This window comes from Bacillus sp. Leaf49 (assembly GCF_001426125.1).
In the GTDB taxonomy this organism is placed as follows: domain Bacteria; phylum Bacillota; class Bacilli; order Bacillales; family Bacillaceae; genus Bacillus; species Bacillus altitudinis.
Window position 1 is genome coordinate 1 of sequence record NZ_LMRK01000005.1, and the last position, 55,375, is coordinate 55,375.

At 40.9% G+C, this 55,375-nt stretch carries 63 protein-coding genes, 9 tRNA genes, 1 rRNA gene and 3 pseudogenes (1 of these 76 cut by a window edge); 21 read left to right on the top strand and 55 right to left on the bottom strand.

From position 1 onward, the window contains the following. The 3 genes from ASG46_RS04510 to ASG46_RS04520 form a co-directional block, all read right to left on the bottom strand. Positions 1-89 (bottom strand): 16S ribosomal RNA (locus tag ASG46_RS04510); the annotation flags it as partial. A gap of 179 nt (positions 90-268) precedes the next feature. After that, positions 269-342, bottom strand: a tRNA-Gly gene (locus ASG46_RS04515). Between the two features lie 15 nt (positions 343-357). Then, a tRNA-Arg gene (locus ASG46_RS04520) sits at positions 358-434 on the bottom strand. Positions 435-803: 369 nt separating this feature from the next. Between ASG46_RS04520 and gltP the strand changes: the two genes are divergently transcribed. Then, a complete protein-coding gene (gltP, locus tag ASG46_RS04525; RefSeq protein ID WP_024719154.1) occupies positions 804-2,054 on the top strand; it encodes a glutamate-aspartate/proton symporter GltP in 1,251 nt (416 codons plus the stop codon). Between the two features lie 39 nt (positions 2,055-2,093). Here the strand turns inward: gltP and ASG46_RS04530 are convergent, their stop codons facing one another. Further along, the gene (locus tag ASG46_RS04530; RefSeq protein WP_056703420.1) at positions 2,094-3,113 is read right to left on the bottom strand and encodes a S66 family peptidase; all 1,020 of its coding nucleotides are present in this window, start codon (positions 3,111-3,113) and stop codon (positions 2,094-2,096) included. A 79-nt stretch (positions 3,114-3,192) separates the two neighbouring features. Beyond that, complete coding sequence (locus tag ASG46_RS04535) at positions 3,193-4,068, bottom strand: DMT family transporter (RefSeq protein ID WP_056703424.1); 876 nt, start codon at positions 4,066-4,068, stop codon at positions 3,193-3,195. A 296-nt stretch (positions 4,069-4,364) separates the two neighbouring features. Here ASG46_RS04535 and ASG46_RS04540 point away from each other — a divergent pair, with 296 nt between their 5' ends. Both ASG46_RS04540 and ASG46_RS04545 read left to right on the top strand, forming a co-directional pair. Further along, a complete protein-coding gene (locus ASG46_RS04540; RefSeq protein WP_007496390.1) occupies positions 4,365-5,090 on the top strand; it encodes an AzlC family ABC transporter permease in 726 nt (241 codons plus the stop codon). Beyond that, positions 5,087-5,407 (top strand): AzlD domain-containing protein, encoded by a 321-nt coding sequence (locus ASG46_RS04545; protein ID WP_008346681.1) that lies wholly within the window; start codon positions 5,087-5,089, stop codon positions 5,405-5,407. Before ASG46_RS04540 ends, ASG46_RS04545 begins: the two co-directional genes overlap by 4 nt. A 35-nt stretch (positions 5,408-5,442) precedes the next feature. Here ASG46_RS04545 and ASG46_RS04550 read toward each other — a convergent pair whose 3' ends face one another. After that, entirely contained in the window at positions 5,443-6,105 is a 663-nt protein-coding gene (locus ASG46_RS04550) for an O-methyltransferase (protein WP_082515456.1), read from the bottom strand. Between the two features lie 149 nt (positions 6,106-6,254). Beyond that, positions 6,255-6,440: a CsbD family protein gene (locus ASG46_RS04555; RefSeq protein ID WP_056703430.1), complete on the bottom strand. Its 186-nt coding sequence runs from the start codon at positions 6,438-6,440 to the stop codon at positions 6,255-6,257. A 128-nt stretch (positions 6,441-6,568) separates the two neighbouring features. Between ASG46_RS04555 and ASG46_RS04560 the strand changes: the two genes are divergently transcribed. Next, a complete protein-coding gene (locus tag ASG46_RS04560) occupies positions 6,569-7,120 on the top strand; it encodes a GNAT family N-acetyltransferase (protein WP_019743587.1) in 552 nt (183 codons plus the stop codon). Positions 7,121-7,124: 4 nt separating this feature from the next. Here ASG46_RS04560 and ASG46_RS04565 read toward each other — a convergent pair whose 3' ends face one another. Then, positions 7,125-7,712 (bottom strand): LysE family transporter, encoded by a 588-nt coding sequence (locus ASG46_RS04565; protein WP_007496397.1) that lies wholly within the window; start codon positions 7,710-7,712, stop codon positions 7,125-7,127. Between the two features lie 115 nt (positions 7,713-7,827). Here ASG46_RS04565 and ASG46_RS04570 point away from each other — a divergent pair, with 115 nt between their 5' ends. Further along, positions 7,828-8,382: a helix-turn-helix domain-containing protein gene (locus ASG46_RS04570; protein WP_025206820.1), complete on the top strand. Its 555-nt coding sequence runs from the start codon at positions 7,828-7,830 to the stop codon at positions 8,380-8,382. 43 nt (positions 8,383-8,425) lie between these two features. On the opposite strand, the gene ASG46_RS04575 is transcribed toward ASG46_RS04570, so the two are convergent. From ASG46_RS04575 to ASG46_RS04600, 6 genes are all read right to left on the bottom strand, one after another. After that, the gene (locus ASG46_RS04575) at positions 8,426-8,719 is read right to left on the bottom strand and encodes a hypothetical protein (protein WP_008346693.1); all 294 of its coding nucleotides are present in this window, start codon (positions 8,717-8,719) and stop codon (positions 8,426-8,428) included. A 351-nt stretch (positions 8,720-9,070) separates the two neighbouring features. Continuing rightward, complete coding sequence (locus ASG46_RS04580) at positions 9,071-10,123, bottom strand: LLM class flavin-dependent oxidoreductase (RefSeq protein ID WP_008346697.1); 1,053 nt, start codon at positions 10,121-10,123, stop codon at positions 9,071-9,073. A gap of 17 nt (positions 10,124-10,140) precedes the next feature. Further along, positions 10,141-10,764, bottom strand: coding sequence for a nitroreductase family protein (locus tag ASG46_RS04585; RefSeq protein WP_008346699.1), 624 nt, complete (start codon positions 10,762-10,764; stop codon positions 10,141-10,143). Continuing rightward, positions 10,748-11,221: a MarR family winged helix-turn-helix transcriptional regulator gene (locus tag ASG46_RS04590; protein ID WP_007496406.1), complete on the bottom strand. Its 474-nt coding sequence runs from the start codon at positions 11,219-11,221 to the stop codon at positions 10,748-10,750. The genes ASG46_RS04585 and ASG46_RS04590 overlap by 17 nt, the downstream gene beginning before the upstream one ends. A 108-nt stretch (positions 11,222-11,329) precedes the next feature. Beyond that, on the bottom strand, positions 11,330-11,833 hold the full coding sequence (locus tag ASG46_RS04595) for a dihydrofolate reductase family protein (protein ID WP_008346701.1): 504 nt from the start codon (positions 11,831-11,833) through the stop codon (positions 11,330-11,332). A gap of 115 nt (positions 11,834-11,948) precedes the next feature. Next, positions 11,949-12,500, bottom strand: coding sequence for a TetR/AcrR family transcriptional regulator (locus tag ASG46_RS04600; RefSeq protein ID WP_008346703.1), 552 nt, complete (start codon positions 12,498-12,500; stop codon positions 11,949-11,951). Between the two features lie 149 nt (positions 12,501-12,649). Between ASG46_RS04600 and ASG46_RS04605 the strand changes: the two genes are divergently transcribed. The 3 genes from ASG46_RS04605 (at position 12,650) to ASG46_RS04615 (ending at position 14,258) form a co-directional block, all read left to right on the top strand. After that, on the top strand, positions 12,650-13,273 hold the full coding sequence (locus ASG46_RS04605) for a GNAT family N-acetyltransferase (protein ID WP_008346706.1): 624 nt from the start codon (positions 12,650-12,652) through the stop codon (positions 13,271-13,273). A 68-nt stretch (positions 13,274-13,341) separates the two neighbouring features. Further along, a complete protein-coding gene (locus ASG46_RS04610) occupies positions 13,342-13,737 on the top strand; it encodes a VOC family protein (RefSeq protein ID WP_008346708.1) in 396 nt (131 codons plus the stop codon). Then, complete coding sequence (locus ASG46_RS04615) at positions 13,734-14,258, top strand: GNAT family N-acetyltransferase (RefSeq protein ID WP_008346711.1); 525 nt, start codon at positions 13,734-13,736, stop codon at positions 14,256-14,258. Before ASG46_RS04610 ends, ASG46_RS04615 begins: the two co-directional genes overlap by 4 nt. A 12-nt stretch (positions 14,259-14,270) precedes the next feature. Here the strand turns inward: ASG46_RS04615 and ASG46_RS04620 are convergent, their stop codons facing one another. Continuing rightward, positions 14,271-14,540, bottom strand: coding sequence for a YesK-like family protein (locus ASG46_RS04620; protein ID WP_039956342.1), 270 nt, complete (start codon positions 14,538-14,540; stop codon positions 14,271-14,273). A gap of 51 nt (positions 14,541-14,591) precedes the next feature. Between ASG46_RS04620 and ASG46_RS04625 the strand changes: the two genes are divergently transcribed. Then, on the top strand, positions 14,592-15,065 hold the full coding sequence (locus ASG46_RS04625) for a GNAT family N-acetyltransferase (RefSeq protein WP_008346715.1): 474 nt from the start codon (positions 14,592-14,594) through the stop codon (positions 15,063-15,065). Here the strand turns inward: ASG46_RS04625 and ASG46_RS04630 are convergent. After that, positions 15,057-15,845 carry a GNAT family N-acetyltransferase gene (locus ASG46_RS04630; protein WP_039956344.1) on the bottom strand — a complete coding sequence of 263 codons (789 nt, stop codon included), beginning with the start codon at positions 15,843-15,845 and terminating at the stop codon, positions 15,057-15,059. The genes ASG46_RS04625 and ASG46_RS04630 overlap by 9 nt on opposite strands. Positions 15,846-16,006: 161 nt before the next feature. Between ASG46_RS04630 and ASG46_RS04635 the strand changes: the two genes are divergently transcribed. Continuing rightward, entirely contained in the window at positions 16,007-16,447 is a 441-nt protein-coding gene (locus ASG46_RS04635; RefSeq protein WP_008346719.1) for a LytTR family DNA-binding domain-containing protein, read from the top strand. Continuing rightward, a complete protein-coding gene (locus ASG46_RS04640; RefSeq protein WP_017366684.1) occupies positions 16,444-16,860 on the top strand; it encodes a hypothetical protein in 417 nt (138 codons plus the stop codon). Before ASG46_RS04635 ends, ASG46_RS04640 begins: the two co-directional genes overlap by 4 nt. Positions 16,861-17,065: 205 nt before the next feature. Here the strand turns inward: ASG46_RS04640 and ASG46_RS04645 are convergent, their stop codons facing one another. Next, a complete protein-coding gene (locus ASG46_RS04645; RefSeq protein WP_056703432.1) occupies positions 17,066-18,268 on the bottom strand; it encodes an MFS transporter in 1,203 nt (400 codons plus the stop codon). Positions 18,269-18,299: 31 nt separating this feature from the next. Continuing rightward, positions 18,300-18,905, bottom strand: a complete 606-nt coding sequence (locus ASG46_RS04650) for a TetR/AcrR family transcriptional regulator (protein ID WP_046527100.1) — start codon at positions 18,903-18,905, stop codon at positions 18,300-18,302. A 426-nt stretch (positions 18,906-19,331) separates the two neighbouring features. Between ASG46_RS04650 and ASG46_RS04660 the strand changes: the two genes are divergently transcribed. After that, positions 19,332-19,784: a MarR family winged helix-turn-helix transcriptional regulator gene (locus ASG46_RS04660; RefSeq protein ID WP_007496431.1), complete on the top strand. Its 453-nt coding sequence runs from the start codon at positions 19,332-19,334 to the stop codon at positions 19,782-19,784. A gap of 56 nt (positions 19,785-19,840) precedes the next feature. After that, the gene (locus tag ASG46_RS04665) at positions 19,841-20,734 is read left to right on the top strand and encodes an alpha/beta fold hydrolase (protein WP_056703435.1); all 894 of its coding nucleotides are present in this window, start codon (positions 19,841-19,843) and stop codon (positions 20,732-20,734) included. A gap of 35 nt (positions 20,735-20,769) precedes the next feature. Here ASG46_RS04665 and ASG46_RS04670 read toward each other — a convergent pair whose 3' ends face one another. The 6 genes from ASG46_RS04670 to ASG46_RS04700 all read right to left on the bottom strand — a co-directional run bounded on the left by ASG46_RS04670 (position 20,770) and on the right by ASG46_RS04700 (position 27,209). Further along, on the bottom strand, positions 20,770-21,918 hold the full coding sequence (locus ASG46_RS04670) for a type II asparaginase (RefSeq protein WP_056703439.1): 1,149 nt from the start codon (positions 21,916-21,918) through the stop codon (positions 20,770-20,772). Between the two features lie 716 nt (positions 21,919-22,634). Then, positions 22,635-23,396, bottom strand: a complete 762-nt coding sequence (locus ASG46_RS04680) for an SDR family NAD(P)-dependent oxidoreductase (RefSeq protein WP_041507603.1) — start codon at positions 23,394-23,396, stop codon at positions 22,635-22,637. A 111-nt stretch (positions 23,397-23,507) separates the two neighbouring features. After that, on the bottom strand, positions 23,508-23,885 hold the full coding sequence (locus ASG46_RS04685; RefSeq protein ID WP_048001239.1) for an MmcQ/YjbR family DNA-binding protein: 378 nt from the start codon (positions 23,883-23,885) through the stop codon (positions 23,508-23,510). Positions 23,886-24,034: 149 nt separating this feature from the next. After that, a complete protein-coding gene (locus tag ASG46_RS04690; RefSeq protein ID WP_025206804.1) occupies positions 24,035-24,928 on the bottom strand; it encodes an alpha/beta hydrolase in 894 nt (297 codons plus the stop codon). A 189-nt stretch (positions 24,929-25,117) separates the two neighbouring features. Further along, positions 25,118-26,557, bottom strand: coding sequence for a DHA2 family efflux MFS transporter permease subunit (locus ASG46_RS04695; RefSeq protein ID WP_056703442.1), 1,440 nt, complete (start codon positions 26,555-26,557; stop codon positions 25,118-25,120). A 79-nt stretch (positions 26,558-26,636) separates the two neighbouring features. After that, on the bottom strand, positions 26,637-27,209 hold the full coding sequence (locus ASG46_RS04700; RefSeq protein ID WP_024425406.1) for a TetR/AcrR family transcriptional regulator: 573 nt from the start codon (positions 27,207-27,209) through the stop codon (positions 26,637-26,639). 196 nt (positions 27,210-27,405) lie between these two features. On the opposite strand from ASG46_RS04700, the gene ASG46_RS04705 reads away from it, so the two are divergent. Then, positions 27,406-28,122 (top strand): alpha/beta fold hydrolase, encoded by a 717-nt coding sequence (locus tag ASG46_RS04705; protein ID WP_235183623.1) that lies wholly within the window; start codon positions 27,406-27,408, stop codon positions 28,120-28,122. Positions 28,123-28,200: 78 nt separating this feature from the next. Here ASG46_RS04705 and ASG46_RS04710 read toward each other — a convergent pair whose 3' ends face one another. Further along, the gene (locus tag ASG46_RS04710) at positions 28,201-30,717 is read right to left on the bottom strand and encodes a helix-turn-helix domain-containing protein (RefSeq protein ID WP_175580542.1); all 2,517 of its coding nucleotides are present in this window, start codon (positions 30,715-30,717) and stop codon (positions 28,201-28,203) included. A gap of 123 nt (positions 30,718-30,840) precedes the next feature. On the opposite strand from ASG46_RS04710, the gene ASG46_RS04715 reads away from it, so the two are divergent. From ASG46_RS04715 to bglS, 3 genes are all read left to right on the top strand, one after another. Then, complete coding sequence (locus ASG46_RS04715; RefSeq protein ID WP_008346751.1) at positions 30,841-31,224, top strand: tautomerase family protein; 384 nt, start codon at positions 30,841-30,843, stop codon at positions 31,222-31,224. 27 nt (positions 31,225-31,251) lie between these two features. Further along, positions 31,252-31,887: an NAD(P)H-dependent oxidoreductase gene (locus ASG46_RS04720; protein WP_056703446.1), complete on the top strand. Its 636-nt coding sequence runs from the start codon at positions 31,252-31,254 to the stop codon at positions 31,885-31,887. Between the two features lie 211 nt (positions 31,888-32,098). Further along, on the top strand, positions 32,099-32,827 hold the full coding sequence (gene bglS / locus ASG46_RS04725; RefSeq protein ID WP_008346755.1) for a beta-glucanase: 729 nt from the start codon (positions 32,099-32,101) through the stop codon (positions 32,825-32,827). A 43-nt stretch (positions 32,828-32,870) separates the two neighbouring features. Here bglS and ASG46_RS04730 read toward each other — a convergent pair whose 3' ends face one another. Then, on the bottom strand, positions 32,871-33,272 hold the full coding sequence (locus tag ASG46_RS04730; RefSeq protein WP_056703449.1) for a MerR family transcriptional regulator: 402 nt from the start codon (positions 33,270-33,272) through the stop codon (positions 32,871-32,873). Positions 33,273-33,467: 195 nt separating this feature from the next. Between ASG46_RS04730 and ASG46_RS04735 the strand changes: the two genes are divergently transcribed. Beyond that, a complete protein-coding gene (locus ASG46_RS04735; RefSeq protein WP_008346759.1) occupies positions 33,468-34,517 on the top strand; it encodes an NAD(P)-dependent alcohol dehydrogenase in 1,050 nt (349 codons plus the stop codon). A 122-nt stretch (positions 34,518-34,639) separates the two neighbouring features. Here ASG46_RS04735 and ASG46_RS04740 read toward each other — a convergent pair whose 3' ends face one another. From ASG46_RS04740 to ASG46_RS04755, 4 genes are all read right to left on the bottom strand, one after another. Then, a complete protein-coding gene (locus ASG46_RS04740) occupies positions 34,640-35,023 on the bottom strand; it encodes a hypothetical protein (RefSeq protein ID WP_008346761.1) in 384 nt (127 codons plus the stop codon). 34 nt (positions 35,024-35,057) lie between these two features. After that, entirely contained in the window at positions 35,058-36,662 is a 1,605-nt protein-coding gene (locus ASG46_RS04745; RefSeq protein ID WP_008346763.1) for a PPC domain-containing protein, read from the bottom strand. Positions 36,663-37,006: 344 nt separating this feature from the next. Next, complete coding sequence (gene cspC, locus ASG46_RS04750) at positions 37,007-37,210, bottom strand: cold shock protein CspC (protein WP_008346765.1); 204 nt, start codon at positions 37,208-37,210, stop codon at positions 37,007-37,009. A gap of 223 nt (positions 37,211-37,433) precedes the next feature. After that, positions 37,434-37,946: a GrpB family protein gene (locus tag ASG46_RS04755; RefSeq protein ID WP_008346767.1), complete on the bottom strand. Its 513-nt coding sequence runs from the start codon at positions 37,944-37,946 to the stop codon at positions 37,434-37,436. A 214-nt stretch (positions 37,947-38,160) separates the two neighbouring features. On the opposite strand from ASG46_RS04755, the gene ASG46_RS04760 reads away from it, so the two are divergent. Then, complete coding sequence (locus ASG46_RS04760; RefSeq protein WP_008346769.1) at positions 38,161-38,724, top strand: GNAT family N-acetyltransferase; 564 nt, start codon at positions 38,161-38,163, stop codon at positions 38,722-38,724. Between the two features lie 187 nt (positions 38,725-38,911). Here ASG46_RS04760 and ASG46_RS21250 read toward each other — a convergent pair. The 3 genes and pseudogenes from ASG46_RS21250 to ASG46_RS21520 all read right to left on the bottom strand — a co-directional run. Next, positions 38,912-38,989, bottom strand: a pseudogene (locus tag ASG46_RS21250) (hypothetical protein); the annotation flags it as partial. Between the two features lie 254 nt (positions 38,990-39,243). Next, positions 39,244-39,789 (bottom strand): HAD-IIIA family hydrolase, encoded by a 546-nt coding sequence (locus tag ASG46_RS04770; protein ID WP_008346879.1) that lies wholly within the window; start codon positions 39,787-39,789, stop codon positions 39,244-39,246. Positions 39,790-39,938: 149 nt separating this feature from the next. Continuing rightward, positions 39,939-40,078 (bottom strand): annotated as a pseudogene (locus tag ASG46_RS21520) (hypothetical protein); the annotation flags it as partial. Between the two features lie 120 nt (positions 40,079-40,198). Here ASG46_RS21520 and ASG46_RS21525 point away from each other — a divergent pair. After that, positions 40,199-40,373, top strand: a pseudogene (locus ASG46_RS21525) (tyrosine-type recombinase/integrase); the annotation flags it as partial. 112 nt (positions 40,374-40,485) lie between these two features. On the opposite strand, the gene ASG46_RS04775 reads toward ASG46_RS21525, so the two are convergent. From ASG46_RS04775 to ASG46_RS04835, 13 genes are all read right to left on the bottom strand, one after another. Continuing rightward, a tRNA-Leu gene (locus tag ASG46_RS04775) sits at positions 40,486-40,569 on the bottom strand. A gap of 48 nt (positions 40,570-40,617) precedes the next feature. Further along, a tRNA-Leu gene (locus tag ASG46_RS04780) sits at positions 40,618-40,700 on the bottom strand. 7 nt (positions 40,701-40,707) lie between these two features. Further along, a tRNA-Lys gene (locus ASG46_RS04785) sits at positions 40,708-40,783 on the bottom strand. Between the two features lie 31 nt (positions 40,784-40,814). After that, positions 40,815-40,889: transfer RNA gene (locus ASG46_RS04790), tRNA-Gln, on the bottom strand. 20 nt (positions 40,890-40,909) lie between these two features. After that, positions 40,910-40,981, bottom strand: a tRNA-Glu gene (locus ASG46_RS04795). A 9-nt stretch (positions 40,982-40,990) separates the two neighbouring features. Further along, positions 40,991-41,081, bottom strand: a tRNA-Ser gene (locus tag ASG46_RS04800). Positions 41,082-41,085: 4 nt separating this feature from the next. After that, positions 41,086-41,160 (bottom strand) — tRNA-Asn (locus tag ASG46_RS04805). Between the two features lie 223 nt (positions 41,161-41,383). After that, complete coding sequence (locus tag ASG46_RS04810; RefSeq protein WP_025206802.1) at positions 41,384-43,231, bottom strand: sigma-54-dependent Fis family transcriptional regulator; 1,848 nt, start codon at positions 43,229-43,231, stop codon at positions 41,384-41,386. A gap of 103 nt (positions 43,232-43,334) precedes the next feature. Beyond that, entirely contained in the window at positions 43,335-44,714 is a 1,380-nt protein-coding gene (gene lpdA, locus ASG46_RS04815; RefSeq protein ID WP_056703452.1) for a dihydrolipoyl dehydrogenase, read from the bottom strand. Positions 44,715-44,730: 16 nt separating this feature from the next. Further along, on the bottom strand, positions 44,731-45,861 hold the full coding sequence (locus tag ASG46_RS04820) for a dihydrolipoamide acetyltransferase family protein (RefSeq protein WP_025206800.1): 1,131 nt from the start codon (positions 45,859-45,861) through the stop codon (positions 44,731-44,733). Between the two features lie 17 nt (positions 45,862-45,878). Beyond that, the gene (locus ASG46_RS04825) at positions 45,879-46,916 is read right to left on the bottom strand and encodes an alpha-ketoacid dehydrogenase subunit beta (RefSeq protein ID WP_008346887.1); all 1,038 of its coding nucleotides are present in this window, start codon (positions 46,914-46,916) and stop codon (positions 45,879-45,881) included. Positions 46,917-46,935: 19 nt separating this feature from the next. Then, on the bottom strand, positions 46,936-47,913 hold the full coding sequence (locus ASG46_RS04830; RefSeq protein ID WP_056703455.1) for a thiamine pyrophosphate-dependent dehydrogenase E1 component subunit alpha: 978 nt from the start codon (positions 47,911-47,913) through the stop codon (positions 46,936-46,938). Positions 47,914-48,112: 199 nt separating this feature from the next. After that, a complete protein-coding gene (locus ASG46_RS04835) occupies positions 48,113-48,586 on the bottom strand; it encodes a SprT family protein (protein ID WP_025206798.1) in 474 nt (157 codons plus the stop codon). A 99-nt stretch (positions 48,587-48,685) separates the two neighbouring features. On the opposite strand from ASG46_RS04835, the gene cmpA reads away from it, so the two are divergent. Next, the gene (gene cmpA / locus ASG46_RS20900; protein WP_008346893.1) at positions 48,686-48,820 is read left to right on the top strand and encodes a cortex morphogenetic protein CmpA; all 135 of its coding nucleotides are present in this window, start codon (positions 48,686-48,688) and stop codon (positions 48,818-48,820) included. Between the two features lie 19 nt (positions 48,821-48,839). Here the strand turns inward: cmpA and ASG46_RS04840 are convergent, their stop codons facing one another. From ASG46_RS04840 to ASG46_RS04880, 9 genes are all read right to left on the bottom strand, one after another. Then, complete coding sequence (locus ASG46_RS04840) at positions 48,840-50,999, bottom strand: Tex family protein (protein WP_056703458.1); 2,160 nt, start codon at positions 50,997-50,999, stop codon at positions 48,840-48,842. A gap of 76 nt (positions 51,000-51,075) precedes the next feature. Then, positions 51,076-51,675 carry a PP2C family serine/threonine-protein phosphatase gene (locus ASG46_RS04845; RefSeq protein ID WP_008346897.1) on the bottom strand — a complete coding sequence of 200 codons (600 nt, stop codon included), beginning with the start codon at positions 51,673-51,675 and terminating at the stop codon, positions 51,076-51,078. Next, positions 51,675-52,463 (bottom strand): RNA polymerase sigma factor SigB, encoded by a 789-nt coding sequence (gene sigB, locus ASG46_RS04850; RefSeq protein WP_012009000.1) that lies wholly within the window; start codon positions 52,461-52,463, stop codon positions 51,675-51,677. Before sigB ends, ASG46_RS04845 begins: the two co-directional genes overlap by 1 nt. Continuing rightward, a complete protein-coding gene (gene rsbW, locus ASG46_RS04855; RefSeq protein ID WP_007496471.1) occupies positions 52,429-52,917 on the bottom strand; it encodes an anti-sigma B factor RsbW in 489 nt (162 codons plus the stop codon). Before rsbW ends, sigB begins: the two co-directional genes overlap by 35 nt. Further along, entirely contained in the window at positions 52,914-53,243 is a 330-nt protein-coding gene (locus ASG46_RS04860) for an anti-sigma factor antagonist (protein WP_019744215.1), read from the bottom strand. Before ASG46_RS04860 ends, rsbW begins: the two co-directional genes overlap by 4 nt. Before the next feature lie 59 nt (positions 53,244-53,302). Beyond that, complete coding sequence (locus ASG46_RS04865) at positions 53,303-54,310, bottom strand: PP2C family protein-serine/threonine phosphatase (protein WP_008346904.1); 1,008 nt, start codon at positions 54,308-54,310, stop codon at positions 53,303-53,305. Positions 54,311-54,320: 10 nt separating this feature from the next. Beyond that, a complete protein-coding gene (locus tag ASG46_RS04870; RefSeq protein WP_003214085.1) occupies positions 54,321-54,722 on the bottom strand; it encodes an anti-sigma regulatory factor in 402 nt (133 codons plus the stop codon). 2 nt (positions 54,723-54,724) lie between these two features. Next, on the bottom strand, positions 54,725-55,093 hold the full coding sequence (rsbS, locus tag ASG46_RS04875; protein ID WP_003214235.1) for an RsbT antagonist protein RsbS: 369 nt from the start codon (positions 55,091-55,093) through the stop codon (positions 54,725-54,727). Positions 55,094-55,097: 4 nt separating this feature from the next. Continuing rightward, positions 55,098-55,375: the final stretch of an RsbT co-antagonist protein RsbRA gene (locus ASG46_RS04880; protein ID WP_017358395.1), read on the bottom strand. 553 nt of this gene lie beyond the right edge of the window; the window shows 278 of its 831 coding nt (coding positions 554-831); its start codon lies off the right edge, out of view; it ends in the stop codon at positions 55,098-55,100.

Below are 55,375 nucleotides of genomic sequence, written 5' to 3' on the forward strand. Positions count from 1 at the left end.
GGGAGCAAGCTCCCTTCTGTCCGCTCGACTTGCATGTATTAGGCACGCCGCCAGCGTTCGTCCTGAGCCAGGATCAAACTCTCCGAGGTATGCAGGATGCATATCACACATGCGTTGCTACACGATGTAGCGAACTTAGCATGTGATCATTTCCTGCCTCGTCAGCGTTTGACTGACTACCTATGATGTATCATAGGGTTTTTTTATAAAAACTCGAATTAACAGGTACGTTTTGTCTTGTTTAGTTTTCAAAGATCATCTTTTAAAATGGAGCGGGTGATGAGAATCGAACTCACGACATCAGCTTGGAAGGCTGAGGTTTTACCACTAAACTACACCCGCGTGGTTGAATGTTATTGGCGCGCCCGAGAGGAGTCGAACCCCTAACCTTTTGATCCGTAGTCAAACGCTCTATCCAATTGAGCTACGGGCGCTTAATCAGGCGACTTAATTATCTTAACATATCGTTTTTATTAAGTCAACATCTTTTTGAAGTTTGTTTATCGTATCTGTCTGAGCATCAGTGTTTCAGATGCGTCATCAGCGACGAATAAAAATATACCATGAATCACGCAAAAGGGTCAATACATTTTTCTAAAAAAGTTTCATGTTTTTTAAGAAGTGCTCTTTTGTTAGATAAATAGAGTTTCAATCGCCCTATTTTCATTTCTTTCTTCATAATTCTAATGATTCTTAAATAAAATCTTTCTAAATCCAAAGGAGGACAAAACATGGTCACCTAGAATTTTTATTTATTGGAAAATTCTTAATATTTTCCATGCATTTAAAGGAGGTAGGAGATGATGAAAAAGTTTGTCGCTTTTCAAATCATGATCGCTTTGGTGATAGGAGCTCTTATCGGCCACTTCTTCCCTGATTTCGGAATGGCACTGCGGCCCATTGGGGATGGCTTTATCCGATTGATTAAAATGATTGTAGTCCCTATTGTTTTCTCTACGATTGTCATCGGCGCAGCTGGCAGCGGTGGAATGAAGAAAATGGGCAGTCTCGGATTAAAGACAATCATTTGGTTTGAAGTCATTACGACCATCGTTCTTGGAATCGGACTTTTATTGGCCAACGTGTTAAAGCCAGGCGTTGGACTCGATTTCTCTCAATTAGCTAAGAAAGATATTGGGGAACTCGATGGTTATACTCAAAAGGTCGTCGATTTTAAACAGATGGTTTTAGACATCATTCCAACCAATATCATCGATGTCATGGCTCAAAATGATTTACTAGCAGTGATTTTCTTCGCTATTTTATTCGGTGTAGCCGCAAGCGGCATTGGGAAAGCTTCCGCTCCTGTCCTTACCTTCTTTGAATCAGTAGCACAAATTATGTTTAAGCTCACACAAATGGTCATGGTGACAGCTCCTATTGGAGTTTTAGCATTAATGGCAGCTTCTGTCGGACAATACGGCATTGTTTTACTCATTCCTATGATGAAACTTGTTGGCACTGTCTTCTTAGGATTGTTTATTATTCTATTTGTTTTGTTCCCTCTTGTCGCACTGATCTTCCGTTTTAACTACTTCGAAGTGTTGAAAATGATTTGGGATTTGTTTTTAGTGGCCTTTTCTACTACAAGTACAGAAACTGTTCTTCCACAGCTCATGTCACGGATGGAGAAATACGGCTGTCCAAAAAGAATCGTTTCCTTCGTCATCCCGTCAGGTCTTTCTCTTAATTGCGATGGTTCAAGTTTATATTTATCGGTTTCCTGTGTGTTTCTTGCACAAGCGTTTGGTGTCGATATGAGTTTATCACAGCAGCTCCTCATGATGCTTGTCCTTGTTTTAACAAGTAAAGGCATTGCAGCTGTCCCGTCTGGGTCACTTGTCGTTCTTTTGGCAACAGCTCATGCAGTAGGTCTGCCAGCAGAAGGTGTCGCTATTATCGCCGGTGTTGATCGGATTATGGATATGGCTCGAACAGGCGTGAATGTTCCTGGACATGCGGTTGCCTGTATTGTCGTTTCTAAATGGGAAAAAGTATTCCGAGAGTCTGCATGGGAAGTTCCAAAAGCAGGTGAAGAAACAAAAGGAATGTAATGTTTTTTTATGAAGGAAAGGGGTCGCCCTTTCCTTTTTTTATGGCAAAAATGTCTGCTTCAGCACGGCTTTACCTTCTTGCTGCAACTGCACCTCCGCGTATGCTCCGTTAATGAGGGTCATTTGAGGCGGTACGTGTCCACAATCAATATCGTAAACAATCGGTATGTGTAATTCCTTATGCAATTCTTCATATAGATCCGTATATTCATATCCTTCCACAGGAGTGTCCACTGCACTCCTACCAAACATGATTCCAGAGCAATGATCAAACCAGCCTGCTAGTTTTAATTGAACAAGAGACCTCTTCATGCTCGCAGCATTTAATTCACAGTTTTCAAAATACCATAGAATGGGTTCACCTTTCAGGTATGTTTCTTGAAAAGCTTTGACATCTCCAAAAGGCGTGCCAGCTAAGTGCCGGATCACATCAATACAGCCACCCATCAGTCTTCCCTTGATCGTCGTCTCTAAGTGATCAACAGTACGCCATGCGGTTGGCTCGGTTAAATGAAAGACATGAATGCTTGGATGGTCATACTGCCATTCCTTTTGATACATATCAGAAGAAAATTGAGTAACGTCCTTTTTCTCTGGAGTGGAAAGTATTTGTTCCCACATAGCCGTCACCTGATCAAGCTCTTCCCCCTGAAGATCCACCAGGTTCGGTCCATGCGCTGTCGCAATGCCTGTGTTTAATGTCAAAGCTAATAGAAGGAGACTTGTATCCGAGTAACCAAGAATCCACTTTTTTTGCATCACTGAGAAATCAAGATGCTCTAACACTTCAATAAGCAGCTGTCCACCCCATGGCGGGATGATGTGGTCAATCTCATGACAAGTCATCATCCGCTGTAACTCATTTGCTCGCTTGATTGCAGGAGCTGATTTCGCTTTTTCCTGTTGCCATACTGTCTCTCCACATATAACTTCATAGCCTCTTTTTTTCATCCGATCGCAAGACAGTTGAAACATCTCATGCAAAGAGGGCTGCACACCTGAGGAAGGTGCTGTCACCCCAATCGTTTGTCCTTTTTGCAAAAATGGATACTGGATCATCCTGCTCACCTCCACCTTCTATGAATCTCTCATCTATTCATTGTAAAGAAAATTCCCCTTCTCCAAGGGGAATCTCGTCTTACTCTCTCTGACGCAGGACAGTATATACACCTGCGAAAATACACAAAATCCCAACAAACGAACGTAAGTCCATCTCTTCACCTAGAAGCATCCATCCAAGGATCGTGCCAACGATTGGTTGAAAGAAGAAAAACAGACCACCGCTTGAAGCGTCCATCAGTTGAAGCCCTCTATTCCACAAAAAGAAAGCAAGGGCCGTTGAGATGATACCTAGATACAGAATGCCACCCCATATTTCCGGTCTTGCCATTTGCTGCACATCAAGATGAGGCAAACGAAACAAGACGGGTGGTGTTAATACGATAAAGGCCACAATGATCGCATATGTTGTCGTCACTACTTGAGGATACTTTCCTGGAACTCGTTTCAAAAGAACAGACATGAGCGCCCATGTTAATGCAGCAATAACCAGTGAAAGACCGCCAACAAACTCATCCGTTTGAACAGCGACAGGCCCAATCATCATCAGTACACCTACTGTAGCAAGCAGAATGGAGACACACTTTCTCATTGTGAAAGATTCTTTTAATAGAAAGAAAGCGAAAAGCACCATAAAAGCAGGTGTGGCCGATGTGATGACGGCACCCATTTGTGCAGACGTATACATTGTGCCAATTTCTTGGGTCACGATCGAAAGAAAGTTGCCAATCAATCCAATCGCCACAATCAGCGGGATATCCTTTTTGTCTAACCGAAAAGAGTAGCCCAAACGCCAAATCGTGAACACAAGAACGACTCCAGCTATTGCATATCTCATCCAGACGAGCTCAAGTGGCGGGACCACCGCAACTGTTACTTTGACCACTACATACATACCGCCCCAAATACTAGCAGCTAACGTTAAGTAAAGGGCTCCTATATATTTTTCATTCATTTTTTCCCCTCCGTTACTGGATATATTCACTGCGATATCCACAAACGGAGATCACTCTCCGTTATGGACGGAGGTGATTTGGTACATCATGTTCAAATAAAGGCTTCCATTGCATATCAGTCACCCCAATTGTTTTTATTTTCTGATTACTTTATAACAAAATCTGGTTCACTTCAATCCTTTTTTATCGCCACGTTTCTTCATATAATAGAAGTTCAATAGGATTGACATGATGAATTCGTTTTCTTATAGTAAGTAAAACAATTGATGTTTACATAGAAAAGGAGTAGAGGTATTTGGATGTTGAAGCTAGGAAACACATTCCCACTGCCGGAAACGAACCGTTTCTTGAGGGAATAAAAGATTGTGTGCCAACCTTGCTTGGTTATATGAGCATTGGGTTTGCCTTTGGAATTGTTGGCATTAGTTCGCAGTTAAGTATATGGGAAATCGCGCTGTTATCTATCTTTATTTATGCTGGCGCTTCACAGTTTATCATCTGTGCATTACTTGTGACAGGAAGCCCTCTTTCCGCTATTATTTTCACCACGTTCATTGTCAATTTACGGCATTTGTTACTCAGCCTTACGCTTGCCCCCCATTTTACACGCTACTCTGTAAAGCAGAACATCGGATTTGGTCTTCTGCTTACTGATGAATCCTTTGGCGTAGCGATGAATAAATTAGCACAGCAAGGAAAATTGAATAACAGATGGATGCATGGACTGAACATTACAGCTTATTTATGCTGGATTGCTGCGTGTACACTTGGCGGAATATTCGGACACTGGATTTCAAATCCAGAGGCGCTTGGTCTTGATTTTGCCCTATCCGCGATGTTTGCTGCGCTGCTCATTCTTTCTTTACAGACGGTGCCAAAAAATAAGCTCACCCATCGCTTATCACTTGTTTTATATATGTTTGTTGCGATGTTTGTGCTGCTTCATTTTGTTCCTTCACACGTGGCTGTTTTGTTGGCAACTGTGCTTGTTGCCACTATTGGGGTGGTGACAGATAAATGATTAGCAGTTTTATGTTATGGCTCATTCTTGGCTGTATGATTGTGACCATCATCCCAAGAGTCGTTCCATTTTTATTTGTAAGGAGTATACAGATGCCAGAAGTGGTGCTCAAATGGTTATCATTTATCCCCATTTGTATATTTACCGCTTTGATTGCAGAGCATCTATTCATACATACTACAGCAGGCGTCACCATTCACTGGATGTACCTTGCTGTCTTGGTTCCAACTGTGTTAATCGCTGTTTGGACAAAAAGCTTGTCCCTCACCGTTCTAGTAGGCGTCATGCTGATGGGCACAGCTAGATGGTTTTTCTAATAGAAAAAGCTTAACCGGATGCGGTTAAGCTTTTTTCATTTTACGATACCGTATACAAAGCCGTCATAGCCTTTTTCGCCAACAGTTTGAATAGCGGTTGCCTCAATTCTCGACTCTTGTTTGAGTAAATCGAAAAATTCACGCGTTCCCTTCACTCGCTCATCTTGATCAGAGGCATGAAGAACTGCTCCATTTCTGACTACATTGTCTGCAATAATGACTGTTCCCTTTTTTGAGAAGTGTAACGCCCACTTCAGATATTGCGGGTTGTTTGGTTTGTCTGCATCAATGAAAATCAAATCGAACGGGAGCGTATCCTGCTCTTTTAACTGAGATAAAGTATCTAACGCTTTTCCTTGTAAAATGGTGACACGTTCTGCTAAGCCTGCTCTGTCTATGTTTTGCTGTGCTGTTTCTGCATGATGACTGACAGCCTCTAATGTCAAAAGTTCTCCATCTTCTTCAAGTGCACGGGCAAGCCAAATGGTACTATAACCGCCAAGTGTACCGATTTCTAAAATGCGCTTTGCACCCTTGGTTTTTGCTAACAAATAAAGTAGTTTTCCTTGGGCCGGCGACACATCTATTTCTGGTAACCCGGCTTGCTTATTCTTGATAAGAGTTTGCTCCAACACGTCATCTTTGGCCATCAATTTGTCTTTGATATACTCGTCAACTTTCCCCCATACTTGCTCCAAGTCATCCATCTCCCTTGTTCATGTCTTCTATTTAAAGTCTACATGACGGAAGCGAGAATTTATAATCAATTCTTTTCACACACCTATTGATTTTATTGATGAAAGGAATGTGATGATGGATACATGGGGCGAGTGCAAGTATACGCAAACTACTGATTCAGCTTATTTTTCACGTCACCTTTTTTATCTTGAAGCTTTCCTTTTACTTGATCTTTCTTTCCTTCTGCTTTCAGGTTTTCATGATCTGTCGCTTTGCCAAGTTTTTCTTTCACTTGACCTTTGACTTGATTTGTTTTTCCTTTCGCTTTATCCATATGTCCATTTTGTTCACTCATTTGTTCCACCTCCACGTTTGATACTGTTTATTTTTAGCCTTTTTGCACATGACAAAACATCTGAGTGTGCTGTGTGCGCGTTTCAGGTATGATAGACATAATGGAATGAAAGGTTGGTGGTCTGTTCAATGATCATTTCTGAAAGTATGTTCACTGTACGTGGTGTGACCTATCGTATTCGCTCTGCTGCATCAGCAGATGCCAAACAGTTATCAGCTCTCAGACTGAAAATCGATGGTGAAACCGAATATTTAGATCGTGAACCGGGTGAAGCTTTTATTGATGAGAAAGGGTTCGAGGCGTTGATTCAAGAGGATTCCAAGGAATGCCGTCATCTCTTTTTAGTTGCAGATATTGAAGGAGACATTGTCGGTTTTTCAAGATGCGAAGGGCATTCTCTTAAGCGCTCTGCTCACAAAGTAATGTTTGGCGTCGCCGTACAGAAGGCCGCTTGGGGCTATCACATCGGGAAAGAACTTTTAGCTGCATCGATCGACTGGGCAGATCAGCAAGGCATTCAAAAGATGTCACTTCAAGTAATGGAAACCAATCAAAAAGCCATTCGTTTATATGAACACTATGGCTTTGAGATTGAAGGCTTGTTAAAAAAAGATAAACGGCTGGCGGACGGCATGTATTATGATACGGTTGTGATGGGCAGGCAGCGGCCAGTCTCCTGACCGCTTACATGACATAACTCCAGATCATCGAAATCGCACTATACATAAGCAGCAGCCCCATGACGAACTGGAACGGCCGCTGATAAAGAGTCAAAAAACGCTTGAATACAGAGCCAAATAAACTCCAGCTAAATGTGCCTAAAAAACCAATGATGGCGAGAATCAACGTCAACAACATGTATTGCATATTGGACTGTCCATACGGCAGAACAAAAGTGGAAATGACGGTTAACCCATACAAGATGGCTTTCGGATTAATAAATTGCAGCAGCATCCCCGGGATAAAATGATTATAGCGGTCTAGTGTTTCGTCATCTCCGCCTTTACTTCTCATAATTTTGACAGCTAAATAGATCATGTAACCGGCTCCAATGAAAGCCATGACCCAGCCGATTTTCGGCATGACTTGATAAAGAATCATATTGAAGAAACCGCTCAAACATAAAATGACCAAAAATCCGATCCCAACCCCTAAACAAAATCGAAATGTTTGCTTGACCCCATATTTATTCGTAAAGACCATCGCCATGATATTATTCGGTCCAGGGGTAAAGCTGGTAACAAAAGCATAAATCAACATGGAAACAATCAAACTGTTACCTCCTTCTCATACGTTATTTAGACTTAAAAGTCTTTATTGTGTATATATTACGTTTTATTGTACTTTTCAGTCGTTATAAAGTAAATTCAGAAAGGAGTTTTTTTTGATGGAGGATGTACAATCGATTATTGCTAGAAATGTCAAACTGTTAAGAGAGCAAAAGAAATTAAGCCTAGAAAAGATGGCTGAGGTAACAAGTGTGAGTAAAACGATGATTGGGCAAATCGAAAGAGGAGAATCCACACCAACCATCACCACTCTGTGGAAAATCGCCAATGGGTTGAAGGTGTCTTTTAGTGAACTCATATACGCACCGCAGCCTGAGATTAAGTTTGTGCGAAAAGAAGAAGGACAAGTTTTAACAGAGGACGAGGGAAGGTATCGGGTATATACGACGTTCCCATTTGATGACCTGAGAAAATTTGAAGTCTATCAGGTAGAAATTGATCCTCATGGGTCGTTAAGTGCGGAAGAACATATCGGCGGTACAGAGGAATTGATTACCGTATTTGAGGGAGCACTTGATTTATCAATCGGTGATGAGCAATACACATTACAAGCTGGCGACTCGATTCGGTTTAAAGCTGACCGTGCCCATGAGTATAAACAATCAGGAGAACAGATGGTACGGATGCAAATGATTCTTTATTATCCCCATTAAAAAAAGCTGACAGGCTTGTCCACCTGTCAGCTTTACATTTTATTTAATTAAATCCTGGATCGCGTACAACCGTTCCAGTAAAGGTAACTCTATATTTTCCTAAACCTAACTCTTCAATTGACGATTGATAGAGAATACCGACCCATCCATCCTTTGCATATGTAATACTTGATGGGATGTTTGACGTCGTATATGTTCTCGTTTCCGAGACGGTTCGACTTGCTTGTACCGTAACTTCACTGTTTACTTTCCCCTTCGCTTCTACCGGGACAGCGGTGACGCCCGCACCCGTTAAAACAATTGCTCCAACCAAAACAGAAGTTATGACCTTTTTCATACAAAAATCCCTCCCTTTTTTTGTTGAACATATTAACCATACCATAATTTAGAACTTTCGTAAGTTATTTTTTCATTTTTTTTGAAAATTATGATATGATTGTCTTATGCTGGATAGAGGGTGTTACATACTTCTATGCTTTTGTCCTCATCTCGTTTCTAGTGAAACAATTGATAACGGAGGTGATTTCATGAAAAAATGGCTTATCTGTTTTCAACTTGTTTTCCTCTTCACCTTGACGGCCACACCATTTGCTTCTGCATCCACATGCCCTACAGTGAAACCATGTATCGCTGAGCCTTAAACATGAGAAAAAGTCGATCAAGTGAATAGGCTTGATCGACTTTTTTGTTATGCTTGTTCGGCTTCCCAGCGGGCAACCTCTTCTCTTACTTTAGGGGCCACTTCTTTTCCAAATAACTCAATAGCTTTCAGCACTTGATCATGTGGCATTGAACCGACCGGTACGTGCAACATGAAGCGCGTAATGCCTACATTTTTTCGCAGATGAATCACTTTCTCTGCCACGGCATCTGGATCTCCTACATACAATGCACCTTCTAATGTTCTTGCTGCATCGAATGTAGAACGGGTATAAGGTCCCCAGCCTCGTTCTCTTGCTAATGTATTCATGACATGCTGTGTAGAAGGGAAGAATTGATCTGCTGCCAATTCTGTTCCCTCCGCAACAAATCCATGTGAATGGGATGCCACCGTTAATTTCTCAGGATCATGTCCAGCGTGAATCGCAGCTTGCTTGTAGAGCTGCACTAGCGGTGCGAACTGTCTAGGGCTGCCGCCAATAATGGCAAGGACAAGTGGTAATCCTAATAATCCAGCACGTACGACAGATTCTCTGTTTCCTCCACTGCCAATCCAGATGGGAAGCGGATCTTGAACAGGTCTTGGGTATACGCCGACATCCTGAATGGAAGGACGGTGCTTACCGCTCCATGTCACACGCTCTGACTGCTGTAATTTCAACAGTAAATCTAGTTTTTCTTCAAATAACTCTTCATAATCATCTAAGTCATAGCCAAAAAGCGGGAACGATTCAATAAATGATCCACGGCCAGCCATGATCTCTGCACGCCCGTTAGAAAGGCCATCTAATGTCGCAAAATCTTGAAACACACGAACAGGATCAGCCGATGAAAGAACAGTTACGGCACTTGTCAGACGAATATTCTTTGTTTGCGTTGCCGCAGCTGCTAATACGACTGCTGGATTTGATGCGGCAAAATCTTCACGATGATGCTCTCCTACACCAAAAACGTCCAGACCCACTTGATCTGCTAAAATAATTTCTTCTACTACTTCACGAATACGCTGTGCGTGGCTGACTGTTTTTCCTGTTTGAAAATCAGTTGTTGTTTCTACAAATGTACTAATTCCTAGTTCCATGAATGGAACCCCCTATCTTATAAATATGTCACAAATTCAGAGACCGGCTTGCGATAGCCTCTCGCTTGTCTGCTCTCTACTTTTTCTTTTCCGAGTGTAATCATTAATACAGGAACCAAATCTGATTCGATGTTTAACACCTTTTTCATTGCTTCGGGGTCAAAGCCGATCATTGGGCAAGTATCCCATCCCTTGTTTTTGGCGGCAAGCATAAATAGCATGGCAGATAATGAAGCGTTTCGAATCGCCTCTTCTTTCTGAAAGTCTGATCCTCTCTGCACATAAAAACTCATCGTCTCTCTGACCATTTCCTCATATTGTTGCGCATTTAAGATGCCGAGCATTTTTAGGCCTTCATAAATGTTTCCTGCTTGCTCATAAGCTTTCGGATCGCCGAGCACAATGATCGCTGCTGAAGCGGAATGCACCTTATATTGTCCAAATGCAGCATCTCTTACTTGCTCTTTAAGCGCTTCTGATTGGACGACGACATATTGCGTATGCTGTAAATTAAAGGCTGAAGGTGCCAGCTTCACTTCTTCAAAGATACTATTAAGCTCTTCTCTCGAAATCGAGATATTTGGCAAAAAATTTGATGCTGATCGTCTTTCACGTACCAATGTATCAAAGCTGCGTGTCATCTTGTTTCCCCTTTTCGTGAAGTTGTTTTGCACCTAAACCGATTTTTTTCAACCATTCGATGAGCTGCTCTTTTTCCTCTGTTTCGATAAAGGACAGATTTTGTGAAATGACATCTGTATGTTTTGGAAAAATATCGTCAAATAGCTGCTTCCCTTTATCTGTCAGTAATACATGGAATACACGTTTATCAGAAGGTGCACATTGTCTTTTGACTAATTCTTGTTTTTCTAATTTGTTGACCACATAGGTGATGCTCCCACTTGGAATGGATAAAATCTCACTAATTTTTTGAACGGGATGTGGTCCCTTACTATACAGTAATTCAAGAATTTGAAAGTTTTCAAATCCGATATCATAACGTTCAATGTCTTTTTGGATGTTTGCAAAAAGGGCATGGTAGGCTTTCATCCACACTCGGAAAAGCCTTAAGTCTAATTCCTGATCTTGCTGCACCATGGCAACTACTCCTTTTTCAATAAATCCTAAAACTAGGATAAATTTATCCTAACACTAGGATATTTTCTTGTCAACGTGTTTGTTTGATTAAAAAAAGACCCCTTTGATTTAGTGGTCTTCTTTTAACACAAAATGCATTTCAGCAATTTGTTTGTATTGATTCACTTGTTGTAATGAAAATCTAGATTCCTGTTCAGTTGGAGGGAAAAGAGGGATTCCTTTTCCAATCATGACAGGTGCGATTTGGAGATACAGCTCATCGACTAATTTTTCTTTTAATAATGCTTGAAGCAGTTCCCCGCCCCCTAAAATCCAAATATGCTGGCCTTTTTCATTTTTTAAATTTTTGATAAACGAGAGAACATCTTCACGAACGATGTGGGTTCCTGTATGGCTGTCTTGTAAAGTGCGAGAAACGATATAACATGTCTTGTCTTCATAAGGAAACTCATCAGGTGAAAGTTTGAGAACCTGTTCGTATGTGTTCCGTCCCATGATCAGCGTATCGACTGATGCATAAAATTCCTCATATCTCGTATCCTCTTCGCCCTCTGTGCCTATGAGCCAATCTAAACGGTGATCATCCCTTGCTAAATATCCATCAATGCTCATTGCCCCATAAAATAGTAATTTCCTTTTCAATCTCACCACTCCCCGCCTAAAATAAGAACGTATATTCCCATTTTAACAGAATGAATAGAAAAATGATATATGATCAATTCGTTTCTTACGATTCCTGTTCTACCTTCATAAGAAGCTTGTACAAGATGTGCGCAAGCTGCCCCGCTTCGACTGTCATCCCTTCATGAATCCATTCCTCCAGTACACCAACAACACCAGACACAACAAATGAAGCCTCAATCTGTTCACGTTCCGTAATCTGACGCTGATCAAGTTGCCACTCTTTCATGATTTTTTCTTTAAAAAACGCTTTAAATTGATTCGTCGTTGGGCTATTCGGTTTGACAAATAACGTCATCATGAATTGTTTTTCTTTTAAATACTCAGTTGTTTTGTTTAAAAAGGACAGCATATCAAGCGGGTCCTGGCTTGGAAACGATTCATCGTATAGTCCGCCAAGCTGATGAAATAGTTCCTTCTCAAGCTGTTCATGCAAATCAAATACATCTTGGTAGTGCAAATAAAAGGTCCCTCTTCCTAAATCCGCTCTTCTAGATAGCTCTGATACTGTAATTTGTTGAACATCTTTTTCCTTTAAAAGCTCAAGAAAGCTTTCCCGTATCGCCTTTTTGGTTTTGATTGTTCGTCTGTCCTTCATCAAACACCCTCCATTTTTGAACAATCTGGCTATACCTGTCTATTTATGAACAAGAGATCATTCATTGCCGATGTTCGGTTTATTTTCCTCTTATTATAATGGACACATGTTCAATAATCTATATCTGTTCAAAAAAGGAGGACCATCATATGCTTCAATTCAGACTTGCTAGAGAGGATGAACTGCCTCAAGTGGCAGCGTTGTTAGATGATTCATTTCAGAACTATTCATTTTTTGATTTATTATGCGAAAAGGTGACCAAGCGTTCTGCTTTCGCCCGTCAGCTGCATTTGATCAATACAAAGGTATATTTTCAGCATCAAATCTGTTTGGTCGGGGTTGAGAACGAGAAAATTGTGTCTGCCGCCCTGTTAAAACATCCCCGTCTTCCTGAACCAGGACTCATGGATTATGTGTTATCTGGTGGGTTAAAGCTACTCTTTACTGGTGGCATATCGGCGATTCAGCATGTGTTCCGTATGTTAAAGGAGGCAAAAAAAGCGTGTTCTTCCTTAAAGAAACCTTACTGGTATTTAGAAGCTCTTGTCGTTGCAAAAGACCAACAAGGAAAAAAACTTGGAAGCCGTATGCTAAAGCAATGTCTTTTCCCCTTTATCGCCCGGCAAGGCGGCGGACTGTTCACACTGATTACACACAACGAGGCCAATCGTCATTTCTATCGAAAAAATGGGTGGACGGAGTTTGATGAGAGAGTACTGCACGGAGAAAACATGTCCCTAGAAAGCTGGAGTTATAAAACCGTGATCAAATAAGGTATCTTCTTCAAGGGATGATATAATAGAAGCAGTTCAAACAATGATCATACTTGGAGGAGAGACTGATGATACGACGACTTGATCATATCGTGTTGACTGTACAACATATGGAGGAAACCATTCGCTTTTATACAAACGTATTAGGAATGAAGGAAGAAACTTTTGGAGAAGGCCGTAAAGCCCTTCGTTTTGGCTTACAAAAGATCAACCTTCATGAAGCGGGTCATGAATTTGAACCAAAAGCTGCTCATCCCCAGCCTGGATCTGCTGACTTGTGTTTTATCACCGATTTAGATATAGACAGTTTATTGCTTCATCTTCGAAAGCAGGTTGTTCCAATTGAAGAAGGTCCGGTCAGACGTTCTGGTGCATTAGGTCCGATTGAATCCATTTATATCCGTGATCCTGATATGAACTTAATTGAAATCTCCCGATATATAGAGGAGGCTGATCCATCATGACTCGATTATTTTTGAGACCGATTGAAGAAAAAGATTATCCTGGTATTCATAGAGGATGCCAGCATGCAGAAACACTTTATATGACTGGCACACGCAAAACGTTCACACTAGAAGAAATTCGTTCAGCCTATACCCGTTTTCTGCAGGATGACAGTAGACGAGACTTTGCTATTTGTCTGCTAGACACGAAAGAAATGATCGGGGATGCGGCGATTGTGGATATTGATCCGATAAACCATACGGCAAGTTTCCGCATTGCGCTACATGGTCCAGAGCATTTTCACAAAGGATATGGCACTGAGGCTGTTCGGATGGTTCAAACATTTGCCTTTGAGACGTTAGAACTCAATCGGCTTGAGCTTGAAGTTTTTTCCCATAACCCACGAGCCTTTCGAAGCTATGAGAAAGCCGGATTTCAATATGAAGGAAAAAGACGTCAAGCGCTCTATTTCAACGGTGCTTATTCGGATGTCATCATGATGGGAATCCTTCGTGAGGAATACGATAGAATCAAATCATAAAGATGTCCCAGCCTACGAAGGGTCATCTTTTTTAAACAGATGAACCCCTGTAACGATGATCAAACAAATGATAGAAGAGAGAACGATAGAGACGCTTGATATGCTGAGCGCCATCCCTTCCCATCTGCCAATGAAGAAACTGCCGATCAATAAGAGTAATCCAAACATAGTGATACATATCGGGACAATTAGCCTGGCATGGCGATGCCTGCGTCTTTTTCCTGCCCACCACGAGAGACAGAGCACAATGACAGTAAAAATAGCGGTTTGTAGCCAGAACATATCGCATCAACTCCTTTTCTTTTTTATCTTATGACAACGGAGGTTTTTACAATGAATATTAGACCGATTCAAAAGCAGGACAATCCTTTTATCGCGGCCATTATCCGCCAGTCATTAGAATCAGCGAATCTTGCGATTGAAGGTACAGCCTACACAGACCCACACCTTGATCAGCTTTTCGAATACTATCAATCATTGACTCATGCAGCCTATTGGATTGCCGAAGAACATGGTGAAATTGTTGGTGGCGTTGGCATTGCCCCTTTCACAGATGGCATTTGTGAGCTGCAAAAGCTTTATTTAAGCCCAAAAGCACAAGGCAAAGGTGCGGGCAAGAAACTGATGGATACGGCCCTGCAATATGCTGCTACATACTACGATGCTTGTTATTTAGAAACCCGCAGTGAATTAACAGCTGCTACTGGTCTTTATCAACGGTATGACTTCTCTCTTCTTCCTGCACCGATTGAAGGCTCAGAGCATTCTGCCATGGATGCTTGGTATCTCAAAACCTTTTCAGCGTGAGGCATAAAATAAACGATACGTCTTTGTCCACTGAAAACCTAGCTTCTCTGCCAATTTGGCCGAGGTTGCATGATGGACATCGCAATCCCAATGCGGTGTCTTCCCTTTTTCAACACAGATGCTGATCATTTGCTGAGCTGCTAACAAAGCCAATCCTTTTCCACGGCAGGCTTCATCTGTCCAAATATCGATTTCCACACGTTTATCACTTAAAAAAATAGAAATACATTCACTGACCACGTCTTCACCGTTTAAGATGGCAACTCCGACGCCATTAGATAAAAAGTGATCTACTCCTCCCCAATATGCTTCATAATAGCTGGATGGGAATACTTTGCTATCGGCAATGACTTGTTCATTCGTGCGTTTAATCATTTCGTCTTGATCAGGCACAATCAGATCTGGAGAGGTCAAGTCATAAGAATACGCATGTCTTTTCATTTCATTCAGTTGGGAACCGAAGCATTTTTTCATCATCTCATCTGATGCTGGATTTGCTGAAAACAAAGTGAAACGTCCGTTCTCTCTTTTCTGCTTTTTATAAACATCCACAATGAACGTTGAACATAATGAGAGTGCTGCTTCTGTCTTGCCTGCGACATAATAAATGCCGGTTGTTGTCCCTGCAAAATAGACACACGGGTGATCTCGGTGATCCACATATAAATCTCCTTGTATCACCCCATCGAGTATCGCATCTACGAACACTGGATAGGCAGGATCAATCCGCCGAATTTCCTCTTTTACCGCTCCTGTCCTTTGTTGATCTACAAGATACAACATCATTCCTCCATTCACGAACGAGTATCTTTTCATTATAAAGGAAAGCCGTAGACTCGCAGTGAATCTTTGCAACAAAAAGAATTCTTCTGCATCAAAGCAACATTCCATCGCATTCGCTTTCATCTATTGCTATGCTCATTGTGAGAGGAGGTTTATGGATGAAATTTCGTTTGATCTGGAATCAAGAAAAGGATGTGACGGAAGTAGACGTCATCAGCCATCCACATAATCAAGAACGTTTACAAAAGATGGCAACAATGCTGGAGACTAGTACATCTCTAACGGTCAAAGATCCAAAAAATGATCGGCAGTCTCTTTTACCATTAGAACAAATTGAAGCGATCTCTGCGCTTGGACATCTGTCAAAGGTGATCACGACTCAAGGTACGACGTATTTTCTCAGTAAACGGCTGAAGGATCTGAAGTCGTTAGAGCGTGAACATTTCTATCGTATCAACAATGCAGTCATTCTCAATTTAGCGCAAGTCGACAGCTTTGTCGCTGGTACGTACGCTCGCTTAGAGGTCGAAACCATCTCGAAAAACAGCTACACCGTCAGTCGTCATTACGCCAAATATATAAAGGAGCGATTCAAATGATCAAGGAACTAAAACATCAATTTATGCAAACAGCTTTTGTCTCTATCGTATGGCTGACACTCATCCTGTCAATCACTCAATGGTCATCCTCTATCCCTTTTCATTACGTGTGGCACATCATTGCCATCGGTACTCTGGCAGGCATCGTCTTTGGGGTCATGTATCCTTTACTATGGAACTACTTTACCTTTCCAGCACCCATCAACATTCTGATCTCCACTGTCGTCAATTTAGGATTTCAAGTAGGAGCCGTCGCTTTATATTCGACTGCACTGCTCGAATGGATCATGCCTTATTTTATCGGTATTGCCTTTCTCACATTAGTAGGCCATATCATCGCCTTTCTATTTTACAAAAAGCAACAAAATCAAAAACTGGCGCAGGCACTGAATCACCTGAAGCCACAGCCTTAAAAAAAGAGACCTTATTTGAAAGGTCTCTTCAGATTGTTGACAAAGGGCTAAAATGAACTTTATTTTAGCCCTTTGTCTTCTTTTCAGCGTGATAGAAAACCTTTGCAGCCCTAGGAAGGACGAGTACTGGCGCGGCAGGACTGACAACGAATGCGAGGGTTTGTCTACACGCTGAAGAGACCTTATTTGAAAGGTCTCTTTTCTATTATTCTGCTGATGCCTCTTCTGTCGCCTTCCCCTTCCAAATAAGGGTTAAGCCTAACCCAAGAAATAAGACAACACCTGCAAACAGGAATGGGAAATGAATATTTTGATCGAATAATATGCCGCCAAGTGCCGGGCCAAAAATCGTACCAAGGCTTGTGTAGGTAGAGTTCATACCTGCGACAAATCCTTGCTGATTGCCAGCGATTTTTGATAAGAAGGTCGTGAGGGCAGGGCGCAATAAATCGAACGCAAGGAAAATCACACACGTCACGATCAGCACAACCATAAAGCCTGACACGACTGTGGAAACAAAAGCGAGAACTGCTCCAACAATCAAGCATAGTTGAATAACTCGTTTCTCCCCAAGCGCATTCACCATTTTACCAAACACGAGGACTTGGATGATGACGGCTACAATTGAACTGACGGTAATGATAATCGCAATATCCTTCGGACCAAATCCAAACTTGTGATTTGTAAACAAGCTAAAGACCGTTTCATATGCAGATAGTCCAAACGCCAGCACAAAGACAATGATGAAGGCGATGAGATAGCTTGGATGAATCGATTTTTTCAAGTCTTTAAAGAAGGTCGATTCTTTCACATGATCCATTTGTTTCTCTCGCTCTTCTTTTGTTAATGGTTCCTTCAGCATAAACATAGATGAAATCACAGCAATAAATGCAATCCCTGCTGCAAAGAAAAACGGCAGGCGAACGCCATATTCTGCAATAAATCCGCCAATTCCTGGGCCGATGATAAATCCGGTACTAATAGCAGCGGATACATACCCCATTGCCTTGGATCTTTCTTGAACAGTCGTGATATCGGCGACATAAGCGGTGACAGCCGGCATGATAAATGCTGCACTAATGCCGCCAAGAACCCTTGCAAAATACAGAACATATACGTGTGTTCCTAAGCCAAAAACGAGTTCTGATAACGCGAATAGAAAAAGACCTGACACAATCATGATCTTTCTTCCGTATCGGTCTACCCATCTTCCCGCAATAGGTGATGCGATAAGCTGTGCAACGGCAAACGCCGCCACAAGATATCCCATCGTACTGCCCGTTAAATGCATGACATTCATAAAGAGCGGCATGACAGGTATAATCAGACCGATACCTAAAAACGCAATAAATATATTACTTAATAAAATAACAAGTACGGCTTTTTGCTCACGAATCGGTTTTTGCATGATGTTTGTTTCCCCTTTACTGACTCACTTGTTACTCATGATGGTTGATTCCGTGAATAAACAATGAGATCGCCTCTTTTTGTAATTCCTTTTTCTGCTGCATCGTGTCATTTTTATATAACACGTCTAATCCATAAAATACAGAAAGTAATATTTTCACTTTTGATTCAACATGCTGAATCGACCAGCTGCCATCTTCGTTTCCTTCAAGCAGGATGTCTCTCATCACATCATCAAAGTCTACATCAATCTTGTTCAGCCGCTCCATGACTTCATCTGATGTAAATGCACTGGCACAGAATTCTTCACTTGCTCTCATTAAAGGATAGTTAATCCCCATTTGACTAAGTAGCTCTGCAAACCCTGCGAGCTTATCAATGGCCCGGTGCAGCGCTTGTTTCTCTTCATGCCACGTCTCCATCATGAATCGATGATCCTCTTCCATAATATGAAGGAACAAAAACTCTTTTCCTTTAAAATGATGATAGAGGTTGCCTTTACTAATCTCAGCCGCCTCTAGAATATCTCGCACGGATGTTTCAGAATATCCTTTTTTCGCAAATAAATCACGTGAAGCGGTGACAATCTTCTGCTTCGTCTTTTCACTTTTTCCAGCCCCGCTTTGTGTACTTGTCATCTATGAACAATCCCTTCTACCTTGCTTTTCTTCACACGGACATATAAAACCGACCAGTTGGTTTATTTTTTTATTATAAATGGAGATCGCCCATAATACAATGAAAAAGTCATCGACTTCCTAAGGAGTGAATCTCAGTGAAAACAAACAAAACGATCATTTATGCCATCACCAAAAAGGACGTATACTTGTTTTTCTTTTATGATCTATTCATTGCCACCTTAGCCTACTACATGTTCAAAATCAAACCAACTATGTTTTATGAATGCTTAGGGATAACAGGAAGTATTCTTTGTCCGTTGTTGATGAGAAAGTGGAGGTAGAGGTCATTTTCTCATCACATCTATCCCTCTTTTATTTAATTTTTCTTAACATTTAACTTCACTTAAATATTAAGATCGCATATAATATAGGAGAAAAGAGGTGATGTCATTGGATGAGGATATCATTCATTACAGCAAAAAAATCATTGAGTACTCAAATGCACTAGGTTCTATCTATGTAGAAGAGTATCAACGATTCTTAAAAAATGAGTATGCAGATTTAACAAGCAAACAAGAACTGACCCTTGAATTGCTGCGGTCGAAGACGAGAACAATCAATGAACTGGCTGATTATTTCTCCATTTCATCTAGTGCCGCTAGCCAGCTCATATCAAAGCTTGAACAGCTTGGATATGTGAAAAGAGAGATTAATCCACATAACCGTAGAGAAATCATTGTTGATTTTGCTCAAAAGGGCCATGACTATCATAAAGATATTGAAAAAATTCAGCTGCATCTTATTCAAAAATACTATGCCCAGCTTTCAAAAGAAGATCTAAAAACATTATTATCGCTTTACGAAAAAATCTATCAAATTGCGAAAGAAACGCCTTAACCCGGCGTTTCATGCATGAATATGTAAGTTAGATAAACGATGAAAGGGATGATCAAATGGACAGGATTCATTTGCAAGATGGACGTCATATTGGTTTGTCTCAATACGGTGATCTTGAAGGATTCCCAGTATTCTTTTTTCATGGGACACCTGGATCGAGAGTGATGTTTTTAGATGATGATCCAATCTCAAAAGAGCTTGGCATTCGTCTCATTTCTTTAGACAGACCTGGTTTTGGTTTATCTGATCCGCAACCGAACCGCACTATTTTAGACTGGGCAAAAGACGTACAGGAAGTGGCCGATCATCTTGACATCTCCCATTTTTCAGTGATTGGTGTCTCTGGAGGCGGGGCATTCGCTGCTGGTTGTGCCTATCAATTGCCAGACCGCATTCTTTCAGCTGCTCTCGTCTCAAGTACCACCCCATTTCAGGATGGTAAACCGCCTAAAAGTATGCTAAAGGAGAACAAGATTGCCTTTTTCCTCAGTAAAAGAATGCCTTGGCTCTTAAAGGCAAGCTATCGCGCTCAGAAAAAACTCATTGAAAAGAAACCAGAGAAATTCAAGAAACTAACGAAAAAAGGGAACAAACATTTACATCCATCGGATCGGCAATTTCTTCAAACCGATGAGCAACTGGAGCTGATGATGCGGCATTTATACGAAGCTACTCGTCAATCGGTTGATGAATGTATTCATGAACCAGATTTACTCTCACGGTCATGGAAATTCGATATGAAAGATATACAAATCCCTGTGGATGTCTGGCATGGAAAAGAGGATCAGATGGCCCCTTTTGAAGAGATAGAAAGCATTGCTCCCAACATTCCAAACGCCAAAACGCACTATATCGAGCAAGCAGGACATTTTCTGACTGATATAGATGATGTTTGGAGAGACATTTTACTCTCTTTAAAAAAACGGGCTGAAGATCAGGTACACATATAAAAAAAGACCCAATGATACGTCGGGTCTTCTTCTTTTTAATACTGCTCGTAATAGGATTGAATTTTATCTGGATCTTTTGTTTTCGTCAGAGCCAGCATGAGTAAAATGCGTGCTTTTTGTGGATTTAATGAATCCGATGAGACAAAATGATGTTCATCATCCATTTTTTCATGTGTGACAATGCCATTTCCTGCACGGCTTGACCTCACGATCACCACGTCTTTCTTCACTGCATCTGTTGCCCCATTGATCGCTTCTGTTGACATCGTTCCATTTCCTGCGGCGGCAACGACAATGCCTTCCGCTCCTTCTTTAACCGCAGCATCATACACATACTTTTGATCATTTTGATAGCCGTATAAGATATCCACTTGCGGCAGCTCTTTTAGCTTGGAAATATCGAATTCACTGTCAGCTGTATGTTTTCTTGTCGGTTCGTTATAGAAAGAGACAACTTCACCCGCCACTTCTCCAATGTACCCTTGCTCAAGAGACTTGAACGAATCGGTTGTGGTGGTATTTGTCTTCGTAATAAAACGAGCAGAGGCAATTCGGTCATTTAATGTCACCATTACACCTTTGCCTTTGGCTTCTTTTGTCGAAGCAATTTTCACTGCATGATACAGGTTAAGCGGGCCATCCGCACTAATGGCAGATGCCGGCCTCATTGAACCCACAACCACCACTGGCTTATCACTTTTTACAACCAAATGTAAAAAATAGGCCGTTTCTTCTAATGTATCTGTACCATGTGTCACCACAATGCCATCCACTTGATCATCATTTAAAAGCTGATTGACTCGTTTCGCTAATTTTAAAAGCAGAGCGTTATCCACATTTTCACTGCCGACGTTCGCTACTTGCTCACCCGTGACATTTGCAATATCCTTCAGCTGTGGTACGGAAGCAATGACTTTATCGATTCCAAGTGCACCAGATTTATATCCAGTCGTATCTGTATTGCTGTCTGAACTACCGGCAATCGTTCCGCCTGTTGCCAGCACCTTAATATTGGATAAAGATTTATTCCCTGTCTCAACAGCCGTGTTTTTTTCTTTTGTTTCACTGGTAGTGCTTTCTTGATTACTTTGATTATTCTCTTGAGTGCTATCGTTCGCACAAGCTGCGGTCACCAATAGTGAAACAGAAAGAAGGGCAGCACCAAACCATTTTGTTACGTTCATAAGATCATCTCTTTTCTTAAATGTGATGAATAATTATCTGTCTATAGGGTTTACTTTATACCATTCCTTCATTCATCAGCATGAGGTGAAAGTCACAGAACCAAATAAAGGAAAAAGGGCACTATTATCAAAATTTATTTATACCATAATACCTAAATTGAATTCAGAAGTTGTTCTCAACCCATTTATGATAAAATGTAGGAAATCTTACAAAAAAGGAGTACATACAGTGCGTTCCGTTCAACCATTTTACAAAATCCTACTCACACTATTCTTCAGTTCCATTTTACTCAGCTTGTTCGTATGTTTATATCCACCGATTCAGGGCGAGCCTGCGTTTATGATGCTTTACACTCCTATCTTTTTTGTTTATTATTTCATCTTTGCGGTACCTTTACAGTTGTTGTTTTCTTTACAGCCCAAGGCTTTTCATCCTCTTTATTTAGCGGCTTACTTACTGATAGCAATGATTGTCATGCTTTTTGTTATGGATGGAATTGAGAGCTCAACATCCCTTCCGATCATAATTGTCAGCAGTCTCATCTACTGGACCTGCGATTCTTTCATTCATCAAAGAATGCATAAAAAAACACCTAATGTGTAGGTGTTTTTATCTATTCTAGTATGTGTTGACAGTGCTCCACATTATCCAAGACCTCTTTCGGCTCGGTGACCTGCTGATCGCTAAGAGAATCTATCTCATTGATTGGAACTTTTTATTTCATGCTTGTGCCAGCGTGTGAAAAGATGGGGTCCTTCAATTCAAAATCAAATGTCTTCCCATCAACGATACCAACTGTTTTTGAACTGTCGTAAAGCTCAAGCAAGCACGCTGCCATTTCTTTTGATGTGTGATATTTCTTAATAGTGCCTTCATATTCGAATTGATCGACATCTAATGAACGCTTTGCAAATTCTGATTCTGTCGCAGCAGGCGCTAATACTTTTGCCTGTAATTTGGCTCCTTTTTCTTTCAATTCTAGGGCCAGCCCTTCTGTAAAGGCGCTCACATAAAATTTCGTGGCTGAATAAGTGACAGCATTGCCGACGACGGTATAACCCGCTCTTGAAGAGATATTGATTAGCTGCGTCCCCTCTTTTTGCTCATAATCACGGACAAACAGAGTGGATAAAATTGTTAACGCTTCAATATTGAGATGAAGCATGTCCCCAATTTTTTTCACATCCTGCTCTCCTATTGAACCAAAATGGCCAAACCCAGCATTATTAATGAACGTATCCAGCTCATCACCAGCTAATGACTCATAGAAAGAATACACTTGCTCTCTGTCTGTTAAATCAACAGACTGGACTTTCACTTGAATATCGGGATATGTTTCTAGAATCTTTTCTTTCAGTTCTTGGAGTTTATCAAGCCGGCGTGCAGCTAAGATCAGATTTTTTCCTCTTGCTGCAAAGGCCAAAGCCGTTTCATATCCAATACCTGAACTTGCCCCTGTAATGACTGTATAGCCCATTGTATATCCCCCTATTCGTATCTTCTAGCTGTTTAAAGTATAGCGAGAGCATGTGACTCTAGTCAATTTTGAAGAGATTCAAAGAGACATGAACAACTGAACGTTCAGCATTTAATCGGTTTCTTTTGAATTATGTTGGAGGATAGCCTGCTGAGCTTTTTTTGTTAATTTGTGAAAAACCAGTTGATAGGAATGTTCAATTAGCTCTTCGACAAATGAAGATGGAATATCTGCATCAAGATAAATAGAATTCCAATGCGTCTTATTCATGTAATAGCCGGGAATAATTCCTTCATGCATTTCTCTTAATTCTTCAGCACGTTGCGGATCACATTTTAAAGTGATAACTGGCTTGCGATCGACGTCTCCCCCCATCATGGCGAACATCTTTCCACCTATATGATAACGATCTGCCTGCCACTCAGGTTGATAGTCGTGGGTTGCTCCTTGTAAAGAAAGACAAAATGCCTGTAGTGTCTCTTTTTTCATTCTATTAGCTCCTTTTTAGATGTCTTCTATCTTACTATTATATCGACTACTGCGATTGTTGTATCTACACTTCTTTTCAAGACGTCAGCAAGAACACAAAAAAAGCACAGAAAAAAAGTCTGTGCTTTTTACTGATATCCGAATATTTCTTATTCAAACGCCTTCTTAAGCTGATCGCTCATCAGATGCCAAGCCTCTTCAGCTATCTCTAAGTCTCCGGCATGAGTGAACGCATGAGGGACTCCTTTAAATTGTTTGTATGTGACATCTACCCCTGCTTCTTTTAACTTGTCCGCATAATGCTCAGCTTCTTCAGCTAGTGAATCTTTCTCAGCTGTGATAACAAGAGCTGGGGGCATTTGTGCTAACACTTCTCTCTCTGCAAAGACTGGAGAAACGAGCGGATTGTGCGGATCTTGACCTTGCAGGTAGAAGGCATTAAACAGTCTCGCCATTTCCACTGGAATTGCTTCTTCAAACGCTGGCTTTTGTGCTGGATCAGTAGCCAAATCAAGCGGCGGATAATCAAGCACTTGATAGACAATCGGAAGTTTGTTCCCTTTTTGGATATCAAGCAAACAAACCGCTGTTGCCAAATTCCCACCTGCACTATGTCCGCCAATGGCTAATCGATTTGGGTCTATTTGTAGTTCTTCAGGATGTTCATATAACCATTTCATCACATCGTAGCATTCATGAAGAGCGGCCGGGAAAGGGTGCTCCGGTGCCAGCTGATACTCCACATTGACGACGATACACTCCGCACGATCTGCTATGACCGGACACCAATGATTATCCATTTCAGCACTTCCAAGGATAAAACCGCCCCCATGCAAATTCACGAAAACAGGAAGGGGTTGTTTCAATGTTTTCACAGGTTTAAATACCCACACCTTTGTTTCACCAGCACCCGTTGGGATATCATATTCCATTTTGTTCACTTCAGGAGGGTGGACTGGCTTTAGTTCTGATTGGCCAGCTAATGAATCTTCAGCTGGTTGACGTAATGACTCAGCCATTTTGATTTGTTCGTCTAAGTTCATGATCTCAGCTCCTATCTTATTCTTTTATCTCTATCCATTCGTTACGAATTTCGCCTTTTCCTTCAATGTCGTCAGAGAGTCGTTGCTTTTTATCTATCTCCCCATTTTCAGCTCCTTTGAAACAAACATTCCCCCTATGAATAAATAAAAAAAGCACTGCGGCGCTAAGTCCTCAGTGCTTTTCATATATTATGATACTTGTTGTTCTACTTTCACTCGTTTAATAAAGAAAGCAATCACCAAGCCAATCACTGTCATAATGACAGCAAAGATAAAGGCATGCTGGACGCCATTTGTAAAGGCGAGCAGCTGATTGACTGGATTTGCGGGATCAGCCACATTTTCCATAAAGCTGCGAGCTCCTGATGAAAGGATCGAGATACCAACTGCAGTCCCAATCGCTCCTGATACTTGCTGCAATGTATTCATAATCGCTGTACCGTGCGGATATAGCTCTGGCGGCAGCTGATTCAATCCATTTGTTTGGGCAGGCATCATGATCATCGCAATTCCTATCATTAATGCAATATGAAGGGTTACAATGAATCCAATCGACGTATTCACACTTAGATTCGTAAAGCCAAACATCGTCGCTGCGACAATGACAAGACCTGGAATGACAAGCCATTTTGGACCAAATTTATCAAATAGACCACCCATGATTGGAGATAACAGTCCGTTGATAATTCCACCTGGCAATAGCATTAAACCTGCTGTAAATGTAGAAAGCGCCAAGGACGTTTGCAGATACAATGGCAAAATCATCATAGCAGACAGCATCACCATCATACACACTAAAATCAGAAGTAACCCAATGACAAACATCGGATATTTAAACGGGCTTAAGTTCAGCATTGGTTCTTTCATGTTCAACTGTCTTAAGGAGAACACGAGAATCCCTATAACACCAACTACAATCGCAACGATGACATGCATACTGCTCCAGCCGCCGCCTTCTCCGGCACTGCTAAAGCCATACACAATTCCGCCGAAACCAATGGTTGAAAGAACAATCGATAAGATGTCGATTTTCGGTTTTGTTGGTTCTGTAATATTTTGCATAAAGATATAACCAAATACGAGTGCAGCAATTAATAAAGGAAGTGAAATCCAGAAAATCCAATGCCACGTCAACGATTTCAGAATAAGACCAGAGACGGTCGGGCCGACAGCTGGTGCAAACATGATCACAAGACCAATAATCCCCATTGATCTGCCTCGTTTATGAGGTGGAATGATGACCAAAATCGTATTAAACATCAATGGCAGAAGCAATGCTGTGCCGACTGCCTGCACGACACGTGCTACCATTAAAATACTAAAGACCGGCGCAACCGCCGCAATAAATGTTCCGATGATTGAAAAGACGAGCGATGTAATGAAAAGCTGTCTTGTCGTAAACCATTGAAGAATGAGTCCTGAAATCGGTACGAGAATACCAAGTGTTAATAAATATCCTGTTGTCAGCCACTGAGCAGTCGTCGCTTCAATTCCAAAGTCTAACGTTAAACTTCTCAGCGCCATGTTTAATGCCGTTTCACTGAACAGGCCAATAAATCCAGCAGTGATAAAAGAAATAATAATGGGCAGCGTTCGAATTTCAGAAGCTGCTGCTTTCTGTTTGTTCATATTAAGTTGGCTCCTTTTCTTTTTGAGTTTAGATGAACCTTAGGAAGTCAGGGTGGTCAGAAATGAGCCACTTTATTGTCTATTGAAAGACGGATAAAATCTGTTTTTCTGCAGCAAATTGAGCAATTTTTTCGATTGAATAGCCAGATTCATGTATATAAAACATGAGCTCAGGCGTCATTGGAGAGGACATACATAACGTTGTCAGTTCTATATCCTGTATGTTTGCTTCTCCCTTTTCTCTCGCTTCTTCAAGCAAATCACGAATGATTTGTCTAAGTGATTGACTGTAATGACTCTCATACACTTTACTTGTCTGCTCTAAATTCCCAGAGATTGTGAGCATCCGAATCCAGTCTAAATGGTGACCGACGATCAGATGAATTTCTTCGAGAACATAGCGCAAACGTTCACGAACCGGCTGATCACTTATTTTGCTCAAGTAAAGATGCAAAGCTGGAATCAGCTGTTCAAATCTCTCCCCAAGGATAGAAAGGCACAAATCACTTTTATTGGCGTAGCGGCGGTAAAGAGTACCCTGCCCAACACCAGCTGTTTTCGCAATTTTATGCATACTGACATTTTCTACACCAAATTCTTGAAACAAGGAGAAAGCGATCTCTTCAATTTCCTCCCCAATATCCTTTTCCACCATGTTCACCTTCTTTACCTTCATCCACATTGCACGTATCTCTATGTGTAAATCAAATTTCTTTGCTTCTCTTTAGGACAATTGTAACGGTATTATCTTACGGACAACTGTCCGCTTTGTCAATCATTCTTTTTTAATCGATATCATTTGACTGGATCTCTAAGTGTAACTATAATAGTTACATCAAACAATAGAGGTGATCTCATTGAATACATTCCTATTCGTTCATGGTGCATTTCAAGGTGGCTGGTGCTGGGACCAAATAACACCTGCTCTTCAACAAAAAGGTCATAAAGTAGTTGCTATTGATTTACCTGGCAGCGGCGAAGATGTTACGCCTCCACAGGACGTATCACTAAAAAGCTATGTAAAAAAAGTTGTTTCAGCAATTGAAAAAATAGACCAGCCTGTCATTTTAGTAGGACACAGTATGAGCGGAATGGTCATATCACAAGCAGCAGAGGAAATACCAGAGAAGATCAAAAAACTTGTATACGTCTGCGCCTTTGTCCCAGAGAATGGACAAGCCGTCAGTGATATTGCATCAGGTGGTCCTAAAGCAGCGTTGAACGAAAAGGATCAGACCCTTACATTAATAGAAGAATTCATTGCAGAGAATATGCTCAACGAAAGTTCGGAGGAAGATCTGCGATTGTTCAAAAGGAATATACGCCCACAGCCTGTTCAGCCTTTTGAAGATAAGGTCTCTCTAACAAATATACGCTTTGGACATGTGCCTAGCGTATATATTGAAACAACAAAAGACCGCTCCATTCCGATTGACTTGCAAAGACAGATGTATGCCACTAGATCTTTTGAACGTATTTATACCCTTGATGCTGATCATTTTCCTTTCTACTCGCGAAAGAAAGAGTTTGTGGAGTGCCTAGTTGACATTGCCCAGCCACAGTAAAACATGAAATAGCATACAAAAAAGGCCTTAGACAATGACCTTTTCAGATATTTGATGAAGGGCTAAATGATCTTTATTTTAGCCCTTTGTCTTATTCTCATATTCAACCAACCATGTGATGAGCTCCTCCTTATGAAGCTGTTCCCCATACCTTACTGCTTCTTCTATCAGATGGTGATCATGGTTCTGTCTGATAAGAATGAGTGCCTGTTGATAATCTTCAGTCACAGGCTGTTGAAATGAAGCTCTATTTATTTTTTGAAACACGCCAATCATGATACTTGCTTCGTGATAGCATTGTCTTGCCACTAATGAAAGAATGATTCCTATTAATCCACGAGTGAAAATCCACGCACCTTGATACATTAATCCCAGCATCAGGACCTTTTTAAAATACAAAATAGATTGTTTAGTATGACCTTGTTTCAAAGCTAGATAACCTAGGTTCTCATATGGTGCTGACAGCTCCCACTTATCGTTTACTTCTTCAAAGTACTCAATACTGCTCTTGAACAGTTTAGCTGCTTGCTCATCATTTCCTTGCTTCATTTGAATCAAACCATACGCATTATAAGAACTAGCTATATTCCATACATCCTTTGCCCTTGTAGCTACCTCTATGCTTTCTTTAATATAACGTTCGGCTGTCTCTAAGGAGTGAGTCTTTAAAGATATATAGGTCATTAAGCGCAGAGAAGATGAAATATAAGAAGACATTTTATATTTCCGGGCTATTTTTAAACTTTTAGATGCACTGATCAGTGACTGATGATCCTGCCCCAAAATAAAGAGCAGGACGCCTTGTCCATGATATACTTTTGCCAGCAATGAATCATGCCCATCACCTGCTGGCAGTACACTAAGAAAACGCTCAAACCAAAGGGCTCCTTCATCTGTGCTGCCTTCATGCACCCAAAACCAATACATCGCCCCAATTATACTCAAACCTATTCTCTTCTCTTGTTCATTAGTCTGTGCATAGCAGGATGTGAGGATATGAAGAACATGAGCATATTCATCTCTGATGGATGCTAGAATAATATCTCGGCTTGATGTTCTAAACTTCTTATCCATTTCAAGAACAAACTGTTGATAGTACGTCACATATTGAAAACGAATGACTTTTCTACATTCCTCACTTTCTAATGCATTGAACTGCTCTTGTGCATATTGTTTAATTCCTTCTAATAAAAAGTACCTCACTCGACGACCGTCAATTGACTGTTCAATCGAAAGCAATGACTTATTCACTAAGCTAGAAACCAAATGTAACACTTCGTCACTCTTTCCCTCTATTAGAGAAGATGATCCGCAAACCTCTTCAACGGCCTCTAAAGTAAAACTACCTACAAACACACTTATTTTTCTAAGTAATTTTTGCTCCTCTTGTGTCAGCAATTGATAACTCCATTCAATCGCAGCCTTTAAAGTCTGTTGACGCGGGGCTGCCGTTCGTTTTCCTTGTGTTAGGAAGGAGAGCAATTGATCTAACCTCTCTAGGATCTGTTCTAGTGTCAAAATATTCAGACGGGAAGCAGCTAATTCAATAGCTAATGGTATCCCGTCCAGCCTAGTACATATATCAGCGATGAGTTGTATATTGTGTTGAGAGATAACGAGATCAGGAACAATGGATTTCGCACGTTCAATAAAAAGACGAACCGCTTCAAATTCTAGTAGATGTTCCATCTGATAGCTTTCATCTTTCTTTGGTTTTGTTAATGGAGAAAGCCGATATACCCGCTCTCCCTGAATATTTAACGGCTCCTGGCTCGTTGCGATAATACTGATATTTGGTGCAGCAGACAGAAGCTGATCAATGAGTTCCGCACATTTTTGAATCAGGTGTTCACAATTATCAAAAATGAACAATAGTTTCTTATGCCCGATAAACTCGAGGATTGATTGTAATTCTGGCTGATTGGATCTTTCTTTTATTTCAAGCTGTGAATAAAGGAAATGTGTGAATAAAGCTGCATCTTGAAGTGAGGAGAGCTCCAATACATACATACCATCTTCATATAGATTTGACAGAGTTTGTGCTGTTTTCATCGCTAAAGATGTCTTGCCAATTCCTCCAGGACCTACAATCGTTACACATTGAGGCGTCGCTAGAAAACGATGTAGATCCTCTATTTCCTTGTTTCTGCCGATAAAGTGGTCCATTCTTTTTCCCATCACAGTTTGTAATGAAGCTGTATGTAAAGTCTCCGTTGGCGTGTCAATCAGGTTCAGATCACTTATCTCAGGCTGAGTGAGCAGATGATCAAACCAAACATCATCGAATGAAGGAAAGGAGCGGTTTGATAAAGAATTTGCCTCAAACGCTCGTTTTGCTGCTCCCCAAAGGTGTTGAGCTTCTTGTTTTTCTTGACCCTCTATAAACTTTTCTTCTATCAAAAAGGTATAAATGAGCTTTTTTAAGTTCGTTACACTTGGCATACGGTCACCGTTTTCCCATAACTGTACAGTTCTAGTATCTACACCGATCAACCTTGCTAAATCGATCTGCCTCATTTTTGTACTGGCATTACGGGCCGGTCTTGTCCTTAATTGTTTTATGAGTTGATCAATCCAAGCTTCATGGTTTGTCATTTTATCACCCAGATTCAATTTTCTTTTATTCAGACGAACAAACACGAACTAACCTACATTCTTAAAATTCCTCTCTAGCGGTAACATCATCATGTACCCATCAAACAAATAGGAGTGATGAATATGCCTTTAACCCGTGTATCTATGATCAAAGGTCGTTCCCTTGAGGCTAAAAACGAAATAAGAGACATAATTGGACAGGTCATTGTTGACCATCTAAAGGTTCCTAGTGATGATCGTTTTTTAATTATAGAGGAACTCGAGAAAGAAAACTTCAATTTTCATCCGACTTGTTTAGAAATTGAACGATCTGACGAATTGTTGATCGTACAAATATTTTTAAATATTGGCCGTCCAACAGAAATGAAAAAAGAATTTTATAAAGAATTAAGCAAACAATTGCACCAATCCGCCAACGTAAGAACAGAAGATCTATTTATCAATTTGATCGAAGTAACCCAGGATAACTGGTCTTATGGAGACGGAATTGCACAATTTGCTCTTTAAACTACATTTGAAAGGAAGAGAAACATTATGAGTACCCTTTTATATATTACCGCACACCCAAGCAGTCCTTCTGAATCATACAGCTTAACTGTTGGAGAAGCATTCATCAGCGCCTATCAAGAAGCACATCCAAAAGATCGAGTGGTTCGCCTTGATTTATATAAAACAGACATCCCGCAAATTGATCAAGATGTGATTGAATCTTGGGCAAAGCTGCAATCTGGACAATCATTTGACGAATTACAGCCAAATCATCAGAAAAAACTAGAGGCCCTTGCACATTTGCTTGATCAATTCTGTCAGGCCGATAAGTACGTGTTCGTCAATCCTATGTGGAATTTTTCACATCCACCTGTCATGAAAGCCTACATTGATGCCATTTGTATGCGTGGTAAAACCTTTCAATATACGGAACATGGACCTATTGGACTATTAAATAACAAAAAAGCAATTCACATTCAGGCATGCGGGGGCATCTATACGACCGGACCCCAGCAGGACAAGGAAATTGGCAGCAGACACTTACAAACCGTTTTAAACTTCATCGGTGTAACTTCCTTTGACAAGATCTTAGTAGAAGGCATGTCTTACACACCCCATTTAGCCGAAGAGATTAAAACAGCGGCAGTTGATCAAGCTAAAGAAAAAGCAAAAGTTTTTTAAAATAAAAAAGGCCAAAAACTCAACTATCCTTTATGAGTTTTTGGCCTTTTTCTGTTTATACCATTCTCTTTCATAACTTCTCATGAAAGAAGAGAAGAATCTATCAAAAAGTCTCTTTTAATATCATATATTAGACCGATTTTCCCTTTTGAAAGAATCATGTATGATCAATAAAGAAAGCGCTTCCATAAAAGGAGAGGAGAATGCGAATATGTACCGTATGAAACGAATGTTGATGCTGGTTGCCACTGGATTAGTCTTGAGTTTGTCCACTTTTACAGCGAGTGCCTCGGCACAAACGGGTGGATCGTTTTATGAACCTTTTAATAACTATAATACGGGGTTATGGCAAAAAGCCGATGGATACTCGAATGGAAACATGTTTAACTGTACGTGGCGTGCAAATAACGTGTCGATGACATCATCAGGTGAAATGCGTTTATCGCTCACAAGTCCTGCCTATAACAAGTTTGACTGCGGAGAAAACCGCTCCGTTCAAACGTACGGCTATGGGCTATATGAAGTCAACATGAAGCCCGCCAAAAATGTGGGGATCGTCTCTTCTTTCTTCACTTATACGGGACCGACTGATGGTACGCCTTGGGATGAGATTGACATTGAATTTCTAGGAAAAGATACGACAAAGGTACAGTTTAACTACTATACCAATGGTGTAGGAAATCATGAAAAGATCGTCAACCTTGGTTTCGATGCAGCGAACTCTTATCACACGTATGCATTTGACTGGCAGCCAAACTCTATCAAATGGTATGTCGATGGACAATTAAAACATACCGCCACCACTCAAATTCCTCAAACACCAGGGAAAATTATGATGAACCTGTGGAATGGTGCAGGTGTCGATGAATGGCTTGGCTCCTACAACGGTGTTACCCCGCTCCACGCACATTATAACTGGGTGCGTTACACAAAAAGATAACTCTATCAAAAAAACCTGTGACAAGTCACAGGTTTTTCTTCGTTTAATTAGAATGAGTTTTCAGCTGATGAGCGAGTTTTTTCTCATGATTGTGGATAATATCTTCATAACTTTCTATTTTGAAATCCAACCGTTTAATGGTCTCTTCGACTTCCTTTTGTTTTTGGACGAGTCTTTCTCGTTCATTGACCAAAATGTTTTTTCGCGAAGATAACGTATGATCATCATCCTCAAAAAATAAGGCTGTATATTCTCTAAGCGCATCAATCGAGAGCCCTGCATTTCTCATACACTTGATAAATTCAATCCATTGAAGATCATCCTCTGTATAATCACGAATCCCATGATCGTCACGTTTGATTTCCCTAATCAAACCAATATTTTCGTAATATCTAAGTGTCGCAGTGGATAAATCGAGCTGTTTTGCTGCTTGTGCTATTTTCATTGTACTCTCCTTCTTTCTCTTACCTTCCGATCTCCCTTTCCTCATCATCTCCATTTTGAAAAAGAAAGCAAGATGCTTTTGGCTCAATTCTTTTATTAAAAGCCTGAAGAGGGTTTTCTATTGACTTAGAGTTCACTTTAAGACGTACAGTATAGAAGAAAGAATCGAATCTTATTTTTGTAAGGATGATCAAGAATGTGTCAGACGCACCAATCAAACGTTTTAAGTGTATCACACGCCAAAGCAAACTTTGAACGGACGACCATTGAACGAAGAGCGCTTCGTCCACATGATATTTTAATTGATATTCAATTTAGCGGGATCTGTCATTCAGATATCCACAGCGCTTTTGATGAATGGGGCGGCGGCATTTTCCCGATGGTTCCAGGTCATGAGATTACTGGGGTCGTTGCAGCTGTAGGGGATGATGTGACGAAGTTTCAGATCGGAGACCGTGTAGGCGTTGGCTGCTTTGTGGATTCCTGCGGCACCTGTGAATATTGTCAAAATGGAGACGAGCAGTACTGCACAAAAGGAGTCGTCCAAACGTATAACAGCCGTGACTATGACGGGGAGCCGACTTATGGCGGCTACAGTCAAAAAATTGTCGTAACTGAACGATTTGTCGTCAGCATTCCTGATCAACTGCCTCTTGATGCCGCAAGCCCTCTTCTCTGTGCTGGCATTACAACTTATTCACCATTAAAGCACTGGAAGGCAGGTCCTGGTAAAAAGGTTGCTATCGTCGGAATGGGCGGACTCGGTCATGTCGCCATTCAATTCGCGAGCGCTCTAGGTGCTGAAGTGACGGTGTTGAGCCGCTCTTTGAATAAAAAAGAAGAAGCACTGTCATTTGGCGCAAAAGACTACTTTGCTACAAGTGATCCTGATACGTTTCAGACACTAGCCGGTCAGTACGACCTTATTCTCAATACGGTCTCTGCCAACATTAATGTGGATGCCTATTTGTCCTTACTCCGTGTAGATGGAACCTTGGTGAACGTCGGTGCACCGCCTAAGCCGGATCAATTCCACGTCTTTTCATTAATTTCCGGCCGCCGCAGCATTGCTGGTTCACTCGTTGGCGGCATCCAAGAAACACAAGAAATGCTCGATTTCGCAGCTGCTCACAACATCGCACCACAAATTGAAGTCATCAACGCTAATCAAGTTGATGAAGCGTATGAACGGGTGCTGAAAAGTGATGTGCGTTACCGGTTTGTGATTGATATTTCGACGTTATGATTGATATTCTTTGAAATGGCAGTATTTTATTACTTTATGACTGACCGAAGAGAATTCTATGATTTTTTATCAAACGTAAAAAAAGCCACTTCTCTATTGAGTCGTGGCTTTTTTATGGATCGCTATATGCTAACTCCTTTTTCTTTATGATGACCTCGCATAAATGTAACGACCATACTGGACAAGCTAACCAAAAAGCCTAAAATTGAAATCAAAATAGTCATTCCCCCGTTCGGAATAAAAAAGCCTATAGGGATTAAGACAAGGAATGAGAACACAATAAAACATTGATAGATTCCAGATATTACTCTAACCACAATATGATCAAAAAACGACATCACCAAAGGAGGAATAAATAAGAAAACCACCATCCCTACTGACAGCATAAATGGTAATGGGTCCTCTAACGAAATCGTATTCCTACCCGGTGAATCCTTTGCGGCGATGAACAATACTGCAATCGCCATGAGGAGCGTTGAAAAAATAAATAAGAATCGTTTTAGCATTTCAATATCTCCTTAAGTTGTCTTACATTGTCCACTAATAAACCTTTACCACTTTAGATTTGCTCTTATTTCCGGCAGCATCCTTTAAATAAACGGTTATCAATGCATTTTTCTTCTGTTTTTTTATTTTCACTTTAAATTGTCCATTTTTATTTAATTTTGCAGTTCCTAACTTCTTGTTTTTATGATAAACGTACACTGTAGCATATTTTTCACCTTTACCTGTTATAACCGTTGTATTTTTTGTGATTTTATTAACACTTGGTATAGCGGGAGGCGTTCTATCTAACACTTTTATTGTTTTACTGCCACTTCTCGCTCCATTAGAATCTACTAAATACACAGTGATTAAAGTTCCAGCTTTTTGTTTAGGAATTTTGATTGAATATTTCCCTTTTTTTGCATTTGTAGAGCCTAATTTTTTCTGACCAATATATGCGAAAACTTTGGCATTCGTTTCCGCATTACCTACGATATTTGTTGATTGATCAGTTACTGTGTTTATGCTTGGTGTTTTATCTGGATAAGATGCTTTTAAACGATATGTTTGACTGGATACACCATCCCAATGTCTAGGCTCAACAACAATATAGTATTTGCCCTTTTTTAGATTTAAATCAATAACTGGACTTGTCCCAAAGATATCAGGTAAATATTCCCTAGTGATTTCATTACCGTTCTTGTCGTATAAAGCGATAGAGGCTCCTTCTGTTATTTTATCTAGATTAATCTTCACTTTTCCATCTTTCACTGTTGAAAATTGATATACGTCTCTATCCAAATCCGATTCGTGCTTTGATTTGTAATATTGATTTGAGATGAGCGGACTTGCTGTTTCAAACGTGTCGTTTGGTTCGTAAGTATTTAAATCTCTTTTAAAAGAACCTGGATACGTCACTTTAAGTCGGTACTTAGCATTTGATATTCCTTCCCAATTAGAGGTGTATGGTTTTATTTTGACATAATAGGTTCCTTTTTTTATATTTTCGTGAATGACAATATTCTCTCCAGCATTCCACGTATAGTCAGATACAATTTCATTTTTGTTCTCATTATAGACAGTGACTTCTAATTCAGATGTTTCCTGATCTAAAGTAAGATATAACTCACCATCTTTGTTGGAAGTGAACTGATAAACATCCTTATCAATTTCACTATCAATCGTTGATTTATAATAGGTACCATTAGATACCTTCATGCTTGTTTCAAAAGTGTCGTTTGGTTCAAAGGTTGTTAAATTACGCTTAAAAGCACCTGGATATGTCGCCTTTAGTTGATATGTACCTTTAGTTACGCCTTCCCATTCACTGGGCATAACTTCAATATAATAATTCCCTTTTTTCAATTTATTATCGATAACCAGAGCTTCACCAGGAAATGAAGATTCATTAGAATCTATCTTATTCCCTTTCGAATCATATAGAGTAATACTAAAAGAGGCAGATGCCTTATCTAGCCTGATGTATACTTCTCCATCAGCATTCGTTGTAAAATTGTATCGGTTCATTGAACTTTTGGATTTCAATTCTCCATTTATGGAGACTCCAGATGACATGTTCACCTCTTCTGCACTTGCGAATAAAACAAAAGAAAAACTGAAGATAAATATAAAAACAAAAGATCCCAAAATACGTTTCAATATATTCACCACATTTCCAATTTTTATAGAAAGAACATAATGATTTTACCATATTCCACTCCGGAAAAATATTCATTTAATTGATTAATAAGTAAATTATGACTTCATTTCAATCTTTCTTAATAACAGAATGACTGAACAGTCCGCTTTATAAAGAAGATAAAAGAAATTAATTTATGGAAATTCCGCATATTGTCAATCCAGTATGTTATACTAAACTAACCTTTGAAGCATGAAATTTTTACGAATACCTTGTACCATCTCCCTACTTGTACGTTGAGTAGGGTTTTTTCATGCAAAAAAAACAGGCTCTCCGTAGAGAACCTGTTTTAAAAGAATGAAGATTAAGCAATTTTTTGAACGTTAGCAGCTTGAGCTCCACGAGAACCTTGCTCTACGTCAAATGATACTTTTTGACCTTCGTCTAAAGATTTGAATCCGTCGCCTTGGATAGCTGAGAAATGTACGAATACATCGTCGCCTTCTTCACGTTCGATAAATCCAAAACCTTTTTCTGCGTTAAACCATTTTACTGTACCTTGTTCCATGATTGTTGCCTCCTCGTGCGTTTACCACACAATGTATTATACTATCCTTGCCCAAAGTACCCTCAAGACGAAAAGTCAATCTTCATACTATCCTTTACGCCGAACAAAAATAATTACTTTTCATTATAGCATGAATCGGTAATAATTGCAATTTGTTGATTAGAAAGAAGAAACTCTTCTTTGCAGCGATTTTTCTTGTGCATAAAATCAATTTTTTCAGCACCTAAAGAGAACCTTTATCTAAAATCGACTTAACAAATTCTGTTTTTCCCTCTGCATATTTGTGTTTGTCATTTTTATTTACATTTGCTAGGTTAAGTTTAAGCTGTTGGTACTCACTTCTTGCTAGTTCGTTACTTCTCAGGTAATCCCTAAAATTTATTTGTTCGAGTAGATATCTATTGCCCGTTTGATACATATGGATTTGATGTGTACGTGGTTCTCCTTTACTGAAATAGTGTCTTTCAGGTAACACATTGATCCCTCTATAAGAATAACCCAGCCCTTGCAAAGCTGTTACGCACTGTTCTCCGTCAAGAAAATGATTGATTTCGATCGCTATATCAATAATGGGTTTCGCACTCAAACCATTTACTGCTGTACTTCCTATATGGTGGACATTCACTATGTACTGACCGATAACTTCTACTATTCGTTTCTTTTCCATATCAAATTCTTTGACCCATTCAGCAAACCAAGGAACTAAAAAAACTTCCCCTCTTGGTAATCCAAGCATTTACTCAACCCCACTTTATGATTTTGTTGTTCAGTTGGAAATTTTAAATAACTAAACAGAGAACAATCTCAAACAAAAATTCCACTTACTTAAGATGCACCTTCATATTCTAAAGAATCGATCAAGTATCTGCTACAATAAATTGACAACGAACAGTATGAACTAAATACTCTCCATACACGCTAAAATATAAAATTCCGAGAGGAGAAATGAAATGAACCCTTTATTGTTAGATATTCCTTTACAGTTAGAAACAGAAAGACTCATTCTTCGAGCACCACACCAAACAGGAGACGGGAAAATTGTAAACCAAGCAATAAAGGATTCCTTTTCTGAATTAAAAGCGTGGTTGCCATTCGCTCAAAAACTTCCTACTGCTGAAGAAACAGAGATCAATTTAAGAAATGCTCATATCAATTTTTTAAAGAGGGAAAGTTTCCGTTTTCTTATTTTTGATAAAAACAGCAATCACTTCATTGGGACAACTAGCCTTCAGAGGATTGACTGGACCATTCCTAAATGTGAGATTGGGTATTGGGTAAATACTAAATTTAGTGGGAATGGATATATGACAGAAGCAGTGGAGAAATTAGCTGACTTCGGATTAAACAATATCAAATTTAGAAGAATTGAAATAAGGTGTGAATCTACAAACCTTAAAAGTCGGGCTATCCCAGAAAAACTTGGCTTTGTATTTGAAGGCACTTTAAGAAATGATGATTTATCCGCAGATGGCAACAAGCTGACTGACACTTGTTTTTATTCCATCATAAGATAACCTTATGTAGCAATTAAAGTAATGGGTGCATTAGTGTAACAAGAAAAAACATAGCATATTAATTATATGCTATGTTTTTTAATTTTGGCCTTGATAAGTGGGTCTACTCCTCTAACTTTGTCCTTATTGCCTTTACTTCTTCATAATCTGGTGTTTTCATTAATAAACTCTGACAGAAAGTTTTCAGCAGCAGGCTCCCAACACAAGACCACAATGTAACTGCAATCAGCTTCGACCGGTCACGAGGTGCTTTTTGTTTTTCTTTTATGGAGCAATTCGATTCACTCTCCATTCATAGATTTCTAAGCAATTTCCCCCTGGTTAGCTTTCATGTTTCTTGTCATTTTTCATAGTTCGGTCTGTTTTAATTCCGTCACCATCACTTCTACTGGTTTACCTTAATTCCAACGACCTCAACACTCTGTTTATGAAAGGACTCGTAACCTTTTTATTTCAAAAAAAGATGCTACATGTTGAAACACCTTGTTTGTATTGACAGCTCTCATTAGCAGGGTAATATTACACTTGATTATTTAAACAAGAATTTTTATACAACCAGTTTATAGCATCATTAAGGTCATTGGCTATATAATCTATTTTAATCCCACTTAATTTATCAAAGTGTTCACGAAGTGAATATTCACCAGCCCCAGTTCTAACCAAAATTTTAATACTTCCTACTTTATCAGCTGCAACAATATCACTCCAACGGTCCCCAATTACGACGCAATTTTCGAGAGTTAAATCGTGTTTTTGTTGAGCTTCCATTAACATTCCTATGCCAGGCTTCCTACAAGAGCATCCATCATTATGACCGTGTGGACATATATATACTTCATCAAAACCAAAACCTTTCAATTCCTCTTTAAAATCTTCTACTTTAGCAAATCCACTTGATATACCAGGTTGATTTGTAAAAGAGAATATTTTCACATTATCTTTTTTTAGTTTATTGATTTGAATTGCTGTATAAGGAAAGAGTTCAAATTTTCCGGGATAATGAATAGTATCATCACCACCAATTGTTCCATCTCTATCTAAAAAAATTGCTTCTATCTGTTTCATGTTATACCTCCATTATCTAGCAACTGCTCCTACGTTAAGATTCATTTCAATTAGAAAATTTTGATGACATCAGTTTATCATAAATATTTATTATCAAAGTCCCCTAATACAATTAAAATCTTTTCCACTCTTCTTCTTTTCAATTTGTTTCATTCTTTCCAAGATAAAAAGGACGCTACACGAAGTAACACCCTTTTATCTTTTGCTTCTCAATATAAATTTTTAAGCTCGTCATTAGACCATCCAGCAAATAACTTGTCTTGTAAAATGTGTAACTATATTCAGCAAACTCTTGTGACAAAATAGACCACGATAGATATAAGAAAGAAATTGATGTCAACAAAGCCTCAACATTTATTAATGGAGAACATCATGTACTAATAGAGCCCAAAACAAAGAAAATAAGGCTAGGCTACATGATCTTAGGCTCTCTCATGTTGCTTTATTAATTTCAAGAAGAAGAATATTATACAATCAAAGAAAGAGGACATGCCTCTATTCGGACAACAATAGACGTATATGTTCACTTATTTCCTAACAAACAAAAGGCTATGGCTGAAGAAAAATTGGATGACATTATATAAAAATATCAACCTCAAACAAAAAAAGCCCACTTACTTAAGATCAGTGGACAGATTCATTTAGAAGTTATAAAAAATAAAAAAACCAAAGGTCTACCACCTTTGGTTTTTTAGATGCGGCCGAGAGGACTTGAACCTCCACGGGTTATTCACCCACTAGGCCCTCAACCTAGCGCGTCTGCCATTCCGCCACGACCGCGTGTATGATGTGCTCATATATTCATAAGTGCACTGTTTGAAAAAACAATGCGGGTGAAGGGACTTGAACCCCCACGTCATAAAGACACTAGATCCTAAGTCTAGCGCGTCTGCCAATTCCGCCACACCCGCGTGACAATGGTGAGCCATGAAGGACTCGAACCTTCGACCCTCTGATTAAAAGTCAGATGCTCTACCAACTGAGCTAATGGCTCATCTGCTATGCAGAAAAACATATATAAAAAATGGCTGGGCTAGCTGGATTCGAACCAACGCATGACGGAGTCAAAGTCCGTTGCCTTACCGCTTGGCTATAGCCCAACGAATCAAAAAACAAAACATGACCCGTACGGGATTCGAACCCGTGTTACCGCCGTGAAAGGGCGGTGTCTTAACCGCTTGACCAACGGGCCATACAATAATGGCGGAGAAGGAGGGATTTGAACCCTCGCGCCGCTTACGCGACCTACACCCTTAGCAGGGGCGCCTCTTCAGCCACTTGAGTACTTCTCCATTATGGCTCCGCAGGTAGGACTCGAACCTACGACCGATCGGTTAACAGCCGATAGCTCTACCACTGAGCTACTGCGGAATAATAAGACATGTTTCATTATATCTATGCCAGAAAAATGTGTCAAGAATTTTTAAGTGTTTCATTCCTGTCTCATTAGCGACGGCTTTTATAATTTAACATATACTAATATAACAGTCAAGCCTTTCTTCCTTCCTTTTTGTTTTCTGTTTAGACATGACAGAAAGACCCCGACCTCTAACTGAAAGACCAAGGTCTCCTTGCTGCTGCGCTCCCTATAGGTTCATGACAGCTTATACTTTCGCATCCACTTGTAAAAGGTGCTTCTTGGCACCCCTGCTGACCTCGCTGCTTCTGACACATGACCTTTTGTTTTGTGCAGTGCTTCTATCACTGTTTGCTTTTGAATGCGTTCCCTAAACGTGAGCTCTTTTGGAATCTCGGTACATTCTACTGGAGGCAGCTTCTGCTTTTTCTGATCCATCGTCTCTAATACCGCCGTATATTGCGATTCACCAATCCATCCTCCTTTAGGAAACAGAACCCTTATATGTTCAAACAGATTAAAAAGCTCTCGTATGTTTCCAGGCCAATGGTACGCTTCCAGCTTACGAAAAAAAGATTCAGGAAATGTCGCATTCCATTGGTGTTTCTTTTGGTAATAACGATATAAAGCAACAATGTCTTCTTTTCTTTCCCTAAGCGGCGGGATGTTGATTGGATAGACATGAAGACGGTAATACAAATCTTCTCGTATTTTACCTTCCCTCAGCAGTTCGTTCATATTCCGGTGTGTCGCTGTAATGATTCTAATATCCAAAGGGATTTCGTGTGTCCCGCCGAGCGGTACGACTTTCCTTTCTTCAATGACCCTAAGAAGCGCCACTTGCATCGCATAAGGGATTTCGCCAATTTCGTCTAAAAAGAGCGTTCCTTTATGCGCCTGTTCAAATTTCCCCTTTGCTCCATGACGTTTTGCCCCTGTAAAAGCCCCTTCAGCATAACCAAATAGTTCGCTTTCTAACAGGCTTTCAGGTATGGCTCCACAATTCACGGCAATAAACGGTCCTTTATGTCTTTCACTAGCTAAGTGAATCGCTCGAGCGGCCAGTTCTTTTCCTGTACCTGTTTCTCCCCAAATATAGACATTTGCATCTGTTTGTGCCGCTCGTTTCAATTCGCTGAGCGTCTGCTGAAATGTCGTACTTGTTCCAGATTCCCCGGGAAATTGAGCAAAAGAAACAGTTATATTGCTCTTCGCTGCTTCTTCAAGAGAAAAAGACATCCCAAGCAGCTTTCCGTCTTGTTCTGACTGAATGATCTGCTTGTCCCGTGTAACAAATGTATCGTCCATGAGCAGCTCAACATCCATTCCGTACCAGTCTGAAAATCGGTCTCTAATCGGCTTACTTGCCAAAACAATCTGCTTTTTCTCATTACAGACAACATACGGCTCGTCCGCTTCTACCTGCTGGAGACAATGACTGATCAGCTCCATCTCTTTCCTTTTTTGCTGGACCTGAATTTCTCTCTCTATGGCATATGCAACTGTTGAAGCTATTCCAAGCATAAAAGGATGATTTTGATCCGCCATACAGGAGATATCAATGACTCCTATGATCGTGCCGTCTGCATCACGAATAGGGGCCGCTGAACAGCTCCAATGGTGGGAAGCGACTGAAAAATGCTCAGTTCCGTTGATGGCTACGGCTTCCCCAATGACCAGTGCCGTTCCAATAGCATTCGTTCCCACATCGGCTTCGGTCCAGCGCGCGCCCTCCATAAAATTTATTTTTTTCGCTTCGACCAGCGTCCTTTGACTTCCTGTCAGACTTAGCACATAACCATCTGCATCGATAAGTAATGCCATCATGTCAGATTCTTTTAATTGCTGACTGATTTTATTTAAGTAAGGAAGAGCTGCATTTAGGAATAGTGAGTACTTCTTTTTTTGAACACTGAATAATTCCTTTTCTAACAACGACTGTCCTTTATCTAAATACGGATTCACATTTGCCTGTTTACATCTGTGCCATGACTCCATCACTCTCTTATCCAGACGAGACCTATCAAGCAAACCTTCATGAACAAAACGTTTCCAAGTATTTAAATAACAAGGCGTCGGATTCATTCCATCCTCTCCTCTGGGGGCTTTTTATCCATTATAGATAATTATAAAAGCGCTTTCAATTATTGGCTGACCCAGGAAGTCATTCGGATAGAAAGTTTCTCTATCAGCAGTGCACCGCTCGCCCATTTGTTTGCAGCAAGGCTTCGTGTATCGCCTCAGAGAGTGTCGGATGTGCCGCAATAAACTGCTCTAATGTATCAGCTGTCAGCTCTGTATGCATCATCACCGCCGCTTGTCCAATCAGTTCTGTTGCATTCGGCCCGATAATGGATACACCTAAAATTTCTTGATATTGCGGTTCGACAATGACCTTTACTTGACCAGCTGGCTGATTTAAAATTAGTGCTTTTCCATTTGCAGAGAATGCAAATTTCCCTATTCGAATCTCCCCATATTGTTTTCTAGCATTCTCTTCATTTAAACCGACACTAGCGATTTCTGGAGACGTATAGATGCACCTTGGAATCACTTGTTCATTGACCTTTACATCTTCACCTGATGCATGTGATGCCGCAATCGTTCCTTCATGAAAAGCAGCATGAGCAAGCTGAACGCCGCCTGTCACATCACCGCACGCATAGATATGCGGCAGATTGGTTTGCATATGTTCATTGACACAGATGCCATTCCTGTCAAATTCAATGCCGATCTGCTCAAGATTCAGCTCTCCCAGCCTCGGCTTTCTGCCAATTGCGACTAAACAATGATCAGACTGGATGTCACAGCGCTCCCCATGATCCTTCTCAACCACCACTTTTTTTGAGCTTGCATCAAGCTGTTTGACTGCTGCTGATGTCAAAATTTCTACACCTGCTTTTTGAAGCTGATCGTAAAGACAGTTAGCTGTATCGTAATCTTCTTCAGGTAAAATGTGTGCTGCCTGTTCAACCATGACAACCTTTGATCCCATTCTGCTAAAGATGCTTGCAAACTCACAGCCGATCACCCCTCCACCAATGATACAAAGCGAATCTGGTATTGAAGGGAGCGTCATCGCATCCTTACTATCAATGATCCACTCTCTGTCAAATGGGGCGAAAGGTAAAGCAGCAGGTTCTGATCCTGAAGCAATAATGATTTGTTTTGCCTGGATGATTTCAGATTTCCCTTCACTTTCTATCAATAGCTCATGTGCTGAAAGAAATGATGCCTTCCCATTTAACACGCTGATTTTGTTTTTATTCATCAAATAACGAACGCCATCAGTCAGCTGCTTGACGACTGACCGTTTCCGCTTTTGAACGGCATCCCAATGAATGACAGGCTCCTTCCCTGGAAGCTCAATTCCAAAATGTCCAGCTGATTTCACATGCTCGTACATATCGGCGCTTTGCAAAAGTGCTTTCGTTGGAATACAGCCTTCATTCAGGCAGGTACCTCCTAACAGGCCTTGGTCGATTAGTACAACCTCTCTGTCAAAACGGGCGGCTGTTATTGCCGCCACATATCCTGCTGGCCCGCCTCCTATAATGACAAGCGTCATTCATTTCACCTTCTTCCTATAAAAGAATGGATACTGGATTTTCTAAATACCTTTTAACAGTTGATAAAAATTGTGATGCCGGCGCTCCGTCCAGCACGCGGTGATCAAATGTCAGACTGAGTGGCAGGATCGTCCCTTTACATAATTCATTCCCACGATAAATTGGCATGTGATCCGCTTTGCCAACGCCAAGAATACCTGCTTCCGGCGGATTCAAAATTGGTGTAAAATGTTCCACACCATAGGCGCCTAGATTCGTGATTGTAAAAGTAGAGCCTTCAATTTCATCGTGGAGAAGTTTGCCTTCACGTGCTTTTTTTCCATACGATTTGATGCTCTTCGCCAGCTCAATAAGTGAAAGCTTTTCCGCATGCCGAATAACAGGCACTGCCAGACCGTGATCTAAAGCAGCAGCGATTCCAAGATGAACATACTCAAAAGTTTCGACTCTATCATTCTGATATTGACTGTTCATTGCAGGATGCTCTAGCAGGGAAAGAACCACTGCTTTGGCTACAAAATCGGTCATGGTTAATTTCATATCGTGTCGTGCTGCGGCTGTTTCGTTCAACTCAGGCTGTAATGCTGTCAGCTTTGTCACATCCGCTTTCATCGTTATTGTTAATTGTGCGCTTGTTTGCAGGCTTTCCATCATTCGCGAGGCAATGGTTTTCCGCATCATGCTTACTGGCTGATGCTTTGGTTCTTTTTGTTGTTTTTCTTTTTCATCAGGAAGTGCCCGAAGCACATCCGCTTTCGTGATTCTCCCATCTGGACCTGTTCCCACTAAAGTATGAATGTCCAGATTAGCGCTTTGAGCAATCTTACGTGCAACAGGGGAGATTTTCTTTCTCTCTTTCTTTTGTTTTGGCGTCAGGTCTTTTTCTTTCTTTTCCTCGATCTGTTCATTTCCTTCACCGATATAGCAGATGACCGTGCCAGGCGGTACACCTTCTCCCTCAGGCACTTTTATATCCAATATGGTTCCTTCTGCAGGTGATTCGATCTCCATTTCAATTTTTTCAGAGTTGATGCTTGCAATGCTTTCCCCTTTATTTACGGTTTCTCCGACCTCTTTATTCCAGACAGATACCGTTCCTTCTTTCATTGACATGCCCAATTTCGGCATCACAACCTCGACAGCCATCTTCCTCTCTCCTTTCTTTAGTTCAAGATCTTGTCATGACTCTTTCCAACCATTTCTAATACGGTGTTCACAACCTTATCAGGTGTCGGCAAATAGATATCTTCAAGCGGTGGTGAAAACGGAACCGGTGTATGAGGAGCCGTCACTTTTTTGATTGGAGCGTCAAGTAAATCGAACCCTTTATCCGCAACCAGAGAAGAAATATCTGCGGCAATTCCGCACCTTGGATTTGCTTCATCCACAATGACAAGCCGATTTGTTTTTTCTACTGAAGTTAGAATGGCTTCTTCATCGAGCGGTGACAAGCTTCTTGGATCAATCACCTCTGCTTCAATTCCTTGGGCAGCTAATTGCTCGGCCGCTTCGAGTGCTGTATGAACTTGTTTGCCTACTGCAAAAATGGTCACATCTGAGCCTTCTCTTTTCACATCTGCTTTGCCAAGCGGCAGCGTGTAGTATCGCTCTGGAACATCTCCTGTGATATTGTAAAGCGTTTTGTCTTCAAAAAAGATGACAGGGTCCTGATCCTCGATGGCTGCCAGCAGCAATCCTTTGGCATCGTATGGTGAAGAAGGCACCACTACTTTCAATCCAGGGATGCTTGTAAATAGCGCATACAAGCTTTGCGAATGCTGAGCAGCTGCTCTAAAACCCGCCCCATGTGTCGTTCTGATCGTGATCGGTACCTCTGCTTTTCCGCCAAACATATATCGGAATTTTGCTCCTTGATTCAGCACTTGATCCAGACAGGTGCCGATAAAATCATTAAACATGAGTTCTGCAATTGGTCTTAGCCCTGTGGAAGCTGCTGCCATGGCCGCACCTACATAGCCAGCTTCACTAATTGGTGTGTCAAGAACTCGCTCACGTCCAAACTCCTGAACGATTCCTTTCGTTACACCAAGCACACCGCCCCATGCTTCATCATCTTGTAAGTGATCGACATGAGCACCTCCAGCCACATCTTCCCCCATTAAAATGACATCCTCGTCTCTTCTCATGGCAAGTTTAATCGCTTCATTTAATGCACTAGACATGCTGATTTCTCTTGTCATTTTCCTCTCCCCCTTTGATTTATTGATACGAAACATACACATCGGTCAATAATTCGGCCTGATCTGGATATTCACTTTCTTCACTGAATGTAACGGCTTCATCTATCGCTTCTGCTACAGCCGCTTCAATATTTGATAGCTCCCCATTCGTCAGCAGCTGCTGCTTGATCAATTCATTTTTAAAAAGAGCGATCGCATCTCTCTCTTCTTGATGTTCTGTTTTTTCTTGATTTGTTTTGTAACGCTGGGCGTCTCCTTCGAAATGGCCATAATTCCGATATGTCATGCATTCAATTAATGTCGGACCTTCTCCATTTTTTGCTCGTTCAATTGCTTGTTCTGCGGCTTGATAAACGGCCATCACATCTTTTCCATCTACTTGAATCCCAGGAATGTCATAGCCGGCCGCTCGATCTACGATTGATTTGCAGCTTGAAGCATAGGAAAATGGTGTCGCTTCCCCGTACCCATTGTTTTCTGCGATGAAAATAACGGGCAGTTTCCAGATGGCCGCGAGATTGATTCCTTCGTGGAAAGTCCCTTGATTGTTTGCACCATCCCCAAAAAAGCAAACGCTTACATCTTCTGTCTTTTTATATTTAGCTGTGAGGGCTGCCCCGCACGCAAGAGGAAAGCCCCCTCCAACAATTCCGTTAGCACCAAGCATTCCTTTATCAAAATCTGCAATGTGCATGGATCCGCCTTTGCCTTTACAGAGACCTGTTGCTTTCCCATAGATTTCTGCCATCATTCCTTTTAGATCACAGCCCTTCGCTATACAGTGGCCGTGGCCCCGGTGTGTACTTGTAATACTGTCTTTTTCATTCAGATGAGCACAGACTCCTACGGCAACAGCTTCTTCGCCAGCATAAAGATGGACAAACCCCGGCAAGATTCCTTTTGTAAAAAGCGTGTGCACCCGGTCTTCAAATTGGCGGATTTCCTGCATTTTTTGATACATCCATACGGCTTTTTCTTTAGTCAATGCCATTTCCATTTGATAAAACCTCCTATCTTTTTTGCTTGCACTTCTACACAAGCAAAAATCGTGCCAACATGACGACGCATGAACACTTAGGTTTTGAACGAATCATACCGATGAAAAAAGAGACAAAATGAGACATGCGTCTCTTTTTGTCTCAATATGTCCACACATCTATAGAAACAAAAAAAGCATCCCCATAGAGGAATGCTTGTCACAATGAATCGGTTGTGCGCAGCCACTTTAATTTCCCTTTGCAGACGCCGCATACATAACGAGAGGTATCAAACCGTCTTTTCCTTATAAAAGACCGGCCGCATCCTGTGCAAATATATTCATGGCGTTTCTCCGCACGGCGCTTATTTTGTACGGTTTTTAGCGGTGTACAAAAACGCGGGGCTCCTACTTGTTTTAATAACGCTTTAAAATCACGGTCACGATGCTGATAGCCCTTTCCCTCAAGGTGCAGATGATAATGACACAGTTCATGCTTGATGATTCCGATTAATTCTTCTCGTCCATGCTCCTCTAGGTATCGGCGGTTCAGTTCGATGTTGTGTGTACCAAGTAAATATCGTCCGCCTGTCGTTTTTAGACGGTCATTAAAAACAGCCTGATGGCGGAATGTCTTGCCAAAGAACTGCTGGGAAATGTGCTCTGTTAACTGCTGTAACTCTCTCTCGTTCAATCAAGATCGTTCCTTTCTATAAAAACCTCGAACGGGACAATTTCCCCTATGCATACATTGAAGGTACATCCACTGTTTTGATCAAAGGAGGAATGGGCGATGCCCAACTGGCTGAAAAATCAGATGCAGAAGGCATTTTATGAGAAAAATCATTATCAAATCAAATTGCTGAATCAATGCTGGTACTTCTATAGAAAAAAACATTCAGTCACATCAAGGCACACCCCATCCTAAGGTGCGCCTCGTTTTTTTGTTACTCTGGTTTCAGCATGGAGAGGGCAACGCGGCCTTTTGCCTGGTCAACGGAGTCCACCCATACGGTCACAATGTCACCAACTGATACAACGTCAAGCGGATGCTTCACAAAACGATTGCTTAGCTTGGAAATATGCACAAGCCCATCCTGCTTTACACCAATATCAACGAATGCACCGAAGTCCACAACGTTTCTCACCGTCCCTTGCAGCTCCATTCCTTGCTTCAAGTCTTCCAATTTCAACACATCTGTTTTGAGCAGCGGTTTTGGCACTTCATCCCGTGGATCACGCTCAGGTCTTGTCAGCTGATCAATGATATCTTGAAGTGTAATTGTCCCAATGTCCAGCTGCTGGGCTGCTTCGTCCAGTTTCACTTCAGCAATTTTCTCTTTTAACTGCTCTGTGCCAAGATCGTCTGGCGTCATGTTGATCATGCGTAAAAACTGTTTTGTTTCTTTATAGCTTTCAGGGTGAATACCCGTGCGGTCAAGTGGATCTTGTCCATCTGTGATGCGCAGGAAGCCGATACACTGCTCATAAGTCTTTGCACCAAGCCTCGGGATATCCTTCAGCTCTTTTCTGCTTGTGAATCTCCCAATCTCTTCACGGCGCTTGACGATGTTTCCTGCGACGGCTTTTGAAAGACCTGACACATATTGCAGCAGCGCCTGTGAGGCTGTATTAACGTTCACACCGACTTGGTTAACAACCGTTTCTACCACAAAGGTTAACGAGCTGTTTAATTGCTTTTGACTCACATCGTGCTGGTATTGTCCTACACCGACAGATTTTGGATCTATTTTTACGAGCTCTGCTAATGGATCTTGTAATCTTCGAGCAATGGATATAGCGCTTCGTTCTTCGACTTGCAAGTCTGGAAACTCTTCTCTTGCCAGCGCAGATGCAGAGTATACACTTGCCCCTGCTTCATTCACGATCAAATATGAAACTGGCTGGTCCAGCTCTTGGATCAAGTCTGCGATGAATTGTTCGGTCTCTCTTGAGGCTGTTCCGTTTCCGATCGCAATGACTTCAATGTTGGATGATTGAACGATTTCTTTCACTTTTTGTTTGGCTTCCGCTTTTTTCTGCACAGGCGGGTGCGGATAAATGACGCCAATATGATGGACTTTTCCTGTATCATCCACGACAGCTAATTTACAGCCTGTCCGAAACGCAGGGTCTACCCCAAGTACACGTTTTCCTTTCATCGGCGGTTGAAGTAGGAGCTTTCTTAAGTTTTCAGCGAAAATATGAATGGCTTGTTCCTCTGCTTTTTCTGTCAGCTCTTTTCGTATTTCCCGTTCAATTGAAGGCTGAATCAAGCGCTTGTATGCATCATCAATGGCCGCTTCAATGTAAGGCCTCGCCGTCGTTTGCTTGCCTTTTAAGACTTGTTTATCGAGGTAGAAACGAATATTTTCAGCAGGCGGTTCGATGGCTGCTTTCAAAATCCCTTCTTTCTCGCCTCGGTTGACCGCAAGTACACGATGAGGCACAATTTTTTTAATCGGCTCTTGATAGTCGTAATACATTTCATAGACGTTTTTCTCGTCGTTTTCAACGTCTTTTCCTGATGTGACAAGACTTCCCTTTTGGTACGTCTCGCTGCGAATCCATTTCCGCATATCAGGATCATCCGCAAGCTGTTCAGCAATGATGTGCTGGGCGCCCTCCAGTGCTTCTTCTGCTGTTGTGACTTCTTTTTCTTCATTGATAAAAGCCGATGCTTTCTTTTCAATATCATCGTTTGGCAGCTTCAGTAAATACTCCGCAAGCGGCTCAAGTCCTTTTGCTTTGGCTACATTTGCCTTTGTTTTACGCTTTTGTTTAAATGGACGATATAAATCTTCGACCTCTTGCAACTTATGCGCCTGTTCGATCTTCTGTTTTAATTCATCTGTTAATTTGTCTTGTTCAGCGATTAAGCGAATCACTTCTTCTTTTCGATTCGTCACATTTTGGATATATGTATAGCGTTCAGAAATGGTTTGAATTTGCACCTCGTCTAGTGAGCCTGTCTGCTCTTTCCGGTAACGTGCAATAAACGGGACGGTGTTGCCATCCTCTAATAGCTGGATCACACTTCCAATTTGTTTTGTTGAAAGCTTTAATTCTGTCGCAATTTGTTTCAATAAAAAGTCAGATGTCTTCATACTTTGCATCCTCTCACTGTGTCTTCTCTTTTAGTGTATCAAAAAAACTGGCAAAACAGAAAAAAGGTCAGCTATTTCATGTAAGCTGACCAAGTACATAGGTGAGATCGTCTTTCTTGTCTTGTGTGTATGTTTCAAGTTGTTTGGCGATATCTGCAACTGAATGGCTATGCTTTAAACACATTCGCATGTTTGGCACATTCAGTCCGTCTGAATACATAATGAATGTCGATCCTTTTTCGTAGGAATAGGTGTATGTTTTGTATTTTCTAGGTTTACCTGATAGATATCCTGATGTCGGAAGTGGATAAATATAGTCGCCAGAAGGTGCATTCAAGATAAAACGAATGTTACCAACCGAACAATAGGTAAACTGCTGCTGAGAAAAATTCACCTTTAATATGGCCACAGTGGCCCCACGTTTATTTTTCATGGCCTGATTGCATCTATCAATGAGGGTTGTTACATCCTCATGTCCATATTCTTCGACAATTTCGCTGACTAAAGAAGATGATTCATTGGCGAACTGGCCGCTGCCTAATCCGTCTGCTACAGCACAAATTAGTTCTTCATCATCTGCTTTAATAAAAAAACTGTCCCCGCAGCATGATTTTCCTTCTTTGTTCGATTGATAGATAATGGCGTTTACATGCTCATGCTGTTCGATCTGCTTCATTACCCTAGCTCCATAGACGCATCTTCTGACAATGCATCTCGTAGCTTTTTAACTGCCTTCCGCTGCAGCCTTGATACATGCATTTGAGATATGCCGAGTAAATCGCCTGTTTCTTTCTGGCTTTTATTTTGCAAATATGTGAGATTGATAATTTCTTTTTCTCTATCTGTCAGAACGTGAAGCACACTTTCAAGCATCATTTTTTGGTTTACACGTTCGTACCCTTCTTCTTGTGAGCCGACGACGTCTAAAATCGTCACAGTGCTTCCTTCAGAATCTGCCTCTACGCCTTGGTCAACAGACAGCGCTTGATAGCTTTTGCCCATCTCCATTGTTTCAAGAACTTCTTCTTCTGTTACATCTAGATATTCTGCAATTTCTTGTACTTTAGGTGACTTTTGCGTTTCCGTTGTCAGGTGATCAACTGCCATCTTGATTCTTGGTCCAAGCTCTTTAATTCGTCTTGGTACATGGACACTCCATGTTTTATCACGTAAAAAGCGTTTGATTTCCCCGATAATGGTTGGAATGGCAAATGCCTCAAATGATTTACCGACAAGTGGATCATAACGCTTAATTGCGCCGAGTAGACCAATCATTCCAACTTGTCTTAAATCCTCATGAAAGCTTTTTCCTTTGGAGTATTTCTTAGCGAGCATATCCACAAGATTTGTATAACACTCAACTAGTGTTAGCTGCGCCTGCTCGTCTTGGTTGGATTGATAGCTTTGAATGAGGCGATCCACTTCATCTTTAGTTAGTTTCATAGTTTTGGATGGTTGTGTCATGGTCAACTCGCTCCCTGTTTAAAAACTTTGTCATCGCCACGGTAACTCCGGAGTTTGCTTGCACCTCGACTTCATCCATCAATGTTTGCATTAAGTATAAACCAAGACCTCCTTCTGCCAATTGATCCACCGTATGAGCAGATGTGTACGGCCCTAGGTCTTCCTGCTTTTGCTTAAAGTCAAAGCTACCGCCTTTATCAGCGACAATGATTTCTAGACGATCTTCATAGACAAGAAAGCGAACCGCTACCTCTCCATCTTCGCCATCTGCACCTTTATAGGCATGCTGAACTGCATTGGTACACGCCTCACTGACGGCAATTTTCAAGTCCTCAATCTCTTCGTAGGCATAGCCCATCCGGCTTGCAACGCCTGAAAGAGTCAGACGAATGATGCCTACGTATTCTGGTTTCGCCGGTATTTTCATCTCGATTAGATCTACTGATTCGTTCATTGTACCCCACCCTCTGACTTTGCAGAAATGTCAATGATGTCCTTTAGTCCAGTGATTTCAAACAATCTGACAAGCCGATCCGACAAGTTCTCAAGCTTTAATGATCCTCCTGCTTTTTGAGCCGCTTTGAACAGCCCAACAAACACACCTAAACCTGTACTATCCATGTAAGTAACATCCTTCAGACAAATGTCAAGATGCTCTCCTTGCTCTGCTTTGGGCATAAGGGTTTCTCTCAGCTCAGGAGCAGAGTACACATCGATTTCTCCGCTGACACTAATTTTCGTCTTATGATCTATTTGATGCTCTTTTACAGACATATTCATTATGCATTCACCTCGAAATTCTTGTTTCCTAAAGTTTTATATACCCGCATATTCACTTTCTAAACCTTTCTTTTAAGGACAAGTAAAGTAAAGTCATCGTGAAGCTGAAAATCTTGTAATTTGAGTAAGCTTGCATAGATAGCGTCGACCATTTCCTGCGCTGAATAGGAAAGATGCTCTGCTATGAGCGCTTTGATATCTTCGCGCTCTAAGAAGCCGTCCTCTGACTTGGATTCGGTGACCCCATCTGAAAATAAGATCACCATATCTCCTACGTCCAAATGCTGCTCATACTCCCTGTAATCAAAGTCTGGTGCGATTCCAAGGACAAGACCTTTTGCATCTAAATCGTAAAATTGATTCTCTTTTTTGCAATAGAAAAAGCCCGGCTCATGTCCAGCCGATGCGTACTTAAATTCATGTGTTTCTTTATTATAGCTGCCATAAAACATGGTGATAAACATGCTTGGGTCTACGTTTTGCTCGACCACACGATTAAGGGTTTTGAGCACTTTCGTTGGACCGCTGCCTGACTCTGGCAAGGAATCCATCGCATACTTAATCATCGACATACAGAGCGCAGCTGGAATGCCTTTCCCAATGACGTCTGCAATCGCGATATTGATTGTATCGTGATCTGTTACGAAATGGTAATAATCCCCACTCATCTGTTTTGCCGGCACACTGATGGCTCCGATATCAAATGTGTCTCCTTCTGGAATTTTCGTTTCCAGAAGGGTTTGCTGAACATTTGCAGCAATTTCAATTTCCGACTTAATTTCTTGCTGGATGCCTCTTAGTGTTAAATGCTCCTGGTAGGCAAGTCCGTATCCAATCATGACTTCAATTAAGAAGTCTAGTGAATGAAAGACATCTTCCGGCAAATCAGGGTAAAGCTCCTGAATCACTTTTCGGTGAACACTCACTATTTCTTCAGGAGGTATTTGATGCTCAATGGTTTTACGGCTAAATTTTTGAGCTTGATAAAGCGATGTTTCAGTTAAATCACTGATATAACGACTGAGCAGCTGATGATACCGCTGCTCCATTACCTCCTTAAAATCCATGGTTTCCCTCCTAGCGAAGCCACTTGACAGCTTGTATCTCAGTTCCTTGTTCTGGTGCGGAATCTAATTTAAATTCATCCATCAGTCTTCTGACGCCCGGCAAGCCTGCTCCGAGTCCGCCTGATGTAGAAAATCCGTCTTCCATTACTTTACGTATATCCATAATGCCAGGACCCTCATCGGCTGCGATGACTTTGAGTCCACGCTTTCCGCGCTCCATTACTTCTTCTATACAAATCTGACCTTTACCAGCGTATAAATAGATGTTACGAGCTAATTCTGAAATGGCCGTCGTAATTCTTGCTTGGTCAACTGTTCCAAAACCAAGTTCTTTTGCAACATTGCGCCCCAATTGTCTTGCTGCGACTATGTCCCATTCCGTCAATATTTTTACACAGGATTGGTCTTTCATATCTATTCCCCCAATTCCCGCTTCAGTGTCTCAAGCCCTTGTTCAAGATCTAGTGCTGTCTGAATTTCTTCCAGTGAAATGCCAAGTTCAATAAGCGTCACAGCGACTGCCGGTTGTATTCCTGTTAATACAACTTTTGCCCCCATGAGCTTGGACATGGTGATCACATCACCTAATACCTTGGCGATAAATGAATCAATCATATCGACGGATGTTAAGTCAATGACCACACCGTTTGCTCCTGTTTCATGAATTTTATTCAGCAAGTCTTCTTGAAAGTGAAGAGCTGTTTGATCATCAAGCTCCCACTGTATTGAAATCAGAAGACAATTATATAATTTTAAGATTGGAATCTTCGGGTGATTTCTCAATTGGTTATCCCTCCAATGAAACAATTTTTCGATTTGTCATTTCCAAAGCAGTTTGAATTCCTTTTTGAAGGGTATTCTTTGTTGTAACCTGAGATAAATCAATTCCAAGGTTAACGATCGTTTGGGCTATTTCTGGGCGAATACCGACAAGTAAACACTTCGCTCCTACTAATCTCACAGCCTCTGACGCTTGAATGATATGGTGGGCCACCATTGTGTCCACGACAGGTACACCCGTGATATCAATCAAGACGACCTGTGAGCGATGTTTGACGACACCAT

Excerpts from the sequence above, each read along its gene's own strand:
- gltP (WP_024719154.1), top strand. The coding sequence starts at position 804 with ATGAAAAAGTTTGTCGCTTTTCAAATCATGATCGCTTTGGTGATAGGA.
- ASG46_RS04530 (WP_056703420.1), bottom strand. The coding sequence starts at position 3,113 with ATGATCCAGTATCCATTTTTGCAAAAAGGACAAACGATTGGGGTGACA.
- ASG46_RS04535 (WP_056703424.1), bottom strand. The coding sequence starts at position 4,068 with ATGAATGAAAAATATATAGGAGCCCTTTACTTAACGTTAGCTGCTAGT.
- ASG46_RS04545 (WP_008346681.1), top strand. The coding sequence starts at position 5,087 with ATGATTAGCAGTTTTATGTTATGGCTCATTCTTGGCTGTATGATTGTG.
- ASG46_RS04555 (WP_056703430.1), bottom strand. The coding sequence starts at position 6,440 with ATGAGTGAACAAAATGGACATATGGATAAAGCGAAAGGAAAAACAAAT.
- ASG46_RS04560 (WP_019743587.1), top strand. The coding sequence starts at position 6,569 with ATGATCATTTCTGAAAGTATGTTCACTGTACGTGGTGTGACCTATCGT.
- ASG46_RS04570 (WP_025206820.1), top strand. The coding sequence starts at position 7,828 with ATGGAGGATGTACAATCGATTATTGCTAGAAATGTCAAACTGTTAAGA.
- ASG46_RS04575 (WP_008346693.1), bottom strand. The coding sequence starts at position 8,719 with ATGAAAAAGGTCATAACTTCTGTTTTGGTTGGAGCAATTGTTTTAACG.
- ASG46_RS04580 (WP_008346697.1), bottom strand. The coding sequence starts at position 10,123 with ATGGAACTAGGAATTAGTACATTTGTAGAAACAACAACTGATTTTCAA.
- ASG46_RS04585 (WP_008346699.1), bottom strand. The coding sequence starts at position 10,764 with ATGACACGCAGCTTTGATACATTGGTACGTGAAAGACGATCAGCATCA.
- ASG46_RS04590 (WP_007496406.1), bottom strand. The coding sequence starts at position 11,221 with ATGGTGCAGCAAGATCAGGAATTAGACTTAAGGCTTTTCCGAGTGTGG.
- ASG46_RS04595 (WP_008346701.1), bottom strand. The coding sequence starts at position 11,833 with ATGAGCATTGATGGATATTTAGCAAGGGATGATCACCGTTTAGATTGG.
- ASG46_RS04600 (WP_008346703.1), bottom strand. The coding sequence starts at position 12,500 with ATGAAGGACAGACGAACAATCAAAACCAAAAAGGCGATACGGGAAAGC.
- ASG46_RS04605 (WP_008346706.1), top strand. The coding sequence starts at position 12,650 with ATGCTTCAATTCAGACTTGCTAGAGAGGATGAACTGCCTCAAGTGGCA.
- ASG46_RS04610 (WP_008346708.1), top strand. The coding sequence starts at position 13,342 with ATGATACGACGACTTGATCATATCGTGTTGACTGTACAACATATGGAG.
- ASG46_RS04615 (WP_008346711.1), top strand. The coding sequence starts at position 13,734 with ATGACTCGATTATTTTTGAGACCGATTGAAGAAAAAGATTATCCTGGT.
- ASG46_RS04620 (WP_039956342.1), bottom strand. The coding sequence starts at position 14,540 with ATGTTCTGGCTACAAACCGCTATTTTTACTGTCATTGTGCTCTGTCTC.
- ASG46_RS04625 (WP_008346715.1), top strand. The coding sequence starts at position 14,592 with ATGAATATTAGACCGATTCAAAAGCAGGACAATCCTTTTATCGCGGCC.
- ASG46_RS04635 (WP_008346719.1), top strand. The coding sequence starts at position 16,007 with ATGAAATTTCGTTTGATCTGGAATCAAGAAAAGGATGTGACGGAAGTA.
- ASG46_RS04640 (WP_017366684.1), top strand. The coding sequence starts at position 16,444 with ATGATCAAGGAACTAAAACATCAATTTATGCAAACAGCTTTTGTCTCT.
- ASG46_RS04645 (WP_056703432.1), bottom strand. The coding sequence starts at position 18,268 with ATGCAAAAACCGATTCGTGAGCAAAAAGCCGTACTTGTTATTTTATTA.
- ASG46_RS04650 (WP_046527100.1), bottom strand. The coding sequence starts at position 18,905 with ATGACAAGTACACAAAGCGGGGCTGGAAAAAGTGAAAAGACGAAGCAG.
- ASG46_RS04660 (WP_007496431.1), top strand. The coding sequence starts at position 19,332 with ATGTCATTGGATGAGGATATCATTCATTACAGCAAAAAAATCATTGAG.
- ASG46_RS04665 (WP_056703435.1), top strand. The coding sequence starts at position 19,841 with ATGGACAGGATTCATTTGCAAGATGGACGTCATATTGGTTTGTCTCAA.
- ASG46_RS04670 (WP_056703439.1), bottom strand. The coding sequence starts at position 21,918 with ATGAACGTAACAAAATGGTTTGGTGCTGCCCTTCTTTCTGTTTCACTA.
- ASG46_RS04680 (WP_041507603.1), bottom strand. The coding sequence starts at position 23,396 with ATGGGCTATACAGTCATTACAGGGGCAAGTTCAGGTATTGGATATGAA.
- ASG46_RS04685 (WP_048001239.1), bottom strand. The coding sequence starts at position 23,885 with ATGAAAAAAGAGACACTACAGGCATTTTGTCTTTCTTTACAAGGAGCA.
- ASG46_RS04690 (WP_025206804.1), bottom strand. The coding sequence starts at position 24,928 with ATGAACTTAGACGAACAAATCAAAATGGCTGAGTCATTACGTCAACCA.
- ASG46_RS04695 (WP_056703442.1), bottom strand. The coding sequence starts at position 26,557 with ATGAACAAACAGAAAGCAGCAGCTTCTGAAATTCGAACGCTGCCCATT.
- ASG46_RS04710 (WP_175580542.1), bottom strand. The coding sequence starts at position 30,717 with ATGACAAACCATGAAGCTTGGATTGATCAACTCATAAAACAATTAAGG.
- ASG46_RS04715 (WP_008346751.1), top strand. The coding sequence starts at position 30,841 with ATGCCTTTAACCCGTGTATCTATGATCAAAGGTCGTTCCCTTGAGGCT.
- ASG46_RS04720 (WP_056703446.1), top strand. The coding sequence starts at position 31,252 with ATGAGTACCCTTTTATATATTACCGCACACCCAAGCAGTCCTTCTGAA.
- bglS (WP_008346755.1), top strand. The coding sequence starts at position 32,099 with ATGTACCGTATGAAACGAATGTTGATGCTGGTTGCCACTGGATTAGTC.
- ASG46_RS04730 (WP_056703449.1), bottom strand. The coding sequence starts at position 33,272 with ATGAAAATAGCACAAGCAGCAAAACAGCTCGATTTATCCACTGCGACA.
- ASG46_RS04735 (WP_008346759.1), top strand. The coding sequence starts at position 33,468 with ATGTGTCAGACGCACCAATCAAACGTTTTAAGTGTATCACACGCCAAA.
- ASG46_RS04740 (WP_008346761.1), bottom strand. The coding sequence starts at position 35,023 with ATGCTAAAACGATTCTTATTTATTTTTTCAACGCTCCTCATGGCGATT.
- cspC (WP_008346765.1), bottom strand. The coding sequence starts at position 37,210 with ATGGAACAAGGTACAGTAAAATGGTTTAACGCAGAAAAAGGTTTTGGA.
- ASG46_RS04755 (WP_008346767.1), bottom strand. The coding sequence starts at position 37,946 with ATGCTTGGATTACCAAGAGGGGAAGTTTTTTTAGTTCCTTGGTTTGCT.
- ASG46_RS04760 (WP_008346769.1), top strand. The coding sequence starts at position 38,161 with ATGAACCCTTTATTGTTAGATATTCCTTTACAGTTAGAAACAGAAAGA.
- ASG46_RS04770 (WP_008346879.1), bottom strand. The coding sequence starts at position 39,789 with ATGAAACAGATAGAAGCAATTTTTTTAGATAGAGATGGAACAATTGGT.
- ASG46_RS04810 (WP_025206802.1), bottom strand. The coding sequence starts at position 43,231 with ATGAATCCGACGCCTTGTTATTTAAATACTTGGAAACGTTTTGTTCAT.
- lpdA (WP_056703452.1), bottom strand. The coding sequence starts at position 44,714 with ATGACGCTTGTCATTATAGGAGGCGGGCCAGCAGGATATGTGGCGGCA.
- ASG46_RS04820 (WP_025206800.1), bottom strand. The coding sequence starts at position 45,861 with ATGGCTGTCGAGGTTGTGATGCCGAAATTGGGCATGTCAATGAAAGAA.
- ASG46_RS04825 (WP_008346887.1), bottom strand. The coding sequence starts at position 46,916 with ATGACAAGAGAAATCAGCATGTCTAGTGCATTAAATGAAGCGATTAAA.
- ASG46_RS04830 (WP_056703455.1), bottom strand. The coding sequence starts at position 47,913 with ATGGAAATGGCATTGACTAAAGAAAAAGCCGTATGGATGTATCAAAAA.
- cmpA (WP_008346893.1), top strand. The coding sequence starts at position 48,686 with ATGCCCAACTGGCTGAAAAATCAGATGCAGAAGGCATTTTATGAGAAA.
- ASG46_RS04840 (WP_056703458.1), bottom strand. The coding sequence starts at position 50,999 with ATGAAGACATCTGACTTTTTATTGAAACAAATTGCGACAGAATTAAAG.
- ASG46_RS04845 (WP_008346897.1), bottom strand. The coding sequence starts at position 51,675 with ATGAAGCAGATCGAACAGCATGAGCATGTAAACGCCATTATCTATCAA.
- sigB (WP_012009000.1), bottom strand. The coding sequence starts at position 52,463 with ATGACACAACCATCCAAAACTATGAAACTAACTAAAGATGAAGTGGAT.
- rsbW (WP_007496471.1), bottom strand. The coding sequence starts at position 52,917 with ATGAACGAATCAGTAGATCTAATCGAGATGAAAATACCGGCGAAACCA.
- ASG46_RS04860 (WP_019744215.1), bottom strand. The coding sequence starts at position 53,243 with ATGAATATGTCTGTAAAAGAGCATCAAATAGATCATAAGACGAAAATT.
- ASG46_RS04865 (WP_008346904.1), bottom strand. The coding sequence starts at position 54,310 with ATGGATTTTAAGGAGGTAATGGAGCAGCGGTATCATCAGCTGCTCAGT.
- ASG46_RS04870 (WP_003214085.1), bottom strand. The coding sequence starts at position 54,722 with ATGAAAGACCAATCCTGTGTAAAAATATTGACGGAATGGGACATAGTC.